This window comes from Xanthomonas sp. A1809 (genome assembly GCF_017746015.1).
GTDB classification, from domain to species: Bacteria; Pseudomonadota; Gammaproteobacteria; order Xanthomonadales; family Xanthomonadaceae; genus Xanthomonas; species Xanthomonas euvesicatoria.
Genome location: NZ_JAGHWZ010000016.1, coordinates 172,654 through 230,324, shown reverse-complemented (window position 1 = coordinate 230,324; position 57,671 = coordinate 172,654). Strand labels below are relative to the sequence as shown.

The window sequence follows — 57,671 nt, the reverse complement described above, 5'->3', positions numbered from 1 at the left end:
GACGGGCGCATGGCATTGCACTGGCAGGCGTTTGGACTTTGGCCGCGCGCAATGCATGGCTCATGGCTTTGGGTCTGATCGACCGCCGGTGGATGTCCCCAGGTTTTGGCGGTGGCGCCTGCACCTGCTTCCGCAACGCATCAAAGCAGACGCAACAGTCGGCGATTTCGGCATTTCTGGACCGAAAACACAGCGATGTTTGCGTAATTGGGCTGCTTGAGACAATGCGTGACGTTTGTCGTTCTTTTCTCGTATACCGTGGCGAACAACACACCAAAGTGTGATGGGTGTCTCATATTCGAGGAGGGAGCTGGCCATGGGCGAGAACGGAACGGGGCTGCACACGCGGCCGGTGGGTGCAGAGCGGGCGTCGGCCCAGCCATGGGCTGCACTGCTGCCGGGGTTGGCATGGCCAGCAGGGATTGGCCGCCCGGCCGCGCCGACGCGCACCACGGCAGACGCAGCCAACCTCAAGCGTCTGCTACGCAAGGGCGCGCGCAGCCTTGTACGCACCTTGCCCTGGCGGCACCAGGACCGGCTGTACTTCCTGCATACGTTTGGACGCCTGCCGGATCTGTACGCACCGAAATGCTTCAACGAGAAGATCCTCTACCGCAAGTGTGTGCACGGTGATTACCCGCAATACCAGCGGCTGGCCGACAAGTTCGCGGTGCGGCCGTATGTGGCGGCCAGGATCGGCCAGGCGCATTTGATCCCGCTATTGCTGGATACCACCGACCCGCAAGATTTGCTGCGCTTGCCGCAGTGGCAGCAGACGGTGATCAAGGCCAACCACGGCGCGGCCATGGTGGAGGTGGTGCGCGATGAGCCGGACGCGCAACAGAAACGCCGCATCATCGCGCGCTGCGGCCAATGGATGCGCACCGATTTTTCCGACATGGTGCGCGAGATCCATTACCGCGATATTCCGCCGCGCATTCTGGTGGAAAAATATATCGGCGATGCGCAGCAGGTGCCGGTGGACTACAAGTTCCACATGTTTGGCCAGGCCGATGGCACGTTCAAATACGTGTTGCAGGTGATCTACGGCCGCTTCGACACGCCGAAATTGTCGATGACGTTTTTCGTCGGCAATTTGCACGATGCGTTCCATCGCATCCGCGACGACGGCCGCGCACCGCCATGTGCGCCGGAGTTGCTGGAGCAAGCGCTGGAACTGAGCAAGGTGCTGGCCAGCGACTTCGATTACGTGCGGGTGGATTGGTATATCCAGCACGGGCAGGTGTATTTCGGCGAACTCACCTTTACCCCAGGCGCCGGGTTGGTGACCGGATTGGGCCGCGGGCTGGACCGGATGATGGGCGATATGTGGGTGCAGCGGCGCGCGCCTGAAGAGCCGGGTCTGCCGATGCAGGGGTTTGGTGTGGGTGTGCGCGTGCCACAGCGGTGAAGCGTCAACGCAGGTGCGCTGCCCAGCCGATGCCGATGCAGCGCGCCAGCGCGTCTACCCCACGGGCTGCGTCAAGCCGGCCTGTTTGGCAAATTCGCCAGCGGCCCAGTCCAGAAACACGCGCACCCGTGGCGACAGCTGGCGGGCGCGGGAATACAGCAGCGACACCGGGTTGGAGGGCGGCGGGGTGTCGCGCAGGATTTCCACCAGCGTGCCTTGCTGCAGGTCGTGCGCCACATGGAAGCGCGGCACCTGCGCGATGCCCAGGCCAAGCCGGATGCCGGCCAGATAGCTCTCGGTACCGGTGACGCTGAGCGGGCTGGGCAATGCGAAGGTACGCACCCCCTGCGCGGTCTGGAACTCCAGCGGCGTGACCACGCCGGTGGTGATCGAACGCAAGCCGACCATACGATGTTGGTCCAGCGCTTCCAGCTGCGCAGGCAGGCCGAAACGTCGCAGGTATTGCGGCGTGGCGCAGGTGAGGCGTTCGAGCATGGCCACGCGGCGTGCAACCAGTTCGCTGTCGCGCAGAGGGCCATAGCGCAGTACGCAGTCGATGCCTTCTTCCACCAGATCCACCCAGCGATCGCTCTCGCTCATCACCAGCTGGATCTGCGGGTAGTGCGCAAAAAACGCCGGCAATCCGGGCAGCAGGAAGTGCCGCGCCAGCGTGCCCTGCACTTCCACCCGCAGCAGCCCCTTGGGTGCCACGCCACGGAAGCTGCCTTCGGCATCGTCCACGTCGTCGAGGATGCGCATGCAGCGTTGATGGAAGAGCTCGCCATCGAGCGTGGGCCGCACCACGCGCGTGGTGCGCTGTAACAGGCGCACGCCCAGGCGCGCTTCCATCTCGGCGATGACCTTGGTGGCGGTGGAGCGCGGAACTTCCATGTCGTTGGCCGCTGCAGTGAAGCTGCGCCGCTCCACGATCCGCACGAACAACCGCATGGCGTCGAACCGATCCATGACACTCCTTGCCCACTGTTCGGGCGCTGGAAACAGTGCTGTGCAGTTTAGTGTGATGATTATCCTGTCATTGCATTGGATAGTTTCCGCAACGCCGCAGCCCGCGGCATAACGGAAGAACATGCATGACTCAGCAGCACACTGTTGCAGTAATTACCGGGGCCTCCCGCGGTATTGGCGCTGCCATCGCGCAGCGATTGGCCGGCGATGGCTTTGCCGTCGTGCTCAACTACGCCGGCCATGCGGATGAGGCCGATCAACTGGTGCGCAGCATCGAAGCGGCCGGTGGCCGCGCGATCAGCGTGCAGGCCGATGTCAGCGATCCGGTCGCCGTCGAGCGCCTGTTTGCCGCGGCCGAGACTGCGTTCGGCGGCGTGGATGTGCTGGTCAACAACGCCGGCATCATGCAGCTGGCCACGCTGGCCGACAGCGACGATGCCTTGTTCGACAAACACATCGCGATCAATCTGAAAGGCACCTTCAACACGCTGCGCCAGGCCGCACGACGGCTGCGCGACGGCGGCCGCATCGTCAACCTGTCCACCAGCGTGGTCGGCCTGAAGCTGGAAACCTACGGGGTGTATGCGGCCACCAAGGCGGCGGTGGAAACGCTGACGGCGATCCTGTCCAAGGAATTGCGCGGGCGTGCCATCACCGTCAACGCGGTGGCGCCTGGCCCGACCGGCACGGCGCTGTTCCTGGACGGCAAGTCGCCGGAATTGATCGAACGCTTGTCCAAGGCCAACCCGCTGGAACGTCTTGGCTGCCCGGACGACATCGCGGCAGCGGTGGCGTTCCTGGTCGGCCCGGATGGCGGCTGGATCAACGGCCAGGTCCTGCGCGCCAACGGCGGCATGGTCTGACCCGCTGTGGCGCGCGGCAGTGCGCACGCTGCTGGTTTTCCCTCTCAAGGAGCAATGACATGCGCAAACGCATTCTGGTGACTGGCGCGTCCAGCGGCTTTGGCCGATTGGCCGCACAAGCGCTGGCCGCCGCCGGCCACACCGTCTACGCCTCCATGCGCGATACCGCCGGCCGCAATGCCGGCGTGGTGCACGAGATGGCCGACTTGGCGGGCAAGCAGCAGCTGGCCTTGAACACGGTCGAGCTGGACGTACAATCGCAGGCCTCGGCCGACGCGGCGGTGGCATCCATCGTGGCGCAGGCCGGTGGGCTGGACGTGGTGGTGCACAACGCCGGGCACATGGTGTTCGGCCCGGCCGAGGCGTTCACCGCCGAACAGCTGGCGCAGGTCTACGACATCAACGTGCTGGGCACCCAGCGGGTCAACCGCGCGGCATTGCCGCACTTGCGGGCACAGCAGCAGGGCCTGTTGGTGTGGGTGTCCAGCAGCAGCTCGGCAGGCGGCACCCCGCCGTATCTGGGCCCTTATTTCGCGGCCAAGGCGGCGATGGATGCCTTGGCGGTGCAGTACGCACGCGAGTTGGCACGCTGGGGCGTCGAGACCTCGATCGTCGTGCCCGGCGCCTTCACCAAGGGCACCAACCACTTTGCCCATGCCGGTATGCCCGACGACGCCGCGCGCGCCGCTGCGTACGAGGCCGGCCCGTATGCGGGCTTTGGCGAACAGGTGCAGCAGGCATTTGCGCGCCTGGTGCCCGAAGACGCCGACGTGGCCGAGGTGGCGCAGGCGATCGTGCAGGTGGTGAACGCACCGTTCGGCAAGCGGCCGTTCCGGGTGCATATCGACCCGGCGGGCGACGGCGCGGACGTGGGCTTTGCGGTCCTCGATCGCCTGCGCGCGGAGATGCTGCACCGTGTGGGATTGGATGATCTGTTGGCACCGCGCGTGGTGGAATGATGGGATGCGGCAGGCGCTTGGAGTGCCTGCCGGCCGTAGAGCGGCTAACAGACGGTGGCGAGCAGTCGTCAGCTGGATGTGGACGGCGCACTCACAACCGACGTGTCGGCGCGGTGCATGCCGCACCGAGCACCGGCTGCGCCCGCCTGGTGGCTGTGCCGTGGTTTTGTTGGCCGCTCTTCTTAGCGTGAAAGACGGTTCCTGCGAAGCGCACGCTCCCACCGCATCACGTGCACCAGCACAATGTGCTGCCCATCCACGCGGTAGAACACGCGGCAAGGTGGTTCGACAATCTGGCGATAGCGCGAGCGCTGGAGTCCTGTGGCCGGCTTCCGCTGTCCGGGTGTTCAATCAATTGCTCAACCTGCGGCAACACCCATTTGACCAGCGCCGCCGCTGCAGCGGGTGCGTTATCGATTGCGATGTCGTCGGCAATCGCGTCCAGATCAGCCAATGCCGGCACCGACCAGATTATTTCAGCCATCGCGCCATGCGTTGCTGTGCCTGTTCATGGCGCAGCGTACGGCCTTGCGCGACTGCCATTTCTCCACGGGCGATTCCTTCCAGGAGCGCAATGCGCTGCTGCATGCGCTCATCGCTGGCAACATCCACCAGATAGGCACTGGGTAAACCGTGCTGTGTGATCAGGATTGACTCCTTGTCGCGCTCTGCAGCTGCAAGGGGTTCGGTCGCCTGACGCTTGAGCGTGGTGACAAGTTCGGTGCGCATGCAGTGACATTAAGTATCACTTCGGGCGGGGCGAGCGGCCGGCCCGAGGACGCCACACTGCGTGGTCACCCCTCGCCCAACGGCCGCAGGCACAGCCAGATGGCGCACCAGTGCGACAGCGCGCCGCCCAGCACATGGGCGTGCCAGATGGCGCGGTTGTAGACCATGGATTTGCGCACGTAGAACGCCACGCCCACGGTGTAGAAGGCGCCGCCGGCAACGATGAGCCACAGCACCGCGCTGTCCAGCCCGGCGATCATCTGGTTGATCACCACGATGCCGGCCCAGCCCAGCAGCAGATAGATCGCCACCCAGAAGCCCTTGGCGATGCCGGGCAGGCACAACTTGGCGAACACGCCGAACAGGGCCACGCACCAGACGCTGAGGATCATCACCCAGCGCCAGGTGCCGTCCAGCGCCACCAGGAAAAACGGCGTGTAGGAGCCGGCAATCATGACGAAGATGCCGGCGTGGTCGAACTTGCGCAGCATCGGCTGGCGCTGCGGCGGTGCGAAGTTGTAGGCCGCCGAACAGGCGAACATCACCAGCAGCCCCAGCGCGTAGATGCAGGTGGCCAGCAGCATGGTCTGGTTGGCGTGCGCGCGCACCACCATCCAGGCGCCGCCGACGATGGCCAGCAACAGGCCGGCAGCATGCACCGCGATATCGGCGCGGCGGGCAGAAACGGACTTGTAATGCGGAGCAGTGACGTTGGCAGGCACGGGCACGGCGTTTCTTCGGTGTGGGGGATCCCACAGCGTGCAAGGCAGCCGTGACGCTGTGGGGGCGACAGGATACCCGGCTTGCTGAATCCGCTCAGTGAGGCAGGCTGGGCGCGGGCGCGCCGGTCTCATACCCTGAGACATCCTTTTCGTTTGATCTCCCTCTTTGGGAGCCCTTGCCGTATGCCTCCGTTTGCCCTCGCTCCCCGCACCGAAACCGCCGAACGCGCGCTGGCCACCACCGACGGCCGGCCCAGCCGCGACGGCGCGTTGCTCACGCAGCGCCTGGAACGGCGTTACCACGACCGCATCACCGGCAGCTTCACCATCCCCGGGCGCGACGGCAGTTACGCGCCGATCCCGGAGGATGTGCCGGCCGCATTGGCAGATGCGCTGCAGGCGCGCGGCATCAGCCAGCTCTACAGCCACCAGGCCGATGCCTGGGCAGCGACACAGCGCGGCGAGCATGTGGCGATCGTGACGCCCACCGCCTCGGGCAAATCGCTGTGCTACACGCTGCCGGTGGTGAGCGCGGCGATGACCAGCGGCGCCAAGGCCTTGTACCTGTTCCCGACCAAGGCGCTGGCGCAGGACCAGGTGGCCGAGCTGCTGGAGTTGAACCGCGCCGGCGAGCTGGGGGTCAAGGCCTTCACCTTCGACGGCGACACGCCCGGCGATGCGCGCCAGGCGATCCGGCTGCATGGCGACATCGTGGTGAGCAACCCGGACATGCTGCATCAGGCGATCCTGCCGCATCACACCAAGTGGGCGCAGTTCTTCGAGAACCTGCGCTATGTGGTGATCGACGAGATCCACACCTATCGCGGCGTGTTCGGCAGCCACGTCACCAATGTGCTGCGCCGGCTCAAGCGCATCTGCGCGTTCTATGGCGCCACCCCGCAATTCATCCTGTGCTCGGCCACCATCGGCAACCCGCACGCGCACGCGCAGGCCTTGATCGAAGAGCAAGTGCATGCCATCACCGAATCGGGCGCGCCCACCGGCGACAAGCATGTGCTGTTGTGGAACCCGCCGGTGGTCAATGCGGATCTGGGCCTGCGTGCCTCGGCGCGTTCGCAGAGCAACCGCATCGCGCGCATTGCCATCAAGAGCGGCCTGAAGACGCTGGTGTTCGCGCAGACGCGCCTGATGGTGGAAGTGCTGACCAAGTATCTGAAGGACATCTTCGACCACGACCCGCGCAAGCCGGCACGCATTCGCGCCTACCGCGGCGGCTATCTGCCCACCGAGCGGCGCGAGGTGGAGCGTGCGATGCGTGCCGGCACGATCGACGGCATCATTTCCACCTCGGCGCTGGAACTGGGCGTGGATATCGGCGCACTGGACGTGGTGATCCTCAACGGCTACCCCGGCAGCGTGGCGGCCACCTGGCAGCGCTTCGGCCGTGCCGGGCGCCGCCAGCAACCGGCGCTGGGCGTGCTAGTGGCCAGCTCGCAACCGCTGGACCAATACGTGGTGCGACACCCGGATTTCTTTGCCGATGCCTCGCCCGAACATGCGCGTACCGCACCGGACCAACCGCTGATCCTGTTCGATCACATCCGTTGCGCGGCCTTCGAGCTGCCGTTCATTGCCGACGAGCCATTCGGCCCGATCGACCCGGTGGTGTTCCTGGAAGCGCTGGCCGAAAGCGAGGTGATCCACCAGGAAGGCGACCGCTGGGAATGGATCGCCGACAGCTACCCGGCCAATGCGGTGAGCCTGCGCTCGGTGGCCGATGGCAACTTTGTGGTGGTGGACAAGAGCGACGGCAAGCAGCAGATCATCGCCGAGGTGGATTATTCGGCCGCTGCACTTACATTGTACGAAGGCGCCATCCACATGGTGCAGAGCACGCCCTACCAGGTGGAGCGGCTTGATTGGGAAGGCCGCAAGGCGTACGTGACGCGCACGCATGTGGACTACTACACCGACAGCATCGACTACACCAAGTTGAAGGTGCTGGACCGCTTCGACGGCGGCGTGGCCGGCCGTGGCGATTGCCACCACGGCGAAGTGCACGTGGTGCGGCGCGTGTCCGGCTATAAGAAGATCCGCTACTACACGCACGAAAACATCGGCTACGGGCCGGTGAATCTGCCCGACCAGGAATTGCACACCACCGCGGTATGGTGGCAGTTGCCGCAGGCCACGCTGGGCAAAGCCTTTACATCCAAGCAGGATGCGCTGGATGGATTTCTGGGCGCTGCCTATGCATTGCACGTGGTGGCCACGGTCGCCGTGATGGCCGATGCGCGCGATCTGCAAAAGGCGGTGGGCAATGGCGACGGCGCCTGGTTTGCAGTGGCCGACCAGACCGGGCGTGGGCAACTGCGCGGCGTGGAAGAAGGCGATGCGGCCACGGTGGAATTGCAGCAGGCGTTCGTGCCCACGGTGTATCTGTACGACAACTTCCCTGGCGGGGTGGGCTTGAGCGAGCCGCTGTGGCTGCGCCAGGCCGAGCTGCTGCAGCGCGCGGACGAATTAGTACGGCGTTGCGATTGCAGCGCCGGCTGCCCGGCCTGCGTGGGCCCGGTGCTGGCCGCACATGAAGCCGCCAAAGGCGAATCGCCCAAGTCGCTGGCGCTGACGGTGCTGGCGTTGTTGTTCGATGCCGATGCGCCATTGCGGCATGCCACACAGGTGGACGAGGACCTGGCGCTGGACGTGCTTGCATGAGTGTGAGTGCGGACCGGCTGCGTTTGTTGCGGCGTCAGGCCGGGCAGGGGGATGTGCCTGCGCCGGCGAAGGCTGACGATGGCGATGCGCTGCACGATGCGCCGGCGGTCGATGCGCAGGCTGCGGATGCCGCGCCTGTCGATGAGGCCGCGCAGCCAGCTTGCGGCGCCCACACGCAGGGCACGACGCCTGCGCCTGGTCATGCCACGGGCGTCAGCGCCGAACGTCTGCGCCTGCTGCGCCGTCAGGTTGGCGGCCTGACGCCGGCAGCGCGCAAGGACGATGCGATCATGCCGACACGTGCACAGCGGGCAGCGGTCTCCAGCGCCGCGTTACCTACTGCGGGCTTGCCGCTGCGAGAGAACGCAGCTGCACGTCATGGCGCCGTGGCCGCTCGCCCCAACGAGGCGCGCGACGCATCAACACGCACGCGCCGCGCCTTGCAGGCGCCCATGCCTGCACCGCCTGCGCGCGAGGCATCGGTATTTGCGTGGGTGGAGCACGATGTGCGCCACAAGCCGGCGCTGCCTACGAATGTCGATGTCGATGCAATCATCGCCGCGGATGCGGATAGCGCACGCCATTGGCCCACAGCGCGCAGCACAGCGACAACATCGCCCGCATCGATATCGCCGGCACCACCGGTACAGCACCGCACCGATATCGCCGGCCTGCGCAAGATGATCGGCCTGCGCGAACGCGCGGTTTCGGTGCATGCACCCATCCGCGCGCCATCCACCGACCGATCTCTGCCTGGCAACGAGATCGCGCCCGGCCTGCATCTGATCCAGGCGTTCCTGCCACAGGCGATTCCTACCGAGGCGCTCTCGCTGGCCTTCGCCAAACGCGACGATGCCGTCGACCCGATGGACCTGCTGTTCTTCGATACCGAAACCACCGGTCTGGCCGGCGGTACCGGCACCCGCGCCTTCATGATCGGCGTGGCCGATTGGGTGGCCGATGCCGTGCAGGGCAACGGCCTGCGCGTGCGTCAATTGATGATGTCCACGATGGCGGCCGAAAGCGCGATGCTGGATCTGTTCCGCACCTGGCTGACACCGCGCACCGTCCTGTCCAGCTACAACGGCCGCTGCTACGACGCCCCGCTGCTGAAGACGCGCTACCGCCTGGCACGTCGCGGCGACCCGATTTCTGCACTGGACCATGTGGATCTGCTGTTCCCCACGCGCCGGCGCTATCGCGGCACCTGGGAGAACTGCAAGCTGTCCACCATCGAACGGCAACTGCTGCGCGTGGTGCGCGAAGACGACCTGCCCGGCTCCGAGGCCCCGGCCGCCTGGTTGAGTTACCTGCGCGGCGGCAGCGCGCGCAACCTGCGCCGCGTGGCCGAACACAACCACCAGGATGTGGTGACGCTGTCGCTACTGATGCAACGGCTGGTGGCAGTGGACGCGCAGGAGCGCAATGCGCTGACGTTGGCGCGCACGCCTTGACCGGTCATGCGATTTAAGTGGGGAGTTAGTGCAGGGCAGGAGGTTGGCCGGACTTGCCCCACGACAGGGCGCTTGACGCACGCTGCGTGCACTCCACGACCACCCGTCCGGCCATTCATTGCGGCGTGTTGAGCCACATGGCGCGCCAGCCATGGGTGGATGCTTGCGGTGGACGACATGCAACGCCGTGATGGCGCACCGCAGGCGGCTGCGGGTCATTCCGATCAGGCCACGCAGTCGCCTCCACCGATGAATCGATGGGAGGCAACGTCGGATGCGTATGCAGGTAACGCGGCGGCGCACGCCGCGGCACCTGCACGCAGGGCACTGCAACGCGGCTGATCGGCCGCCCCACCGCTCCGGGCGCCGGCTTGCCGGTGCAGGCGCGTGATCTCTCCCAATCCCTGACGCTGCCCAAGCGTGGCTTGGGCGTCTGCATGCCGCCCCAAGTGCTCAACCTGCCAACCGAAGCGGTGAGCTTGGAAGGTTCAATCCGTCTCGGTCTGCCTGGCCTGCTCGTTGAGATAGTGGGTCACAGGCGCGCCACGGTATTTGTCGGTCAGCAAACCAAGCGCTTTGGCGCGCTTGTCCAGCGCACGCGTTGCCGCAGGGTCATTGACCATGTCTGCGGTGTGATCGTGTTGCTTGCCTTCGCGAACCGCGGCGATGTGATTCGGGTCGGCGGGGATGGAGCTGGCCTGAAATTGCTGGGTTCGCTGCTTCACGATCTCGGCGTCCCGGTTGATATCGATGGGCGTTTCCGGCGGTACGTCGAGTTCGTTGCCGGTATGGCCCCGGGCCAGCGTGCGGTTTTCCAGGATGGCGAGCAATTCGGCCTCGGGCTGATCGGTCAACAGGCTTTCGCCATCGTCGCGAAACGCGCCGGCCGTGGTGCGCTTGACGCCGAAGGCCTCGTTGGTGAGCTTTTGGAGCTCACCGAAGTTGCGGTAAACGTAGTAGTCCTTGTCGTGATTGGCGCGCGGCACGGAAAAGTCCTCATACCGGTAGCTCACCGAATACGCGGCCTTCGCGTAGGCCGAGTCCGGCTGGCGCATCCGCGTCCGAGCCATTTCCATGGCCTTGCCGGCATCGCTGTCGTCGGTGGCCACCGCCTCCACGATCACCGGGCGCATCTTGGTCCAGCTGTCCAGCCACTGCATTGCGGTGTCTGCGAGCCCCGCGGCGCCCTGCTCATTACTTCGAAAGAAGCCGCGCAAGCGCTCGTCGTTCAACATGCCCTGGCTCAAGACCGGCACCACGTTGATCTTGGCCAGCAAGCGATCCAGCGCGGCGCGGCGCGGCGCATCCTGCGAGTGCAACGGGTTGATCTGGTAGTGCTTGTACAAATTGGACAGGAATTGGTCAAAGCCGCCCGTGTAGTACTTGGCATAGACCTTGATCGCCGCAGCCTTGCGCAGGTCCGGCCGGCGCATCAGCAGCATCGCCACCGCTTCGCCGGTATTTTCCTTGCAATCCAGCGCCACCGACATCGGCTCGGGCTTTTTGAGCACGTGCTCCAGCATCTGCTCCACACCGGCGATGGTCTGGTCGGTCTTGACGTAGTTTCCATCAGACGGGTTGCGAATCACCAACGACATTTCACGCAGCTCGGCAAACGGCACCTGCGACACCAATCGGTTCTGCGGGTCGCCTGCCATGCGGCCGATGCTGAAATCGTGCATCAACACCGGCACGCCATCGGAACTGACTTCGACGTCCAGCTCCAGATTGCGGTAGCCCTGCTCGTAGGCATGATCGATGGACGCCAGCGAGTTTTCCGGAATGCCGGCGTGATTATCGAACAGCCCGCGATGCACCATGACGTCCTTTCCGAACGCACGCGTGCTGGGTGCCTCGAAGTAGTGGTCGTGCACGAGCGATTTTCGATGATTGCGCAACAGCGCTTGCTTGCCTTCCAGCAGGCGATGGTCGTTGGCCTTGAAGAACCCGGCGCCACCGTCGCGGGCCGGCACCTCGTGGCCGTGATAGCGCGCGGCTTGCTGCAGCTTGCGCCGCCCCGGCGTGCCTGCGGCAGGCTGCAGCCAGTTCGGCGTTGCCAGCCCGTGGCCGGAGAGATTCAACTGCTTGCCAAGCGCGGCAAGCGCCGCGTCGCTGAAGGTGTCGCCAGGGGCAAACGCGCGCTGCAGATTGAAGATGATGCGACCTTGTTGTGCATCGATCAGCACCGGGCCTGCGGCCGCACGTGCGCGTGCGGGCAGCCCGCGCGACATGGCATTGAAGGCGGCGGTATCCAGATACACCGGCTCCAGTGTGCCGGCGGCAAAGCGTGCGGCAATGCTGTCGGGTTTGAGCGCCGTGCCGGCCTGCGCAAGATGCGTGGCAAGCTTGGCTTGCAGGGTCTGCACGGTGATCTGGCGCGCCTGCACTTCGGCCAGACGCTGCTCTGAGAATTCGCTGTCGAGCGCCACCAGGGCCGGCTTGCCGGTCATCGCGCTGTCGTTCAACGGCACCAGCGGGGGCATATTGGTGGCGCGGCGACGCGGCCTTTCTCGCAGTGGCGGAGTGTTGCCCGGCATGTGCGGCACCTGCGTCGGGCTGATCGCACTGGTGTGCGTCGGTAGTGCCGGCGCGGCAGTGTGCGCGATAGAAGGTTGCAGAGGACCGATACGCATGATGACCTCGAAAACGCGGCGGGCGGCCAGTAAAGCGCGTGGCATATGACAATTGGCAAATTAGGCGAAAAGTACCGCCCGGATGCGAAACGATGCCTGCGTTGCGCGCGCTGGCAGGCGTGCGGCGCAGGCATTGTTTGGACGCGTTGCCAGCACTTGGCGCGTATATCGCCGCGCATGCGGTGCGCTAGAACAGCGTTTCCTTGAACGGCAGCATGGCCGCGCCCAGCACGGTGGCATGCGCCGTCACCTGCCCGACCTGCAGCGTGGGATACGGCAATGCAACGCCACGCCGCGGCGCAGGTTCGAAGGCGATGCGGGCGATCAGCCGTTGCGCAAGATCGGTGGGCAGGCGCGCGCCAAAAACAATCACACGCGGATCGATCAACGCAATGATCGCCGCCACCGCAAGCGTCACGGTCGGCTCCACTGCATCCAGCCACGCATCGATCTGCGGCCACGCCGCATCGTAGTGCTGCAGCATGGTGTGCAGGTCCGGCAGCGCGTGGCCATCGGCGGCCAGCGCCTGGCGCAGGCTTTCCAGGGTTGGCCGCGCCATGCCGGTGATGGCCGAGATGCGCCCCAGTTCGCCCCCATTGCCGTGCGCGCCGCGGCGCACGTTGCCGGCCGCAATCACGCCGGCAGCAAAGCCGTCGGAGATCGACAGATACACCAGGTCCGGCGATTGGCGGCCAATGCCGTACACGGCCTCGGCCAGGGCGGCGCAATGGGCGTCGTTGTCCATCCAGACCGGTAGCTGCAGGCAATCGGCGACAAACCGGTCCAGCTCCACCTGCATCCATTCCGCTGCCAGCGACAAGGGCGGATTGACCCGGGTGCCGTCGCCGATGCGCGGGCCAGTCATGCTCAGACCGACGCCAAACACATGCTGCCGATCCACGCCGGCCGCCGTTAGCAGTGCCTCCACCAGGGCCGGCAGTTGTGCACGCACCACCGCCAGCGTCAGCGGGAAGGCCGTGAGCTGGCGCATGCCGCGGACCTGGCCGGCGAAGTCGATCAGCACCACCGCAAAGCCATCGACCATCACCGACACCCCCACGCTGTATGCATACCCCGGCACCAGGCTCACCTGCGCGCTCGGTTGGCCACGGCCACGCCGCAACGAGGGCCGCAGCTGCAGCAGGCCGTGCGCCACCAGCGGGTCGACGATGCCCTTGATGCCGGGCACGCTGAGCCCGCTGGCGCGCGGCAGATCCGCACGCTCGAATTGCCCTGCCCTGCGGATCAGATCCAGCAGCAGGCGCTCGCTGGAACCGGCGGCCTGCCCATCGCTGCGGCGGCGGTAATGCGAACGAATGGCTGCGTTTGCGAACAAAGAGGGCATGCAGGGCGAAACGTCCGTCGTTGTCATAATTGCTTTAATTAAGCAGCTTAATTTAATCCGTCCGCGGCCCTGCGTTGGGGCCACCGACGTTGATATCGTGCCATGCGCCTGTTGCATCCCCCTTCCCGCCCCACTCGCATTGCCCCGTCTTGGCCACAGCCTCCGCATGCGCTGTCGCTTGCGCTGGGGCTGGCCTTGATCGGCTGGCTTCCCTCGCACGCCACCGCCGCCGACATGTCCGGCGGAGGCGACGCGCTGACCATGGACGCGGTGCAGGTGCGCAACCCGTTCCAGTCGCAGAACACGCGCGCCATCGCCACCAAGCAGGCGGCGCCCACCATCGTCGATTCGGTCGCCGCCGACAGCATCGGGCAACTGCCGGACTTCAATGTGGGCGATGCGCTGCGCCGGGTCACCGGCGTGAGCACGGTCGAGTACCAGGGCGAACCACGCTATGTGACGGTGCGCGGCCTCAACGGCAACTACAACAGCATGCTGATCGACGGCTTTGCCTTCGCCAGCAACGACATCGGTAGCCGCCAGGCGCTGATGGATGTGCTGCCGGCCAACTTCGTGGACCGCATCGATGTGGTGAAGTCGCTGCTGCCGGAGAACGATGGCGGCGCGATCGGTGGTGTCACCAATCTGGTCACCGCCACCGGCTTTGCCCGGCCCGATGGGCTGCTGACCGCCTCGGCCAAGGGCGGCGCCAACCTCATGGGAAGCCGCTATGGCGGCCGCACGCCGGTGGGCGAAGGCGAGCTGAAATGGGGCAAGCGCTTCGGGCGTGACGGCCAGTTCGCGTTTTTGGGGGCGGCCAGCGTCTGGCGCCGCGAGATTTCGGTGCCGCAGCAGGAAAATGGCGGCGCCCTCAATTGGTACAACGCCGACGGCACGCGCGCGTCGTCGGCCTATGGCGGCACCGGCGCGGCGGTGCCCAGCGAACGGCGCTGGTACAACTACGACAACACCCGCGAACGGCGCAGCGTGACCGCACGCGTGGATTGGCAGCCGGATGGTCCGCTCAGCGGCCATGTGTCCGGCTACACGTTCGACCAGCACGAATCTTCCGACCGCAATGCCCAGGTCGCCCAGGTGCAGAACAGCGCGCGCCTGACCCGCAGCGGCCCGCAAAGCGGCACGCTGGACAATCTCAACCAGCTCGTCGAGTTGGGGCAGCTGCGCTGGAAGCGCGGGCTGTCCGGCATCAACGGCGAACTGCTGGCCGAGCTGCCTGACCAGTGGCGCGGCGCGCTGCGCGCAAGCACCTCGCGCGCCACGGTGGACAACCCGCAGACCTGGGACCGCTTCCAGCAGAATGGCCTGGCTTACGGCTTCGATTGGAATGGCACCCTGCCGGCATTCACGGCCCTGGACCCGGCCCTGGCCGACGACCCGACCCGTTACGCCAACCTCAACCACCAGCAGGAGCGCACGACCTACGCCGAACGGGTGAGCGACCTGCAACTGGAGCTCCGTCGCAACATGGACGAAGACAGCCAGGGGCTGGGACTGGCCTTTGGCCTGCGACAGGTGCGCACGCACATGCAGACCGCGTTCCAGCGCACGACCTGGAGCGGGTTGCCTTATTCGCTGGCCGATGTGCTGGGCAACGCCACCTGCGCCCTGGGTTGCAATGCGCCCATGTTGATCATCGACCCGGACCTGGCCGACGCGCGCTGGGATGCGGTGTCCGGCCAGGCGCGCGGCGTGGCGGACATCACCGCGCAGAACAGCGGCACCTACAGCGTGGATGAGCAGGTGCGCGCCGGCTTCGCACAAGCACAGTGGCGCGGCGAGCGCTGGCGGTTGGCCGGCGGCGTGCGCCTGGAGCAGACCCGCTTCGGCAGCAGCGGCCAGCAATTGAGCGGCACCGTCTGGGCGCCTGTCAGTGCGCAACGCACCTACCGCAACTGGTTGCCATCGCTGGCCGGCCAGTTGCAGACCAGTGCCAACGGCACGCTACGCTTCGGCGCCTCGCGCTCGATCGGGCGACCGCGCCTGGACCAGATGGCGTTGAACGGCGGCGTGCTCACGCTGGGCAGCAACCCGCCCACGCTCAACCAGGGCAACCCGGACCTGCAGCCGCGTCGCTCGCAGAATCTGGACCTTGGCCACGACTGGACGTTCGACGACGGTGGCAGCCTGCTGTCGATCGCGCTGTTCCACAAGACCATCGACAACGAGATTTTCCGTTACGGCCAGCTGCAGAGCATCGACGGCGAGCAGGTGCTGGTCACCCAACCGCGCAATACCGACCGGCCGGTCCGCATGCGCGGCGCCGAACTCGGCGCGATCAAGGAACTGGGCCCGTGGCTGCCCGCGCTGGCCGGGCTGTCGGTCGGTGCCAATGTCACCTTCCTGGACGTGGACTACCCGGTGGTGCTCGGCGATGGCAGCCGCACCACCTTGTCGGTGCTGCCGCAGCAGCCCAAGCAGCTGTGGAATCTGACCCTGAACTACGCCCGTGGGCCGCTGCGCAGCACCCTGGCCTGGAGCCGTACCGGCGAGCTGTGGGACGACCGCTACCCCAACTACAGCAACCAGCAGGAGTTTTATCGCAACCGCTACCAACAGCCGCTGGACCGTCTCGACCTGAAACTGGCCTGGGATGTCTCGCCGGCAGTGGCAGTGAGCCTGGATGTGCTCAACCTGACCGGCCAGGGCTACGAATACCGCATCGGCCGCCACCAGGAATACGTGCAATCGGCCTGGAAAATGGCACCCACCGTGATGCTCGGCGTCAACGTCAAACTCTGAGGGTTTTCCCATGTCGTCGTTTCTGGACACACGCATCAGCCGCCGTCGCCTGATGGCTGCCGCCGGCACCTCGCTGCTGGCCACCAGTCTCGCCACACCGGCCATGACGCCACCGCCCTCGGATGTGGGCCGCAAGTTTCTGCGCTCGCGACGGCCGATGCCGTTTGCCGGCAATACCTTCGTGGGTCATCTGGAACAACAGGGCGATGGCTACGACAGCTTCGACCGCGTGCTGAACATCTACCGCCAATTCCCCGAGCAGCGCTTTGCCCACAAGTTCGCCGTGCTGCCGCCGAGCAGCTACCACGTGACCTTGCTGGGCGGGGTCAACGAGATCGATCGTGCGCGTGGGCCCTGGCCGAGCGATCTTCCGCGCGACCATGCCTTGGCAGATATCAACGCGGCCTATCTGGCGCGGTTGAAGGAGCGCGCCGCACCGCCGCTGGGCGCTTGCCGCTTCCTGGTCAACCCCACCGCAGCCAGGACCGGCAATAACGACAATCTGCTGATTCCGTTGAAGCCGGCCGACACGCAAACCGCGCAGCGCCTGGAAGCTGCGCGCCAGGCGCTGATGCAACTGACACGTTTGCAGCGCCCCGACTACACCAACTTCCAGTTTCATATTTCGCTGGCCTACCTGTGCGACACGCTGGATGCGGCAGAGCAGACGGCGTATCGCACCGCGGTGCGCGGCTGGCTCACACAGCTGGCAGCCGCGGGGCCGATCACGGTGCCACGCTTTCATTTTTGTACGTTCGACGACATGGACGCGTTTCGCACGGTGCTAGAGGTCTGAGGTTGCCTGAAGTCGGCGGCGCAGCGATGTGCGCCGGCCACGTATTTCAGAACTCCCCGCCGCGCACAGAGCGCTTGGTTTTCCGCCTGGCGTGCTCGGCAAAGGCCTGGCGCTGCGCTCGTCTTGCGCATCGCCCGCTACCGGTGCGCTTGCGTCACCGCCGTGGTCATCTGCCACGCGGCACACTCCTGCTCGAACTCGGCCAGCGTCAGCAGCCCCATGCAGGCATGCGCACCGATCGGCAACCGATGCCCGGCGGCAAGTTTGCGTATCAGCAAGACAGCAGCGAAACACGGAATTTCCGGGCCGTGCAGCATCGCGGCGGTGAGGTCCCAGTGCAGCACCAGCGGGCGGCTTGCCCCGTCCGTGCCATCGCAGGTGCCGCGCAGCTCCACGCGCATGCCGCCCAGATCGGTGCCGAAGCGGTCGAACCAGCGCCCGGCGTTGGCAAACACATCGGCCAGGCGCTGCATCGGTAGCGGCACGCCGCGTCGACGTAGCCAGGCGACGCCGGCCAGGCAGCGCTGCAGGAACGCCACTTCCAGCGCCGCACGAAATTGCACGGTCTGCACGCCGGGATAGCGCTGCGGCAACAGGTCGTGATCGGGCACATCGCACGGCGAGGCCAGGCGTGGGGCGAGCTGCGCGAAGCGCACGCGCGTGGGGCGCGCCCAGCCCACCACCTGCTGCCAGCGGCCGGCCTGCCACCAGTGGAAGGGCGTGCCGCAATACGACAGCACCGCACGCACCGTGGCCAGGCCCAACGGCGTGCCCTGCGCGGGCGCGATGACGATGCCGATCTCGTGCAATGCCGAAAAGCGCGGCAACAGCGCATCGATCACCGCGCTGGACAACGCCGGCAAGGTACTGGCGCCGCTGATCGCCACGCGCTGGGCCTGCCGCGCGGCGGCATCCATCGCCGCGGGGAAATCGCGGACGAAGGCGCGGCCATCGGCCAGATCGATGTAGTGCATGCCGGCCTGCAGGCAACAGCGGGCCACCGCGTACTCCTGTCCCTGGAACGGCCCGGCGGTATGCACCACCGCATCGGCACCGGTGGCCGCCAGCTGCGCAGGGAAGTCGCTGGCATCGATATCCAGGCGACAGGTGGAGATGCGACCGGGTGCGGTACCCGGCCATTTGGTCGCGACATCGCCCGGATGCCGCCCTGCCGCGATGACATGGATCTGCGCCGTTGCCGCCAGCGCACGCACGATGCGTGCACCGAAATGACCGAAGCCGCCCAACACCACTACCCGATACGTCATGGCCTGCCCGCCGCCTGTGTCTGTGCACAGTATCGGCGCGCGCACCGTCATCTGCGCTTGTGCTGTTGCGCGGCCGGCACTCTGCCACTAACCGTCGATACGCGTCACGCGCCCGCTTCTCAGTGCTTCGCGCAATACCTTCAATGCCTGCTGCGTGGCCAGGCGGGATGCACCGGCCTGCTTGCTCGCCAACACGGCCTGCCGTTGCGCCAGTGCCTGTTGCTGCCTGGACAACGCCTGCAGCGCATCGGGGGTTGCAGGCGGCTGCGCCGAGGTGGAGGTCGTGGCCGATGCGGTGCGTGTCGAGGCCTGCAGCAGGCGCGGCGCGGCATGCGCAGACAGCTGCGCGGCGAGTGCGGCCTGCCGTTCGCTCAAGGCCTGCTGACGTGCGGCCAACCCGGCTTGCGCGTCGGCCAATTGCCGGCTGCGCAGATGCGCCACGGCCAGCTGATGGAGCAACGTCGGGTCGCGCACCAGGTACTGCTTGCCATCGGCGCGAAACCACAACACCCGTCTTCCATCGCCAGCGTAGCGGCGCGCCGTCTGCAGATCATCGGGCGTGCCGTGCATCACTTCGCGATCGCCATGTATCAGCACGTAGGCATCGCCTTGGCTCTGCGTGTTTGCAATGGCATGGCCGCAGGATGTCGGCATGCCCATGCGCGGCCGTGCCGGCACAGTAACTGCAGTCGGTGCAGCGGGAGCGACCGGTGGCGCTGGAGAAATGGCAGGCGCAGCGGGCGCTGCTGGTGCCGTCCGGGCACCGGCGACGGCAAGCGCAGGCGTCATCGAGACGGCCGGCGCTAGCGGAGCGATCGCAGGCGCGCGCCGTGCCGCGACAACCGGCACGGTTCGCGCAACGGTACTCTCCGGCGTGACTGGCGCAACCGTTGCAATGCCATCCACAGGCAAGACATCGGCAATGTATGCAAGCTGCGTTGTTGCTGACGCAGCAGAACCAGCAAATACCGGTGCAGCAGGTGAGCTGCGCACACCGGCAACTGCAGGCACGGCAGAGGCGTGTGCGATGGCCGCGCCGCCGGCAACTGCGGCAAGGGCCAACAGCAACGCCGAGCGCAGGCACAGCACGGGGGAAGTGGTCTGGATCATGTGAGATCTCCACGAAAGGCACAGCGAGTTGAGTGCCGCCTGCGCAGGGCACGCAGGCGGATGGAAACAGCGATCACGCGGCCACGGCGTTGCCGACGCTGCAGGCGTCGTGACGCAGGAGTGCCGGGCTGTGGCGGGCCCGTGGTGATGCAGGTGCTGCCGTTACCCAGGCGATGCCAATGCAGTGCGCCGGCCGCTGCTTGGCGTCGGGACCTGCGCCGAAAAGCAGCGAAAGGTGACTCCACTCACCGCCCGGTGGGTGCCGGGCGGTGCTCTGAAACGGCATGTACCGCGCCTACACTGCGATTCCGATCGCGCTGGCCACGCCCACCCGACGACTGCTCGCGACGCTCTGTTCTCCGCTGTTACTGCGGCCGCGCGTGTGCCGGCCGTGCACGGCCGGATGTGCAGCGGGCTGCATGCCATGCGTTGCTGCTCCGTGGCCAACGGAACCCCATCGCCGCGGTAACGTGCGGTCTACCGCGAGCCGCGCTGGTTCTCCTTACTGGACTGCTGCGGCAGCCGGCAAACCGGTGCGAACAGCTGTCGGCGATGGCGATCGGCTGGCGTAATGCGCGCGCCAAGAAGCGATGCGTTCCCGAACCTGCACGTGGTGCATGCCGACTGCTGGTACCGACCATGCGCCCCTGACGGTGAGCGCAGCCGTCTGGTCGATCGCGCCTAGTTGTTCTTCGCCCGCTCTGCTTCTGCTTGCGCTTGGTCTGCCTCTGCTTGCGCTTTTTCGGCCTCGACCTGCGCTTGCGCTGCCTCGCGTTGCGCTTGCGCCGCTTCCCGTTGCCCACGTTCGGCCTCGGCGCGGCCCTGAAGAGCGGCCTGCTTGGCCATTTCGACCTGGTGCCGCGACAGCGCGTCCGCCTGGCGCACCGCGGCCGCATACGCGTATTGCGCCTGACGATGCTGTTGCGTCATTTCGCGAATCTGCTGCTCGGCTTGCCGCGCTTGCTGTTGCGCTTCCTGTTTGGCCTGCGCCAGTTCTGGGCCTAGCGAGGCCAGTTGTTCGCGTGCGTCCTGCAATGCGTCCTGCGCGGCCTGCATGCGGTCTTGCTGCAGTTCAAGGTCGTGGTTGTCGGCAGCGAGCGCATCGTGCACGGCGGCTTGCGCGTCACGGCTGGCATCGCGGCGGATGCGGTCCAGGTCGAGATTCCAGCCGCTGTCTATCGGGTCTGCGTCCTCGTCATGCAGCGGTTCGGCGCCCAGCACATCGGCGATGACACCGTGCGTGGCAGGGGCGGCCACTTGCGCCGGCGCAGCTGGCAGCGCCGGCAACGCGCGCATCGGCGCTGCGGCGTCGGCAGGCTCCGCCGTGCTGCTGACCTGTGCACGCGGCGCTGCCGGGGCCGTCACCACGACCGGCTGCATGCCGGCAGACGTCACCGGTGCCGGCACCGGCATGGCCACCAGGCGCAGCGGCAGCACACCGCAGACCGCCACCGCGGCCAGAATCATCGCGGCAGCCAGCCGCGGAAACGCGTGGGTGTCCTGCAACATCGACAGCCTGCGCTTCAAGCTGATGAACGAAGGCGAGGCACTTGCCACGCCACCGCGCGGGCGCGGCGCCACACCCAGTTGCAGCAACAAGCGGCCGTAGTCGTGGCGGCAATGGCGGTGCCCGGCGACCACGGCGGCATCGCAGGCGGCTTCGCGGGCGATTGCATATTCGCGCGCGGCCAGATGCACCAGCGGGTGGAAGAAGAACAGGTGCTGCGCCAGCGCCGGCAGCAAGCCCCACCACAGATCGCCACGACGCAGATGGATCAGCTCATGGGTCAGCGCCATGTCCAGATCGTCATCGGCCATGTGCGGCAAGCGTGCAGCGGGCAACAGCAACACCGGTTGCCACGGGCCGATCAACTGGGGCGAATCGATCTGCGCCGACAACCGCAGCGCCGGCGGGCGCGACAAGCCATGCGCTTCAGCAGCCATCTGCAACGCCTGCACCAGGGCGCGGTCGTTGCAGGGCTGCGCGGTGCGCACCAATGCACGGCTGCGCAGATAGGCGCGCGCCGTGCCGGCAGCCAGCACCAGCACGCCGGCCGCCCACAGTGCCAGCAATGCCACCGGCCAGGTCGACCAGGCGCCAACCTGCATGGCCTGCGCGGTGACGCCTGCATGCGCGGCCGTGGATGCCGCGGCGGTGGCGTTTGCCAGTGGCGCCAGGCTGTCGGCCGAGCCCAGCGCCGTGGTCACGCTGTGCGCCGGCAGCACCGGCAACTGCACCGGGTTGCTCCATACCAGGCCCACCACCGCCTGCACGCCCACCAGCCACCACAACCAGGTCTGCGTGGCTGCCGGCAGGCGGCGCACGCCGCGGCACAGCGCCCACACCACCAACACCAGCACCGCGGTCTGCACGCTGGTGGCGCCAAGCTTCCATAACACCGCTTCGATCAGGGGCGACATGACTCAATCCTCCTTGCGCTGCGATTGCAGCTTGGCAACCAATGCTTCGAGTTCGGCCAGTTCGGTATCGCTGACTTCGGCGCGTTGCGACATCCACGCCACGAACGGCGACACCGAGCCCTGCAGGGTCTTCTCGACGAACTGCCCCACCGCCCCGCGCACCACATCGTCCTGGCCGGCGGTGGCGCTGTAGCGGTACACACCCTCGACCTGCTTGCGGCGCAGGAAGCCCTTGGCCCGCAGCCGCTCCATCATGGTCAGCACGGTGGAGCGGGCGAGCCCGCGCGGCTCGCCGAACGCCCCCGCCACTTCGCCCACGCTGGCATGCCGCTGTTCTTCGATGTATTGCAGCAGGGCCAGCTCCTGGTCCCCGATGGTCTTGCCGCGCATGGCGCTCTCCATGACTACAGTTGTCGCTACCGTAGGCCTGACGACAGCTGTAGTCAATAGGTCGGATGGCAGGGGGGCGTGTGGGTGGCCGTGGCGTCTGTGTGCCTTTGCCAAGGCCCGATGGCACGGCAACCGCTTGCGCGCAGAAGTTCGCCACGCGCTGGCGGACCTGGCGCACGTTCAACAGAACGGCGCCACCGCCCTACCCCTTCAACACCAACGACGCGTCCGGATAGCGGGCGCAGATGAAATCCACGAAGGCGCGTACCTTCGGCGCTGCCAGGCGCCGGGAGGTGTGCAATACCCACAATGCCGGCGCCACGCCGGAGATCGTTCCCCACTGCAGCAATTGGCCGCGTGCGAGTTGCTGCCACGCGATCGACTGCGGAATCAACGCAACGCCGCCACCGGCAATCACCGCATCGCGCACCATCAGGAACGAGGAAAACCGCATCCGCGGAATCGGCTCCAGGACCAGGCGCCCACCATCCAGCGTCCAGGTCGTGGGCTCGAAGCTGGACATCACCACGCCGGGCACCGGATGCACCGCATCGCCAGACGGCATGGCGATGGACGGTGCGGCCACCACCACCAACCGGTCCTTGGCAAAGCAACGCCCGACCAGGCGGCTGTCCGGGCTTGGGTTGATGCGGATGGCGACATCGAACTGCTCTTCCATCAGATCGACCGTGCGGTCCTCGGCCACCACCTCCAGCGTGATCTCCGGATAGGCCGCACAGAAGTCGGCGCCGATGTGCCCCATCGCCAGTTGGGAGAACAACACCGGGGACGCCACGCGCAAGCGGCCGCGCGGCGATGACAACCCCTCGCGCGCGGCTGTCATCGCCTCGGCCACCTCGCTCAACGGCACCTGGGTGCGCTCCATCAACTGCTGTCCTGCCTCGGTGAGCTTGAGTCCACGGGCACTGCGCTCGACCAGGCGCACCCCCAGCTGTTCCTCCAGCTCGGTGATGCGCCGCGACAAGGTCGCCTTCGATCTGCCGCTCGCGCGGCTGGCCTTGCCCAGCCCCTGGTTGGCGGCCACCAGCGAGAAATCGATCAGGGCATTGAGGTCCATGCTGTTCCACATCTGAAACGGGATGTCTACATCCTGGCGTCTTCGTACTGGCAGTGCAACGGCATATCGTTGCCCTACCCACCGGGCGGCCGCACCGGCAGCAGCACCACCACACCGGCCGCTTCGCTCCGATCCAACCGTCCATCCAACGCAGGAGATTCACCATGAGCATTCTCGTCACCGGTGCCACCGGCACCGTCGGTTCCCTGGTCACCCAAGGCCTTGCCGACGCCGGCACGCAGGTCAAGGCGCTGGTCCGCCAGCAAGGCAAACGCTCCTTTCCGGCAGGTGTCACCGAAGTGGTGGCAGACCTCACCGACGTCGCATCGATGCGCGCCGCACTGGCATCGGTGCGCACGCTGTTCCTGTTGAATGCGGTCACCCCCGACGAAGTGACCCAGGCGCTGATCGCATTGAATCTGGCCAAGGAAGCCGGCATCGAGCGCATCGTGTATCTGTCGGTGATCCATGCCGACACGTACACCAACGTGCCGCACTTCACCGGCAAGCACACCGTCGAGCGCATGATCGAAAGCCTGGAAATTCCGGCAACGATCCTGCGGCCGGCGTACTTCATGCAGAACGAAGGCATGGTGCAGCAGACGATCACCGAATACGGCCTCTACCCGATGCCGATCGGCGCACAGGGCATCGCGATGATCGATGCGCGCGACATCGCCGATATCGCGGTCGTCGAGCTGCTGCGCCGCGACCGTGCGGACGGTCCGTTGCCACGCGTCACGCTCGACTTGGTCGGCCCGCAGGCACTGACCGGGGTGGATGCGGCCAAGGTCTGGAGCGCAGCGCTTGGGCGCGAGATCGCCTACGCCGGCGATGACGTGGCCGCCTTCGAAGCACAGCTGGCGGCGTACGGCCCGTCGTGGCTGGCCTATGACATGCGCCTGATGATGGCCGGCATCCAGCGCCTGGGCATGCACGCGGCAGAGGGCACGGTGGCGCAGTTGCAGGCGCTGCTGGGACGTCCGCTGCGCACCTATGAAGCCTTCGTGCGCGAGGCGACTGCGCCGGCGTGAGCGCAGGCGGCGTAGCAAACGCGGGGATTCTCGCGCTTGCTACGCGATGTGCGCGGCGTCAGGTCGGTTCGCGGTTGCGTTAGTGCGCCTGCGCAGGCACCAGGTCGAAGATCTGTTCGGTTGCCGCATCTACCGCAGCGCGCGTGTACAGCAGCGGGAAATAGCTTCCATTGAGCCATAGCGGTGCGAGGTCGCGGTAATGCGGGCTGGCCGGGTCGCCGGACTGGCCGGGGTAATTCATGGCGCGAGAGTTATCCCAATTGCCCAGGTCGATGATCAATCGTGCAGAAGGACCGATCGTCTGGCGAAAATCGGCAGGGTCGTAGCTGGACTGATTCGGCGTATAAGGGCTGCCGCCCTTGGCGAACGGGCCGACATCAAGCAGCGCGCGATCGGCCCCGGCCACCGCGCTCATCGCATGCGAGATCTTGTTGGTATGCAGTTTGCCCCATTGCCACTGCGAGGCATCGGGGCCTTGCAGCGAGACAAGCGCCTGGTACGCACTGCGCAACGACTGCAGCAGCAACTGGTCGCGGCGTGCGGCCGGCGTTGCGCCGAACGCGGCGCCGGGATGTTCCAGCGCATCCAGCATGGCCGCGGCATCGGGCGCGCCGAAGCTGTCGGCCTCCGACGGCTGCAATCGCAACGCTTTGTATGCATTGCCCAGATAGCGACTGAACCAGACCTCTTCCAGCGCTGCGGCGGGCGACGTAGCGCTGACCTCGCCATTCCATGGCCGCAGCAGCGTCAGTGCGGCGCTGATATCAGGGTCCTGCGAACGCAGCGGTCGCAATAATGCGGCCAGGCGTTGCGCGGGCAACGAGACCTGATCGTTCTGCAGTCTTTCCGAATCCTCCAGCGTCACCTTGGGCAGCTGCGAGAGCACCTGGGTGATGCGGGCATGGCGAGCCTCATTGGCCCACTCAAAGCCAAGTTTGCGCTGCGCAACCGGGTAGCCGGCGGGCAGGTTCATCTCGTTGGAGGTGGTGATGAAGCCGGCTTTGGGATTCTTCGACCAGGGCAACACCGTGCTGTCCCAGAAGCCGTTCCATTCGTAGCGGCCATCGCCGGGCACGGGCAGCAATCCATCGCCGTGATCGCGGCGCGGGGTCATGCCGGCGGTGGCCCAGCCGATGGTTCCGCCGACATCTGCATAGACCTGGTTGACCGACGGCGCTCCCCAATGGGCGAGTGCGGCCTTGAACTGCACGAACGCGTTGCTGCGCAGGTAGCGTAGCGAGCCCAGATAGGGCGCCGCGCCGGGCTGGCTCCATACCGACCGCAGCGCATACGCCACATGTTTTTCGACATCGACATAGATCACCGGCCCGTGACGGGTGAATTGCAGCTCTGTTGTCACCGGCGCGGCGCCGCGCACGGCGATCTGTTCGTGCTCGCTGCGCAGCGGCTCCCATTTGCCCTGGTACCAGTACGCCGCGTTGTCGTCTGGACGCAACCGATACACGTATAAATCTTCCTGATCGATGTTGAAGATGGTCAGGCCGAACGCGCTGGTTCGGTTATGCCCGATCGCGATGCCAGGCGCGGTGGGCTCGCCGGCACCGATGATGTCCAGACCAGGGCTGTTGAGATGCACGAAGTAGCGAAGACTGGGCACGTTGTAGGCCCGATGCGGGTCGTCCGCCAGCACCGCGTGACCGGTGGCGGATTTCTGCGACGCGATGACCCAGTTGTTGCTGCCTTCGGCAGAGGCGTCATCGTCAATGGCCGATAACGTCGATGCGATTGCCGCAAGTTGCGTGCTTGCGCTCAGCTTGGGGCTTTGCGTCGCCAGCTCGTAGACCTTCAGCACGTCTTTCGGCAGACACGGGTCCAGCCCGTCCGGCAGCGTGGTGGTCCAGGCCGGCTGCAGTCTCAGGCGTATCGCATCGACAGCCAGCGAGGCCTTGCAGGCGACGTTCGCACGCGCCACTTCGCTTTTGACATTACGGCTCAGGCCGGTGGTGCGGATGCGCAGCACATCCTCCGGCGCCCAGCGTTCGGGGCGATACCCCAGCTTGTCGAATTCGTAGGGCAGTGCCTGCGGGTGACTGTCCAGCCATGCGATATACGCATTGATGCCGGCGACGAATCGGCCCACGTCGCGCCGGGCAGTGGGCCCGTAACTGCTCCATTCCTGTGCCATGTCGCCGCGATACAGAAACAGCCGCGCGGCACGGTCCTGTTCCACATAGGTTGGCCCGAACGCATCGGAGAGATGGCCCAGCCCTTTGCGGCGAAGTAGATCCAGCTGAAACAAACGGTCTCGCGCCACATTGAAACCCTGCACGAAGAACGCGTCGTCGTCGGTCTGCGCGTAGATATGTGCCAGGCCCCACCTGTCCACGCGGATCTGCGCCGGCCGTTGGAGACCTGCCACCGTCATGGTGGCCTGGCTGGGCGCGGGCGCTGCACGTGCAACCGAAGGCGGCAGCGCCGCGCAGGCAACCAATGCAAGCAGCAGCGGTTTGATGGTCATGCTACTGATCGTCTGGGTTGGAAGCAGGAGTCTGCACCTCTCGCGCTGCTGGGCGAGGCGCTGTCCGGAAACGCTAGATTGGCAAGCGAATCCAGGTAGCCCAGCGTTGGCGCAGCGTGTCCGGCACGCTGACGATCATCGGCAGACACGGGTGAGGCCCGTCGCTGACACGGTGCCGCGCAGCATCTTCATGCCATCCCGACAACGCCACCTTCACGCTTGCGGCATTCTTGCCCTGGAGCTTCCCGATGATCCGTATCCTCGCCCCACTCGCTGCCGCTGCGTTGTTGTCGGCCTGTGCCTCCAACCAGGTGGCGCAGGTGCAGCCCATCGACGGCGCCATCTCCGGCCAGTGCCATAGCGACAAGGTGCGTGGTGCGGTGGGTCTGGCGGCGGCCGCGCAGACCATCGAACGTGCACGCGTGGATAGCGACAGCCAGCGCGTCATCGTGCGCCGCGGCGAGCGCGCCAGCGGCGGCACCACCGCCAGCGGCCTGGCCGACCCGGCCCAGGGCGCCAGCGAAAGCGGCGGCGATCAGCTCACCATCGAAACCGGCCCGAACAACAGCATCACGGCCATCTATTGCGGCTGAGGATTCGGGATTCGGGAATCGAAATTCGGGATCCGGTACGGCACTCGCTGCTGTCTGCGTCCCGAGGCGGCCACCTGGAATGGTTGACACCGCGTCGCTGATCGTCGCCAGGCGGACATGAGCGACGCGCAGGAACCGGCGTGCGCGCGGTACGTGATGCCCGCACACGCCGACACCCTGGCTGTGGCGAATGCCGTGGGTGTCAGCCTCGGGCGCTTAGGCCGACTTGCGCCTTGCCGCAGACGTCGACTGCGTCTTGAGCCTGCTGCGCGAAGCGCTCAAAAACTTCAGCGTGGCCGCTTCCCACTGGCGCTCGCCACGCACACCGGTGGCCATGGCCTGCAGCTGGCCCGCACGCCAGCCTTCGAAGACGCATGGGTCGATGTAGGCCTTGCGACACACCGAGGGCGTGTTGCCCAAGGCATCGGCCACTTCGCGGATGACATCGTTCTGCACTTGCTTGAGCGCACGTTCGCTGCTGCGCTCCGGCAGCGGCAGCCGGGCCAGGCGTTGCAGCGCGGCCAATGTGCCGCCCCAGGTGCGGAAATCCTTGGCGGTGAAGTCTTCGCCCATGGCCTCGCGCAGATAGTCGTTGACCTGCCCCGAATCCACCGGCTGCAATTGGCCATCGTCGTCGCGGTACTGGAACAGCGACTGCCCCGGCAGCTGCTGGCATTGCCGGATCAGTTTGACCAGTTGCTTGTCGTCCACTTCGATATCGTGGTCCTGGCCGCTCTTGCCGCGGAATTTCAGCCGCGCGCGTCCGCCCTTCAGAAATTCCATGTGCCGGTTGCGCAGCGTGGTCAGCCCGTAGGAGCGATTGCTGCGCGCGTATTCGGCATTGCCGACGCGTACCAGGGTGTCGGCCAGCAACGCCACCACGATCGCCAGCACCTTTTCGCGCGGGAATCCCGGCAGCACCAGATCGCGACGCAACCGCCGCCGCAACTTGGGCAGCGCAGTACCGAAGGCGATCACGCGTTCGAACTTGCCTTCGCCGCGGACCTGCGCCCAGTCGGCGTGATAGCGGTATTGCTTGCGCCGCCGCGCATCGCGCCCGGTCGCCTGCAGGTGGCCATTGGGCTTGGCGCAGATCCACACATCGGTATAGGCCGGCGGAATCGCCAGCGAACGGATGCGCTGCAAGGTGTCGGCATCGGCGATGCGTTGCCCGTCGGCATCGCGGTAACTGAAGCTCTTGCCGGCCTTGCGGCGACTGATGCCGGGCTGTTGGTCGTTGACATAGGTCAGCCCGGCCGCACGCGCGGTCGCCTTGGCCTGCGCCACAGCGGCTGCGCTTGCCACAGCGGCCGTGGCGACGGCGGCGCCGGTGGCGACCGCCGCGAGCTTGCCGGCGGTACTGACGGCGACTGCGGCATTGCGAACAACACGTTTGGCTTTCATTGCGCACAGGTCGAGGGACTGGCCGCGATTGTTGGCCGCAGCAAGACTAGGCTGCGTCAACGCTACGACAACGCCGTGTGCGCAAGCCATGCCCGTCGCGTGACTTTGTGCTTATGCTTGGGCATCCCCCTTTGCTGGAGTGATCGATGCGCGCTGTTCTACCTGTTGCTCGCCTGACCTGCACCCTGGTGATGCTGGCTGCATTGACTGCCTGCAACAAACCGCAACCCGATGAGCAGGAAGCCGTCACCGCCAAGGCCCAGCACGCGGCCGAACAAGCCGCTGCGCCCGCACCGGATGCAGCGCCGGAAGCGCCGCCGATCGGCACTTGCGATGCCACCCAGGTGCAATCGCTGGTGGGCCAGCCGTTGACCGATGCGGTGGGCGAACAGGCACGCAGCGATGCCGGCGCCAAGTCGGTGCGTGTGCTCAAACCCGGCCAGATGACCACCATGGAATTCAATGGCGAACGGCTCAATCTGGAAGTGGACGCCAAGAACGTGATCACCTCGGTGCGCTGCGGCTGAGACGGCCTTGGCGCCTGTCGCAAGACCGGCGCCAAGCCTGCTGGCACAAGGGGTTGCAGCGGTTCTCGTTGCAGCTGTAACGGTGTATTGCGGCACCGCATCAACTGTGGTCTAGTCGATCATCCGGTGACCTCTTCGAACGCTCCACGGATCGAGCGCTGCGACGTCGTCGCCGCTCTCCTAAGATCGCAAAGAGGCAGACATGGCCCCCCGCACTCGCCAAGGGCTCAACGACTACGGTCTCTACAACAGCGTGCGCGACGAGCGCGACGCGTGTGGTTTTGGCATGGTCGCCCAGTTGGACGACCAACCCTCCCGCGCGCTGGTGGATACCGCGATTGCGGCGCTCTCGCGCATGACCCACCGCGGCGGTGTCGCCGCCGACGGGCTCACCGGCGATGGCTGCGGCCTGCTGATTCGCAAACCCGATGCATTCCTGCGCGGGCTCGCGCGCGATGCCGGCATCCCCCTGGGCACGCGCTACGCGGCCGGTGTGGTGTTCCTGCCACTGGACGAAAGTGAGGCCGCGCGATGTCGCGCCGAACTGGAAGCGCAGCTGCAGGCCGCCGGCGTGCAGCTGCGCGGCTGGCGCGTGGTGCCCACCGACGACAGCGTGTGCGGCCAGCTGGCGCGCGACACCTTGCCGCGCATCGAGCAGGTGTTCGTCGATGCCGGTGCGAAGCAGACCGAAGACGGCTTTACCCTGGCGCTGTTCCTGGCACGCCGTCGCGCCGAGCAGCAGCTGCAGGGCGTGCCGGACTTCTACGTCACCACCCTCTCGCCCAACGGCATCAGCTACAAGGGCATGGTGCTGCCGGACAAGCTGAGCACGTTCTACCCGGACCTGCAGCGCAGCGACCTGTCCTCCAGCGCAATTGTCTTTCACCAGCGCTTTTCCACCAACACGCTGCCGCGCTGGCCGTTGGCGCACCCGTTCCGGCTGCTCGCGCACAACGGGGAAATCAACACCATCGAAGGCAACCGGCGCTGGGCGCAGGCGCGCAGCAAGGTGTGGCAGACCCCGCGCTTCGACATTGCCGAATTCGATCCGGTGATCTCCATGCACGGCTCCGATTCGCAGAGCCTGGACAACATGCTGGAGTTGCTGATCGCCGGTGGCATGGACCTGCTGCAGGCACTGCGCATCCTGGTGCCGCCGGCCACTCAATCGCTGGAGTTCAAGGACGCCGACCTGGCCGCGTTCTACGAGTTCTACGGCCTCAATACCGAACCCTGGGACGGCCCGGCCGGCATCGTGGCCTGCGACAGCCGCTACGCGGCCTGCATGCTCGACCGCAACGGCCTGCGCCCGGCGCGCTGGATGCTGACCTCCGACCGCCACTTCCTGGTCGCCTCCGAAGCCGGCGTGTGGGAATTGCCGGCCGAGCGCATCACCCGCAAGGGCAAGCTGGGCCCGGGCGAGATGATGGCCATCGACCTCAAGCGCGGCGACCTGCTCGATTCCGATGCCATCGACCGCATCAACCGCGCGCGCGCCCCGTACAAGCAATGGCTGCAGCAGGGCGTGACCTACCTGCAGACCGAGTTGATCGACCCCTCGCTGGTGGAAGAACCCTTCAGCGAGCAGACCCTGCGCAGCTATCACAAGCTGTTCCAGCTCAGCACCGAGGAAGTGGAACAGGTGCTGCGCCCGCTGGCCGAGACCGAGCAGGAAGCCACCGGCTCGATGGGCGACGACACCCCGATGGCGGTGCTCAGCCGCCAGACCCGGCCACTGTACGACTACTTCCGCCAGGCGTTCGCGCAGGTCACCAACCCGCCGATCGACCCGCTGCGCGAAGGCATCGCGATGTCGCTCACCACCCAGCTCGGCAGGGAGACCAATATCTTCCATGCCGGTGCGGAGACGGTGAACCACGTCATCCTCAACTCGCCGGTGCTCAGCCAGCGCAAGCTGCGCCAGCTGCTGAAGATGGAGCAGTACGTCGAGCGCAACCGCCTGATCGACCTGTCCTACAGCCTGGAAGAAGGCCTCAAGGCCGGGCTGGAGCGCATCTGCCAGGAGGTGGAAGCCGCCGCGCGCGACGGCGCGGTGATGCTGCTGCTGTCGGACCGTTACCCGGTGCCGGACCGGCCGATGGCGCATGCGCTGCTGGCCACCGGCGCGGTGCATCACCACCTGTGCAAGGTGGGCCTGCGCTGCGACGTCAACCTGATCATCGAGACCGGCACCGCGCGCGACCCGCACCACATGGCCTGCCTGCTCGGCGTCGGCGCCACCGCGGTGTATCCGTACCTGGCTTACCAGACGCTGTTCGACCTGGGTCGGCGCGGCATCCTGCAGCTGAGCAAGGGTGGCGAGCAGTCGCAGATCGGCCGCCGCTATCGCAAAGGCATCTACAAGGGCCTGTCCAAGATCATCTCCAAGATGGGCATCTGCACCATCGCCAGCTATCGCGGTGCGCAGCTGTTCGAGATCGTCGGGCTGGACCCGGACGTGGTGGACCTGTGCTTTGCCGACACCCCGGCGCGTATCGGCGGCGTGGATCTGGCACGGCTGGACACCGAGGCGCGCGAGCTGACCGTGCGCGCCTGGAACGACCAGCTCAAGCCGGAAGTGGGCGGGCTGCTGAAGTACGTGCACGGCGGCGAGTACCACATGTACAACCCCGACGTGGTCATGACGCTGCAGCGTGCCACCCGCACCGGCGATGCCGGCGACTGGCAGAAGTACGTGGACGCGGTGCATGCGCGCCCGGCCTCCACGCTGCGCGACCTGGTGCAGCTCAAGCGTGCCGACACCCCGACGCCACTGGATCAGGTGGCCCCGGCCGAAGATGTGCTGCGGCGCTTCGACAGCGCCGCCATCAGCCTGGGCGCGTTGTCGCCCGAGGCGCACGAAGCGCTGGCCATTGCGATGAACCGCCTGGGCGGGCGCAGCAACTCCGGCGAAGGCGGCGAAGATCCGGCCCGCTACGGCACCGAGAAGCGCTCCAAGATCAAGCAGGTGGCCTCCGGCCGCTTCGGCGTGACCCCGGAATACCTGGTCAATGCCGAGGTGCTGCAGATCAAGGTCGCCCAGGGCGCCAAGCCCGGCGAGGGCGGCCAGCTGCCCGGCCACAAGGTCAACGAACTGATCGCCCGGCTGCGCTACGCCAAGCCCGGCATCGGCCTGATCAGCCCGCCGCCGCATCACGACATCTATTCCATCGAAGACCTGGCCCAGCTGATCTACGACCTCAAGCAGGTCAACCCGACCGCGCTGGTCTCGGTGAAGCTGGTGGCGCATGCCGGCGTCGGCACGATTGCCGCCGGCGTGGTCAAGGCCGGCGCCGACCTGATCACCGTGTCCGGCCATGACGGCGGCACCGGTGCCAGCCCGGTCAGTTCGATCCGCTATGCCGGCGTGCCGTGGGAACTGGGCGTGGCCGAGTCGCACCAGGCGCTGGTGGCCAACGATCTGCGCGAGCGCACCATTCTGCAGACCGATGGCGGCCTGAAGACCGGCCTGGACGTGGTCAAGGCCGCGCTGCTCGGCGCCGACAGCTTCGGCTTCGGCACCGCGCCGATGATCGTGCTGGGCTGCAAGTACCTGCGCATCTGCCACCTCAACAACTGCGCCACCGGCGTGGCCACCCAGGACGAGCGCCTGCGCGCCGGCTACTTCACCGGCCTGCCGGAGCGGGTGGAGCACTTTTTCCGCCTGCTGGCCGAAGAAGTGCGCCAGTGGCTGTCGTACCTGGGCGTGCGCTCGCTGGACGAGATCGTCGGCCGCACCGACCTGCTGGAACAGCTGGAGGTTTCGCCGCGCCCCGGCGTCAAGGTCGACCTCTCGCGCCTGCTCACGCATGCCCGCTACGACGGCAGCCACTGCGCCGCCCAGCGCCTGTACGAATCGCCGGACAGCCTGGCCACGCAGATGGATGGCCTGCTCGCCGATGCAATCGCCAACAAGCGCGGTGGCGACCATCGCTTCCTGATCCACAACACCGACCGCTCGATCGGCGCACGCCTGTCCGGCGCCATCGCGCGCGTGCACGGCAACCACGGCATGAGCGATGCGCCCTTGAATCTGCGCTTCCGCGGCACCGCCGGGCAGAGCTTCGGCGCGTTCAACGCCGGTGGCCTGCAGCTGGAGTTGGAAGGCGAAGCCAACGACTACGTCGGCAAGGGCATGGCCGGCGGGCGATTGGTGGTGCGTCCGCCGCGCGGCGCGCGCTTCGAGGCACGCAACACGCCGATCGTCGGCAACACCTGCCTGTACGGCGCCACCGGCGGCGAGCTGTTCGCGGCCGGGCGCGCAGGCGAACGCTTTGCGGTGCGCAACTCCGGCGCGCTTGCGGTGGTGGAAGGCGCCGGCGACCACTGCTGCGAATACATGACCGATGGCATCGTGCTGGTGCTGGGCAAGGTGGGCCTGAACTTCGGCGCCGGCTTCACCGGCGGCCTGGCCTACGTGCTGGATATCGAACGCGACTTCGTGGACCGCTACAACCACGAGCTGATCGACATCCACCGCGTCTCGGCCGAAGGCTTCGAGAACCATCGCCAGCATCTGCATACGCTGATCAGCCGCCACCGCGAGCTGACCGGCAGCATCTGGGCGCAGCAGATCCTGGACGAGTTCCGCGACTACATCGGCAAGTTCTGGCTGGTCAAACCCAAGGCCGCCAGCATCGAGTCGCTGACGGAGTCGCTCAGGCGGGCGGCCTGAGTGACGGGATTGGGGATTCGGGATTGGGGATTCGCTCAAGCCATGCGACCTGTCGTCGCCTTGGCAAATCCCGATGTCCGAATCTCCACTCCCTGCTCTCACGCGTCGATTGCTGTTCGAGATTCGCACTGCGTCAGACCCATGTCGCCCGCTGTTGCGAATCCCCAATCCCAACTCCCGAATCCCAGCCCCTATGAGCCGCAAACAAGCCTTCCAATTCCTCGACCTGCCCCGGACCATGCCCACGCGCATTCCGGTGGAACTGCGCACCTCCGGCGACTGGGGCGAGTTGTACGGCAAGTTCGACAAGGCCGATGCGCAATACCAGGCCGGCCGTTGCCTGGACTGCGGCAATCCGTATTGCAGCTGGAAATGCCCGGTACACAACGCCATCCCGCAGTGGCTGCAGCTGGTGCAGGAAAACCGCATCGAGGAAGCCGCCGCGCTATGCCATTCCACCAACCCGCTGCCGGAAGTGTGCGGGCGGGTGTGTCCGCAGGACCGCCTGTGCGAAGGCAGCTGCACGCTGGAGGAATTCGGCGCAGTCACCATCGGCGCGGTGGAGAAGTACATTGTCGACACCGCCTTCAAGATGGGCTGGCGCCCGGACCTGGGCAACGTGCAGCCGACCGGCCACCGCGTGGCGGTGATCGGCGCCGGCCCGGCTGGGCTGGCGTGTGCGGACCGGCTGGCGCGTGCCGGCATCGAGGCGGTGGTCTACGACCGCTATGAGCAGATCGGCGGGCTGCTGCAGTTCGGCATCCCCAGCTTCAAGCTGGACAAGTCGGTGATCGGCAAGCGCCGCGAGATCCTCGAAGGCATGGGCGTGCAGTTCCGCCTGGGCGTGGAGATCGGCCGCGACGTCAGCATCGAGCAGTTGCTGGGCGAATACGATGCGGTGTTCTTAGGGACCGGCGCCTATCGCTACACCGACGGCGGCCTGCCCGGGCAAGACCTGAAGAACGTGCTGCCGGCGCTGCCGTTCCTGGTGCAGAACAGCCGCATCGTCAGCGGCAACGACCCGCACGGCCGGCCGATCGCCGGCTGGGAAGACCAGCTCGCCCTGCCCGACCTCAGCGGCAAGCGCGTGGTGGTGCTGGGCGGCGGCGATACCGGCATGGACTGCGTGCGCAGCGCCATTCGCCTGGGCGCGGCCAAGGTCACCTGCGCCTACCGCCGCGACGAAGCCAGCATGCCCGGCTCGGCGCGCGAGGTGGCCAACGCGCGCGAAGAAGGCGTGCGCTTTTTGTTCAACCGCCAGCCGCTGTCGATCGAATCCGGCGCCGACGACGAAGCCATCGGCGTGACCGTGGTGGAAACCAGATTAGGTGAGCCCGATGCCAGCGGCCGCCGCAATGCGGTGCCGGTGGAAGGCAGCGAATCGCTGCTGGAAGCGGACGTGGTAATCATCGCCTTCGGCTTCTCGCCCACCCTGCCCGACTGGTTGTCCTCGCAGGGCGTGGAAGCCGGCAGCAACGGCCGCATCGTCGCCCCGGCCGACGGCAACGGCCGCCTGCCCTACCAGACCAGCAACCCGCGCCTGTTCGCCGGCGGCGACTGCGTGCGCGGTGCGGACCTGGTGGTCACCGCAGTGGCCGAAGGCCGCGATGCGGCGGGAAGCATCGTGCAGCTGCTGGGGGTGAACGCGCAGGTCAAGGAGCCGGCTGCGGCATGAGGGCGTGAGCGTATGCTACGCGCCATGGCCAATTCCACCACAAATCTAGACAAGGCATCAAAGCGCGTCGCCTGGTGCTGCGCGCTTGTCACTGCCGCATGCACTGCGATAGCTGTCGACTGGTCCTTCTTCGCAACAACAGGCCAGGTGTTGATAGCGCTCCTTCTATTTGGAGTTACGGCGTTGCTTGGAGTAACTCCGTACGCCATTTATTCTTTTTTCTTGCCAATATCAAACGCAGGCCCGGCACAGAAGCTGTTTGTGTTGTGCACTCTCATCGCACTTTCACTCGTGCCAAACGCGTGGTGGATTGCAACAACTGCCCGCACCGATGGCTGGAACTTTTTCATCGTTCCGGTGCTGCAGATCTTTTATCTTCTCATTATCGTTCCTTTCATTATCGTGCTCACGCATGCTCTTTGGCGCAGATTGGATCGCAGGCGCTACAACTAGCAACTAAGCTAAGCAGACGCCCGCTCCTGACGAAATTCGATTTATGCTCACATGCGTGGATGTGGATAGCTGTATTTCCATCTTGGTTAAGGCAATGAGATCGCATCCGCGCCAGACGTAAATGTCCGTCTGAGTGCATTGTGCCGAGACGATTCAATCTTATTTGCTGATCCACAGAAGGATCGCATCATTGGAGCTACAGCCTAATGGGAATTTCGTCGCCAACTTACGTCTTGGCCGTTGCCATACCTCCAATGATGTGGGTCGCTTATCGGTTCTTCTGGAAACGGTATGCCAAGCCGAAAATTCGCTCTCGCCTTGTCCTTGGCAGTGTGTTGTCATTCTGCCTGGGTGTAATCCCGGCATTGATGGTCTGGCAGGCATTGGTAGCCGGTACGGTGCCTTGTAGAAGATGTGCCGCTGGGCTTTTTGCCGCTTCTCACGATCCGTTTCAGTATTGGCTGACGGTCCTAGTTCTGTATGCGGCAGCGATCATGTGCCTAGCGGGCTTTGTTTTCTCCATTGTTTCAATCATGCGCTGGTCACGACATCAACATTGACAAGACGTTTGCGCATCAAATCCGCTAGCACGACGTAATGCATAACCTGCGCTTGCAGATCTGTCATTTGCGTCGTCTCCTTTCTCGCCAGTGGCACGTCGCTGCGCGACACCGCTTGCGTTCGACGACGCAAGCGGTGGCATCCCTCACCTGGATAGGCGATCAGGCCGCCTTATCCAGCGTGGCCATATCGATCACGAAGCGGTACTTCACGTCGCTCTTGAGCATGCGCTCGTAGGCCTCGTTGATCTGGTCGGCGCGGATGGTTTCGATGTCCGAGACGATGTTGTGCTTGGCGCAGAAATCCAGCATTTCCTGGGTCTGGCGGATGCCGCCAATCAGCGAGCCGGCCAGGGTGCGGCGCTTCATCACCAGGTTGAACACCGCCGGCGACGGGTGCGACTGCTCGGGCACGCCCACCAGCACCATGGCGCCGTCGCGCTTGAGCGCGTTGAGGAACGGGTCCAGGTTGTGCGGCGCGGCCACGGTGTTGAGGATGAAGTCCAGGGTGTTGTACTGCGCGGCCATCTGCGCTTCGTCCTTGGAGATCACCACTTCGCTGGCGCCCAGGCGCATCGCATCGGCGCGCTTGCTCTCGGAGGTGGTGAACAGCACCACGGTGGCGCCCATCGCCTTGGCGATCTTCACCGCCATGTGGCCCAGGCCGCCCAGGCCGACCACGCCCACCTTCTGGCCCGGACCCACCTTCCAATGTGCCAGCGGCGAATAGGTGGTAATACCGGCGCACAGCAACGGTGCCACCGCGGCCAGGTTGTCGCTGTGGGTGATGCGCAGCACGTATTTCTGGTCGACCACGATATGGTCGGAATAGCCGCCGTAGGTGTTCTCGCCGCCGCCGAACATCGGCCCGTTGTAGGTGCCGGTGAACCCCTGTTCGCAATACTGTTCTTCGCCTTCCTGGCAGGAGGCGCAGCTGCGGCAGCTGTCGACCATGCAGCCGACACCGGCCAGGTCGCCGACCTTGAAACCGGTGACCGCATTGCCGACGGCGGTCACGCGGCCGACGATCTCGTGGCCGGGCACCGAGGGGTACAGCGTGTTGTGCCATTCGTTGCGTGCGGTATGCAGGTCCGAGTGACACACGCCGCAGTAGGCGATGTCGATCTGCACGTCGTTGGGGCCGGGCGCGCGGCGTTCGAACACGAACGGGGCAAGTGGTTGATCGGCGGCCTGGGCAGCGTAGGCGTGGGCTGTGCTCATGGGAAAACTCCGGGGGGTGTTGCGTCGTCGGCAAGGCGCGCCAACAACGGGGAGAAAGGGTCGGTAGCTTAAAACGCGCAGATGTCGCACTCCTGCGACAGTGCGTCTTACCTGGTCTCTTGCGAACGCGAGCGCAGCAGCATGATGCGCCTTGCGCGTGTTCGCACGCGGTCAAATCCGCGCCATGCGCGTGAATGGCGCACTAACGTGCGAGCTCCCAGACTCACGCAGCAGCAGATGGCGCTGCACCATCTGCGCTGGCCGTGCCCTCCCCCGCGGCCGCCCACGTCGATGCCGAAGGAGACTTCCATGTTCCGCACTCCCCCGCACTTTCCCCGCTTGCGCATCGCCGCGCTCGCGTTGACCTTGCTCGCCGCCACCCCACTGGTCCAGGCCAAGGAGCCGCCCGGCCCGAAGAAGGACACCGCCGGCCTGAAGTATGTCGGAGTCAATCTGTCCGGCGCCGAGTTCAACTCGCGCAAGAAGCCCGGCACCTTGTTCAAGGATTACACCTACCCTGCCGCCTCGGATTTCAGCTATTTCGCCGGCAAAGGCATGAATACGATCCGCCTGCCGTTTCTGTGGGAACGCGTGCAGCCCGAGCTCAATGGTCAGCTGGACCAGGCCCAATTGGGCTTGATCAAGAAGTCGCTTGAAGCAGCCAAGGCCAACAAGCAATACCTGATCCTGGATCTGCACAACTACGCCACGTACAACGGCAAGCGCATCGGCACCAGCGATGTGCCGGCCGGCGCGTTGGCCGATCTGTGGCGCCGGCTGGCGCTGGAGTTCAAGGACGACAAGGCGGTGATCTTCGGGCTGATGAACGAGCCCAATGGCATTTCCGCACCCGACTGGGCCAATGCCGCGCAGGGGGCGATCAACGCGATCCGCAAGACCGGCGCGAAGAACCTGATCCTGGTGCCGGGCACCGCCTACACCGGCGCACACAGCTGGCGCAGCACCAGCTACGGCGTCTCCAACGCAAAGGCGCTGGAAATCCTCAAGGACCCGGGCAACAACCTGGCCTTCGAAGCGCATCAGTACCTGGACAAGGACTACAGCGGCACCAAGCCGGTGTGCACCAGCGACTCGGTAGGCCAAGAAAAGCTGCAGGGCTTCACTTCGTGGTTGCGCGAGAACAAGCAGAAGGGTTTTCTGGGCGAATTCGCCACGGCCAACAATCCGGTCTGCGACAAGGCGCTGGAAGGCATGCTGACCTACATGGAAAAGAACAGCGACGTGTGGCTGGGCTGGACCTGGTGGGCGGCGGGCGCCTGGTGGAAGCCGGACTATCCCTTCAACGTGCAACCGGGCAAGGACGGCAGCGACAAGCCGCAGATGGCGATCCTGAGCAAGTACGCACGCCGCGCCGGCAAGTAAGCAGCGGCGCAGCCAGAGGTGGTCGCAACCAGTGTTGCGGCCACTTTTTTGTCATTGCCGCAGCGCGTGGGGCCGCCTGCTTCGGAGAAGGGCAGACCGCCGCTGGCTCGCTGCGGGCAGCAGAAGGCAGAGGCAATCGCGCGCCAGCTCACGCGCTGCGTGTTGCCGATGTGCGCTGTTCGATCGCATGCAACAGCCCGGTATCGAGCGCTGGCCATATCGTCCATGCGCTGGTGCAACTTGCAGTGCGAGGCTGCCGTCTCGGCGACGCCCTGATGCGACGCCTGCGCGCCACGATGCATGGACGACGCGCGAGCGATCTCATCCAATCCGCGCTATCGCGTCGACGTCCGCACTAAACCTGCGCACTGTCTGCCGCTGTGGCTGGCATTGCCCGGCGACAGCATCGCCAATCAGGCAACCCATCGTGATGGACAGATAGGCGCTGCAGCGCAAAGGCATTGCACGAATGCAGCTGCATTCGCCCGCGATGTACAGCACGCCATCGCGCAGGCGATGCGCGCCACTGTTCGAAGCGTGTGCAAACGGTGCGGTACGTTCGCGCCATGCGTGCGCGCTCTAACACAAGAACTGCGGGTCACTGCACAGCTTGGCCGATTGATCCCTCTCAACCGTGGTTTGTGCGGGCGTATACGCCTAGTCTGGTGATGGACGCGTTGCTGTCTTACATCGAACGAGCTCATACCCGCATCAGCGCGCCGTCCTTGCACAGGTCTTTCGCACGCAGAAGTCTCAGGAGTTCCCCCATGAAATCCCTCACCACGCGTACGCGCCGGCCGCGTTGCCGCGCGCTGTCTTTGCTATTGCTTGCCCTCATGCCGCTCGCGCAGGCGCAAAGCACTTCCGGCCTGAAGTATGCAGGCATCAATCTATCCGGCGCCGAGATCAAATCCTCGCAAAAACCCGGCGTGCTCAACATCGATTATCACTATCCGGCGGCCGACGAATACGCCTACTTCGCCGGCAAGCACATGAACACGGTTCGCCTGCCGATCCTGTGGGAACGGCTGCAGCCAAAAGCGGGCGGCGAGCTGGATCCGGCGCAGCTGGCGTTGATCCGGCAGGCGGTCGCCAACGCCAAGGCGGCCAACATGTACGTGATCGTGGATGTGCACAACTACGCCAAATATTACGGCCACACCATCGGCAGCACGAAAGTGCCGATCAGCACCTTCAACGATCTATGGCGACGGCTGGCGATCGCCTTCAAGAGCGACAACGCCGTGATCTTCGGGCTGATGAACGAGCCTTACGACATCGATCCGCAAGCGTGGGCAAGAGCCGCGCAGGCGTCGATCGACACCATTCGTAAAACCGGTGCAAACAATCTGATTCTGGTGCCGGGTGCGTTATGGACAGGCGCGCATAGCTGGTACTCCACAGTGGCCGGGCAATCCAATGCAGTGGCGATGGCATCCATTCGCGACCCGCTCAATCGGTATGCCATCGAAGCGCATCAATATCTGGATGCCGATTCCAGCGGCACCAGCGGCGGGTGCGTCAGTGCCACGATCGGGGTCGAGCGCCTGCGTAGCTTCACCGAATGGCTGCGCCTGAACAAAAAACGCGGGTTTCTTGCCGAATTCGGTACCGGCAACACGGCCACCTGCAATCTCGCGCTCAACGGCATGCTGGGCTACATGGAATCCAACAGCGATGTGTGGATGGGCTGGTCCTGGTGGGCGGCAGGCGCGTGGTGGAGCAGGGCGTATCCGTTCAACGTGCAACCGGATGCGCAGGGGCGCGACAAGCCGCAGATGTCGATATTGGGCCCACGTGCGCGCCGGATTACCGATTAAGCGCGACCAACGCGCCTAGCAAATAGTCGTCAGCTGGGCGCGGATGGCACGCAAACCACACCGTAGATGTGTCCACGCAAACGCCTGCGGCGCCCGCCTGACGCCCGCGCGCAGGTGCTTTCGCTGCTGTTCGCAACGACAGCGCCAGTGCAGGCACGTGCGGGCGCCGCAGGCAATCGTCATCACACGTCGCTCTTCCATCCGGTAGCGAGCGCGCTTTCTACCGGGCTGAGCATTGCCGCGATTGGCCACTTTTCCTGGTCTTTTCGCGGAAAGATCGAGGCAGCCTATGCCTGCAACCTCGGTGGCACTTCAATGCGGCATGGCGTCATGGACATGACGTCATGCCACTGACGGCAGGCGCTTCCATACGACGCAAAGTCGACAGCACGGACGAACCCACGCCGCACTTGCGCAAATACCGGCCCATATCTCGCGCTTTTGTGCGGCCTATCAATCTCGACAACGCGCCTTGCAGAGTGTGACTGCGATGCAGTTCGCATATTGGCGCTGAACTGGCCACCGGCAGCAATTGGGCACGGCTGATGCATTGACTCAGACCGATGCAGTGCATCGCGCGTAACGCGCATGCACTTACCTGCATCGCCCCCCGTCTGAGGAGTTGTGTCATGTCTGCTGTCTGCTTTTCGTTGCGCGCGCTACTGCGCTCTACGCTGCTTTTCATCGTGTTCGGGAGCCTGTCGCTGGCCCACGCGCAGACGCGCGCGCTCACTTATGCCGGCGTCAATCTGTCAGGTGCCGAGTACGCATCTTCCAAGAAGCCCGGAGTCCTCAACAAGGACTATATGTACCCCGCGACCAACGATTACACCTATTTCGCCGGTGTCGGCATGAATACCATCCGCCTGCCGATCCTGTGGGAGCGGCTGCAGCCCAGCGCGAACGGCGAACTGGACCCGGCACAGCTCGCGTTGCTGCAGCAGGCGGTGGCACGCGCCAAGGCAGCCGGTATGTATCTGCTCATCGATATCCACAACTACGCCAAGTATTACGGCTACAAGATCGGCGGCCCGGAAGTACCGGTGGCCACGTTTACCGATCTCTGGCGTCGTCTGGCGCTGGCGTTCAACAGCGACAACGCGGTGATGTTCGGGCTGATGAATGAGCCCAACAATATTTCGGCCAGCGAATGGGCCGGCGCAGCGCAGGCCGCCATCGATGCCATCCGCAGGACCGGTGCCAATAACCTGATTCTGGTGCCCGGCGCATTGTGGACCGGCGCGCACAGTTGGTATTCCCCCACGAGCGATGGCTATTCCAACGCCACCGCGCTGACCGCCATCTACGACCCGCTCAATCGCTACGCCTTCGAAGTGCACCAGTATCTGGATGCCGATTCCAGCGGCACCAGCAGCACCTGTGTCAGCAGCACCATCGGCGCCGAGCGCCTGCGCAACTTCACGCAGTGGCTGCGCACCAACCGCAAGCGCGGCTTTCTGGGCGAATTCGGCACCGCCAACAATGCGGTGTGCAACCAGGCGCTGCAAGGCATGTTGGCACACATGGAAACCAATGCAGACGTGTGGCTGGGCTGGACCTGGTGGGCGGCCGGTTCGTGGTGGAACCTCAGTTACGCGTACAACGTGCACCCCAACAAGGACGGCACCGACAAGCCGCAGATGGCGATCCTGTCGCCACAGGCCGCACTCGCCACGCGTGCGCCGGTTGCGACTGCCGCAGCGCGCAGCTCCGCTGCATCGACCTCGGCAACAAGCACATCCGCTGCACGCACGACACGCTGATGCCAAGCAAAGCCGCCGCAAGGCGGCTTTTCCAGCGCACGCAGCGCGCGGGCACACGGCGTTGGCAAGGTGAGAAGCACACGCACGTTGCTGCGATTGCGATCGTGGATAACACACGATGCGTGCTCAGCCGCGACATCCGCGTCGATGTAAACATCGCGTGCATCGCAGGTGAGCAAGCACCTCGGCGTTTCAGCTAACTGAACTTTCGTTGCGGCCGCTTGCCCGTTTTTCACCTGATGGCGATAGGCCGCCCTCCAGCATGAGCGCACTTCACTGCAGGAGCATTCCCATGACACAGCCATTGATGAAGACCGCACTGATCGGCGCCCTTGCCTTGCTGTCGCAGGGTGCGTTGGCACAGGCGGCCGACAAGCCGGCCAAGGCGCTCACCTCCGGTGAGGTCACCAGCATGCTCACCGCAAAGGGCTACACCAAGGTGCACGACGTCAAGTTCGAGCATGGCGTCTGGACGGCAGACGCGCGTAGCGGCGACGGCAAGGACGTGGACGTGCACATCGATCCGGTGACCGGCCGCGTCTATGGCGACCAGACCACCTCCAAGCTCAGCGAAGCCGACGTGCGCGCGTCGCTCTCCACCGGCGGCTATGCCGATGTGCACGACCTCAAGTTCAAGGATGGCCTGTGGAAGGCCGATGCCAAGCGCAACGGGCAGAAAGTCGAACTGCACGTGGATCCGGAAGACGGTCACGTGGTGAGCGTGGAGAACGATTGAGTGGCGCACGTCTCGTTCGCCTGCCAGGCGGGTAGGGTAGATTGAGCGTCGCAGAGCATGCGCGATTGCCGCATGGCCATGCGTCCCATCCATGGGCTGAGATGTAAGGTCAGTGCAGCAGGCCCCTGATCGCGCAAGATCGCAGCTGCACGATGTGGCGTGGCTGATCGCCAGAGGCCTCATATGAGGCAACAATGCAAAAGGCCTCCGGTGGGAGGCCTTTTGCGTAACAGATTGGTTTCCAGCGATGGTCGCGCAAGGCAGGTCGCTGACGCAGTGGTGCCACACCGTGCGGCAATGACGGCGCGGCGGCCTCAGCGTGGAGATTGGGCCTTGTGCGTCTGCGTGGCCGCGCTGTCAGCGTCGGCCGGCTGCGCGCTCGCCGCGCTCGCGCCAGGCTTGCCGGCCATCATGCGATCGCGCGCGGCCTTGAACGGGTTGCCGGGGTACCAGTTGGGCCAACGTTCGCCGGCAGCGACCTCCTTGCCCACGCCATAGACCACCTGCAGGTCTTCGATGGTGCCATCGAGCTTCCAGGTGGCGGCGTCGTATTCGTCGCCCGGGGCGTGATAACGATGGCGTCCGTAGTCCTCGGCCGCGGCACGTCCGGCGGCAGTGCCGCCCTCGCGCAGGTCTTCGCCGCCATCGGCATACAACGCCGGCACGCCGGCCTTGGCGAAGTTGAAGTGATCCGAGCGGAAGTACGAGCCGCTTTGCGGGGTGGCTTCTGCGTGCAGGGTGCGCCCCTGCATGGCGGCGATCGGCTTGAGGATGTCCTCCAGCTCCGAGCTGCCCATGCCCACCACGGTGACATCGCGTGCGCGCCCGGCCACCGACATCGCATCCAGATTGATCACCGCCGCGATCTTGTCCAGCGGGAAGCTCGGGTTGGCCACGTAATACTTGGAACCGAGCAGGCCCGATTCTTCCAGCGTGACCGCCAGGAACACCACCGAGCGCGCCGGCTTGGGATCCTGGTGCGCGAATGCATCGGCGATTTCCAGGATGCCGGCCACGCCGGTGGCGTTGTCCACCGCGCCGTTGTAGATGTTGTCGCCGCGTTCGCCCGGATGCTTGCCCAGGTGGTCCCAGTGCGCCATGTACAGCACCGCCTCGTCGGCGTGGCTGGTGCCCGGCAGCACGCCGACCACATTACGCGAGGTCTTGGCCGCGATGGTGCTCTTGAGATCGACCGACCAGCTGGCCTTCAACGGCACCGGCTTGAAGCCGCGCTTGCTGGCGTCCTTGTAGGCCTGCGCCAGGTCCAATCCGGCGTTGGCGAACAATTGCTTGGCGGTTTCGGCGCTGATCCAGCCCTGCACCGGCAGACGCGGGTCGGGGTCGTCCTTGGCCGGCAAGTCGTATTGCGGGCCGGACCAGGAATTTTTCACCACGTCCCAGCCGTAGCTGGCGCCGGGCGTGTCGTGCACGATCAACGCCGCAGCCGCGCCCTTGCGTGCGGCTTCTTCGAACTTGTAAGTCCAGCGCCCGTAGTAGGTCATGCGCTTGCCATCGAACAACTTGGCATCGTCGGTGTGGAAGCCCGGGTCGTTGACGAACATCACCACCGTCTTGCCCTTCCACTCCTGGCCGGCATAGTCGTTCCACTGCTGCTCGGGTGCGTCCACGCCGTATCCGACGAACACCAGCTCGCTGTTGTCCAGCTTGACCTCGGCCTGGCCGGAGCGCGTGCCGACCACGATGTCGGTGCCGAAGGCGAGGGTGCGGGTCTGCTCGCCGCTGCGCAGGCTGGGCGCGGTGGATGCATCGGCGGTGGTTTCCACCATCGGCACTTCCTGGAACCAGCTGTCGCCATTGCCCGGCTGCAGCCCGATGCGCTGCATCTGGTCGCGGATGTAGGTCACGGTCTTTTCTTCGCCCGGCGTCCCCGGGCCGCGGCCTTCGAAGTCGTCCGACGCCAGTGTCTTGACCAGTTCGGCGAAGTCGCCCGTGGTCATTTCCGGGGAGAAGGTGTGGCGGCTGACCGGCGCGGTGGGCGCGCTCTCGGTCGGCGTCTGCGCGGCAGGCGCACCGGGCGCAGCGGCGGGTTCGCGTTTGCAGCCGGCCAGGGCCAGCGTCGCGGCCAGGCACAACAGGATCTTGCGGGGCATCGGAACTCCTCGTGCGGCGGAATCCCGATCTTAGAGCGTGCGTCGGACGGCGGGGTGAGCGCGCGGCTGCGTGTACTGCGGTTGCATGGCGGGCCGGGCAGGGCGCCTGGAGCGTGCGCCCTGGATCCGGCGCACGCACCGGCAGGTGCACGCTGCGTTGGTCAGTCCTTCGGTGCGACGTCGCTGTCGAAGCTGCGCGCGGTGGCGCCGCTCACCGCGCCGATCTTGGCGCTGCGGTGCACGTACAGGTTGACCTCGCGCTCGAAGTGCAACGGCCCATCGACCACCGCATCCGGGCCGATCACCACGCGCGGCTTGCGCGAGGGCTGGAACGAAAAACCGAAGCTCGGCTTGCTCACTTCGATGCCGCCGCGCACATGCGACCCCACCCCGACAGTGATGTCGCCGTTGACCGTCTCGATGCCCTTGCCGAGCTCGGTTCCCACCAGCCCGATGCTGCCATTGACCGTTTCCACGCCGCCGCTGATCTGGCTGCCACGCTCGGCCAGGATGCTGCCGTTGACCGTCTCCAGCCCGCCGGACACGGTGACTTTCTGGCCCAGCGTGATCGAGCCGTTGACCGTTTCCACGCCACCGGTGCGCGCGTTGTCGCCGATGCGGATGCCGCCATTGACGGTTTCCACGTTCTTGGTTTGCGCACCGGCACCGATCTCGATGGAGCCGTTGACCGTTTCCAGGGCGCCGTAGGTCTTGCCGGCATCTGCGCTGATCTTGCCGTTGACCTTGCTGACGTCCTCCTCGGCCCAGGCGCTCGTGCAGACCAGGGACAGTGCCAGGAGGAGAATTTGGGGCTTCATGCTGAACCTCGCGCGGCGGCGGTAGTCTGGGGCGTGGCGGCGATCACATCATGCTTGGCTACAATCGCGCACCTGCCTGAAGTCACTGGATCTTTCGTTGCCCCCTTCGTCCGCACCGCTGCCGCGCCTGCCGCTCGCTCCCGCCACCGGCCGTGGGTGGATGTGGCTGGCGGCGGGTGTGCTGGCCTGCACGTTGCTGGGCAGCGTGGGCGCAAGCGCGCAGAGCCAGCGCGAGACCGAGCGCAAACTGCAGCAGCTGCGCGATGAGCTCAAGACCATCAGCGCCGATCGGCGCGAACTGGAAGGCAAACGCGGCACTGCTGCGCAACAGCTACGCCAGGCCGACGAGAAAGTGGCCAAGACCGCACGCGCCTTGAGCGAAACCGAAGCGGCGATGCGCGCGCAGGAACAGCATCTGTCCACCCTGCAGCAGGAACGCGCGCAGTTGCAGCGCGGCCTGCAGAGCCAGCGCACGCAGCTGGCGGCATTGTTGCGCGCTGCCGATCAGGTGGGCCGCAATGCACCGTTGAAGGTGCTGCTGTCGCAGGACACGGTGGGCGATGCCACGCGCATGCTGGCCGATCACCGCTATGTGCAAAACGCACGTGCGCAACGCATCCACGCCCTGACCACGCAACTGGATACCCTGGCGAAAGTGGAACAGGACATCGCCACCCGGCGCCAGGCGCTGGATGCCGCACGCGCGCAGCAGAAGGCGCAGGCGGCCACGCTGCAGAAGGACCGCTCGCAACAGGCGGCCACCGTCGCGCAGCTGGACGATCGCTACAAGCAGCGCGCCGAGCGCGAAAAGGCAATCGGCCAGGACGCCAAGGCGCTGGAACAACTGCTCGCCAATCTGCGCGCAGCGGCCGCCAAGGCCGAAGCCGAACGGCGCGCTGCCGCAAAACGCGCTGCCGCCGAAGCCGCCGCGCAGGCCAAACGCAGCAAAACCGAGCGTTCCGATCGCCCCGGCAAGACCCCGCCCAAGGTGGTCGCCAACGCACCGGCCCCCAAGGTCGGTGGGCTCAGCTGGCCAGTGGCGGGCAATCTGCTGGCGCGCTTCAACGCCACCTTGCCCGATGGCCACACCAGCAAGGGCGTGCTGATCGGCGCGCCCAAGGGCACCACCGTGACCGCAGTGGCCGATGGCACGGTGGTGTTTTCCGACTGGATGACCGGCTACGGCATGATCCTGATCGTGGACCACGGCAACGGCTACATGAGCCTGTACGCGCATAACGACACCTTGCTGCGCGATGCCGGCGCATCGATCAAACGTGGCGACGCGGTCGCCAAGGTCGGCAGTTCGGGCGGGCAGGGCGTGCCGGCGCTGTACTTCGAATTGCGACGCAACGGGCAGCCGGTGGATCCATCGAGCTGGCTGCAACGCCGCTGAGCGCCGCGCACCGCCCGCGATTCAACGCGGATTTACCGCTGCTTCGCGCATAATCCGGTCAGCTCCGCGCTGCGGGGCGCCTTATCTCTTTGTCGGAGTGCTTCATGCGCGTAGCCGTCCTGTCCGTTGCCCTGTCGCTGGCCCTGTTCGCGTCGCCTGGTTGGGCGCAGAAGGCCGGCCCCGCCGCCGCCCAGGCCAGCGCGGACGACCCGGAAGCCAATGAAGCCGCTGTTTCCAAGGTGCCGCTGGATGAGATCCGCCGTTTCGTGGCGGTCTACAACGCGGTCAAGCAGGCCTACGTCGACCCGGTCGAAGACAAGAAGCTGATGCACTCCGCCGTGCGCGGCCTGCTCTCGGACCTGGACCCGCACAGCACCTATTTCGACAAGGAAGATGCCGAAGCCTTCGACGAACAGGCCACCGGCGCCTACGACGGCATCGGCGTGGAATTGCTACAGCAGCAGGACAACACCCTCAAGGTGATCGCGCCGATCGACGACACCCCGGCCGCGCGCGCCGGCATCCGCGCCGGCGATGTGATCGTGGCCATCGACGGCAAGCCGATCGATGCCAGCAAGGCGATGGAGCCGCTGCGCGGCGAATCCGGCAGCAAGGTCGTGTTGACCATCATGCGCGACAAGACGCCCAAGCCGTTCGATGTGACCCTTCAGCGCGAAACCATCCGCGTGGCCAGCGTGCGCAGCAAGCTGCTGGAGCCGGGCTACGGCTACATCCGCATCAGCACCTTCCAGGCCGACACCGGTGCCGATTTCCAGAAGAACCTCAAGCAGCTGCAGGCCGGCGGCAAGTTGCGCGGGCTGGTGCTGGACCTGCGCAGCAACCCCGGCGGTCTGCTGACCTCGGCGGTGCAGGTGGCCGACGATCTGCTGGACAAGGGCAATATCGTCAGCACGCGCGGGCGCATCTCGATCAGCGATGCCAAGTTCGACGCCACTCCGGGCGATCTGCTGAGCGGCGCACCGGTCGTGGTGCTGGTGGATGCCGGTTCGGCCAGCGCGTCGGAAGTGCTGGCCGGCGCGCTGCGCGATAACAAGCGCGCACGCATCATCGGTAGCCGCACCTTCGGCAAGGGCTCGGTGCAGACCGTGCTGCCGCTGGACAACGGCGACTCGGTCAAGCTCACCACCGCGCGCTATTACACGCCCAGCGGCAAGTCGATCCAGGCCAGCGGCATCGTGCCGGACGTACTGCTCACCCCCGAACCGCAACCCGGGGATGCCGATGTGTCGGCCAGCCTGACCGACTACAGCGAAGCCACCTTGCCGGGCCACCTGCGCGGCGACGACGAAGGCGAAGAGGGCTACAGCGCCGGCGACGTACTGCCGGGCGACGGCCCGATCGCCGAAGCCCTGGCCGAACTCAAGCAACCCGGCTCCGCCGCCAAGGCGCAGGCTGCACGCAAAGCCAAGGCGCAGGCCGCGCAGAAGGCCAAGCCAGCCAAGACCGGTGCCGATCCCAAGCCCGCCGCAGCGCGCCCGGCGACCACGGACAAGCCCACATCGGCCGAACCGGCAGGCAAGGCCAAGCCGGCCACTGCACCCGCAGCGCCAGCCGAACCGGTGCAGCCGGGGCCGCCAAAGGACACGCCAGCGTCCACCGAACCGGGCAACTAAGAGCGGCCCATGCAACGTCGTGGCCCGTCGTCAGGCGGGTTTGGTCGTCTCGCAGAGGATTGGTGTGGGAGTGGTGCATGCGGCACCCAACATCAATCGCCGCTCACCTGGCAGCAGCGCGCGCGGCTGGTCGGCTGCTTCCGGGCCGCGCTCACCCAGCGGGGAATCACACCCGCTGGGTTGTTGCCAACACCTCAGGATTGACCAGGTTGCGCGGTGTGCCCGCCGCGAACGCCAGCACGTTATCGAACGCCGCGGCGAAATACAGCGCGTAGCTGTCGCGCTCCACGTACCCCAGATGCGGTGTCGCCAGCACGCGCGCATGCCGCAGCAGCGGATCGCGCGGGTCCAGCACCGGCTCGTGCTCGAACACATCCAGCGCGGCCTGCGCCGGCCGGCCCGCGTCCAACGCAGCGAGCAGGGCGCCAGGGGCGATCAACTCGGCACGGCTGGTGTTGACCAGCAACGCGTCGGCGCGCATGCGCGCCAGATCCTGTGCGGTGATGTCATGACGTGTCTGCGCAGTCAGGCGCCGATGCAGCGACAGCACGTCGCTGCGTTCGAACAGTTCCTCGCGGCTGCCCGCAACCGCGAACCCATCGCGCGCTGCCTGCGCACAGGATGCCGCCCCGCCCCACACCAGCACCTGCATGCCGAACGCGCGCCCGAAGCTGGCCACGCGTTGGCCAATCCGCCCATAACTCCAAATCCCCAGCGTGCGCCCATGCAGCACGCGGCCCAGGCCGGGATCGCCAAGCGCCTGCCAGCGTCCCTGCTGCAATGCATGCTGGTAGTCGGTCAGCCGACGGCTGGCCGACAGGATCAGCGCCCAGGTCAGCTCGGCCGGCGCCACCGGCGAGCCGACGCCTTCGGCCACCGCCACACCCGATGCGGTGCACGCCGCCACATCCACATGCGCGCCAACGCGCCCGGTCTGGCTGATCAGTTTCAACCGCGGCAGCCGTTGCAGCAGCGCCGCATCCACGCGCGTGCGTTCGCGGATCAATACCAATGCGTCGGCGTCGGCCAGAGATGCGGCACGCGCGTCGAGCTCCGCGTCCAACGCGCCGAGCACCTGCACCGGGTGGCCCTGCATCTGCTGCAGGCAGGGCAGCTGAGCGACGGCGCCCTGGTAGTCGTCGGGCACCACAATGCGCATCAGCGTGGCTTGATCGGCGAGGGGAACGGGGTGACCACCTTGTCGCCGGTGGTGGCATCGCGAATCACCGACTGGCCTTTTTTCTCCACTTCTTCGATCCGCACGATGCTCTGCATCGGCAGGTGCAAGGTCTTGGTATTGCCGAATTCCTCGCGCAGGCGTTCTTCGGTGGGGTCCACCACCAGCCCGTCGTGCACGTCGAACACTAGCTCGCCGATCTGGTTGAAGCCCCACAGATGGCTGCCGGTGACCTCACGCGCGTAGAGCTCGTACACCTTGCCGTGATTGAGGAAGGTGACTTTGTACAGAGACTTGGACATGCACACGATTATAGGCGCGCGCCTGGACAGCGACGTGCGCGGCATCGTGCCGGTACCTCGGCCACGCATGGGGTGCGGCCTGCCGCTACAGCCCGGATGCTGCGCGGCTCAGAAACCGTGGCGCTTGCGCAGCCGCCGCGCGATTGCCGCGCGCACGTACAGGCCGTACACGATGCCGAACACGAAGCCGGCGATGTGTGCCGACCACGCCACCATGCCGAACGCCGGGCCGATATAGGCGAACACCACCTGCAGCAGTGCCCAGGCGCCGATCAACAGCGGCGCCGGCACACGAATGAATTCCAGAAACACGCCCAGCGGCAGCACCACGCCCAGCTTGGCGCCCGGAAACAGCGCCAGGTACGTGCCGATCAACGCCGACACCGCACCCGAGGCGCCGATGATCACCCGGTCCGGCGTGCCGATGGCAAAGATCGCCGCCAGGTTGGAGGCCGCGCCGCCGACCAGAAACAGCAGCAACAACCGCCACGGGCCCAGGATGCGTTCGGCCGGCAGCCCGAAGATCAGCAGGAACACCAGGTTGCCGAGCAGATGCGACCAGTCCGCGTGCAGGAACAGCGCCGTGAACAGGCGCAGCACGCTGCCGTCGCGCAAGGTGGCCCACCAGTCGCCCAGATTGGAGACCCCGCTGGAGAGCGCGCCCCAGTCCAGCCACAACGTATTGCGCGCCTCGCCCGGCCGGCTGATCGACCACAGATACGCCAGCCACACCGTGGCGAACAGCAACGGCACTGCCCAGCGCGGGGTGGGTTTCTTGCGGGAAGGAAGAGAGACGAACATCGGACGGCGACAATAGCCGGTCCACGCTGCTGAACCCAGCCCTAACCTGACGGCACGTTCAGCGCGCGCCTCGTTATTGTTCGGTTAATCGTCATGGGTATACTGCGTACGGCGTCGTATGTCGGGGGGGGGTCTCCGGCGCGCTCCGGGCACTGGATTGGTGCTGGACGCGGGCGCTGAACCGACCATTGCAGTCCTTATCCGGAGAGCTACAACTTATGTCTACCGCTTCCACTCTCAGCCGCGCCACCCTGTTGGCCGTCGGTATCGCTGGCGTGCTGGCCGTTGGTCAGGCGCACGGCGCCGCGTTCCAGCTGAAGGAAAACAGCGCCAAGGGCCTTGGCCGCGCATTCGCAGGTTCGGGCAGCGCCCCGGATGATGCCTCCATCATCGCCAACAACCCGGCAGGCATGCGCCAGCTGGACGGTCGCCTGTTCCAGGCCGACGTCAGCGCCATCAGCTTCTCGGCCAAGTTCCAGCCCGACACCGCGGCCTACGCCAACGGCGCTCCGGTCTCCGGCGGCAACGGCGGCGACGCCGGCATGATCGCGCCGGTCCCGGCGATGTACTTCCACGTGCCGTTCGGCGAGAACGACAACATGCACCTGGGCACCTCGCTGACCGTGCCGTTCGGCTTCAAGACCGAATACGACCGCGACTGGGTCGGCCGCTACCACGGCACCAAGACCGAGCTGCAGGCGATCGACTTCAACGTCGCGTTCTCCTATGACGTGAACCCGTACGTGTCCTTCGGTGCCTCGGTGTTCGCCGAGCGTCTGGATATCGACCTGGCCAACGCCGTGGATTTCGGCAGCGTGCTGGCTGCGCGCCGCGTGCCGGGCTTCGCGCCGGGCAGCGCCGATGGCTACTCGCGCATCAAGGGCGACAGCACCGAAGTGGGCTTCACCCTGGGCGGCTTGTTCAGCATCGACGAGAACACCCACATCGGCTTCAGCTACCGCTCGCAGGTGGAACACAAGATCACCGACGGCACCGCCGACTTCACCGTGCCGGGCAGTGCTGCCGCCGTGCTGGGCGTAGCCGCGCCGGGTACCTTCGTCGACACCAAGGGCCGCGCCACCGTCAAGCTGCCGGCCAGCGCCACCGCCAGCTTCACGCATAACGTGAACGAGCAGTGGTCGATCATGGCCGACGTCACCCGCACCGCCTGGAGCAAGTTCGACCAGGTCACCGTGGACTTCGCCTCCAACCAGCCCGATAGCGTGCTGGACTTCTCCTACCGCGACACCACCTTCGCCTCGATCGGTGCCGACTACCGCATGAGCGACACGGTGACCCTGCGCGGCGGCCTGGCGTACGACCAGACCCCGACCACGGCCGAACACCGCGACGTGCGCGTGCCGGACGCGAGCCGCAAGTGGGTTTCGCTGGGTATGAGCTGGCGTCCGTCGGCGCAGACCGAGTACAACTTCGGCTACACCCACCTGTTCACCAGCGACCCGACCAGCGACACCCGCAGCGCCACCGGCGACCGTCTGGCCGGCAGCTACGACGTGAAGGGCGACGTGCTGGCCGCTTCGATCAACTACAAGTTCTGATCGCCGCAGCACGCGTTGCGTGACGAAAAACCCCGCTTCGGCGGGGTTTTTCTTTGGCGCCTTGCATGCTCCAGCCACGACACGGGCAACCAGCAACAAGCAACAAGCAACAAGCAAAGCAGGCAGGACACATCGCCTCGGCACCGCGCTTGCCCACCGTGTGCGGTGGCGCCACCTGGCCACGCACGGGTGATCCCGACAACCTCGCGTGCTGATCCCCCGGCACGCACCGCCTGTCGAACGCTGCAGCCGGCGCGCCGGATTGCTATGGTCAGGCGCATGAGCCAACCCGACTTCATCCAGATCACCGACAACGCCATCGCGCGCGAGGAGTGCGTGGCCATCGTGCACCGCATGCGCCAGAGCCAGCAGCTGCATCCCGGCCGCATCGGTGGCGGCGTCTTTCCCGACCTCAAACACAGCCGCGACCTGCGCATCAGTGGGATGGCCGAATGGGCGGAAGTGGAAAACCGCCTGCAACAGGCCGTGTTCGATGGCGTGCTCACGTATCTGCGGCAGTATCCGCAGGCGTTGATTTCACCGCTGATGCTGCAGGTCACCACCGCCGATGGCACAGCGCATCGCCTGGTGGCCGAGGATATCGTGCAGATGAGCGACCAGGCGCTGGGCGATCTGGCACGTACCTGCCTGCGCCCGGGTGCGATCAATCTGCAGTGGTATACCGCCGACCAGGGCGGCTACCCGTACTGGCATTGCGAGCTGTATCCGCGCGATGCCAATGCCGACACGCTGCATCGCCATCTGCTGTGGACGCTGTATCTCAACGAGGAATTCGAGCAGGGCGAAACCGAATTCCTGTTCCAGCAACGCAAGGCGCGCCCACGCACCGGCAGCCTGCTGATCGCTCCCACCGCCTTCACCCACACCCACCGCGGCAACCGCCCGCTCGGCGGCGACAAGTTCATTGCCACCAGCTGGATTCTGTTTCAGTCGGCGCAGGCGCTTTACGGCGGGGATTAGGGAATCGGGAATAGGGAATGGGGAATCGCAACGGCGGCGCTTTCTGCTGTTGCTGTTGCTGTTGCTTTCCCGTTTCCGTTTCCCGTTTCCCGATTCTCCATTCCCCCGCTGCGACTGCGCCCTGCACCGCGTCGTAGCGGTTGTGCTCGCTCCTCGGACCGGTACACGTTGCTTGCACCAGGCTTCGTTAGTAAGAATACTAACGGCATGCAGAAGAACTCTTTCCCCGGCACGAGCGCGGCAGCTGAGCGCGATGTCCGCAGCTCGCGTACGGTCATCAAGGGGCGCGGCACCACCGCCTACGTGCCCGGCCGCTTCGCGGTCACCACCGCCGTCGAGATAGACGATGGCTGGGGCGCGCTCGATGCCGACGGCGAGGCCGCCATGCGTCCCAAGACCGTGGTGGCCGAGGAAATCGCGCGCAGCATCATCAGCCGCAACAACTCGCCCGACATCGGCTTCTCGCAGTCGGTGAACCCGTACCGGGGATGTGAGCACGGTATGGTGTTTTGGTAGATTGTTCACAACGTAGGGCTGCGTTAAACGTTGGTTAGCAACGCTTTCGTTGAGATGGAACACTGAACGAACTAAGCTAGGTCCCGAAGCCTTGGTAGACAGTGTTCAACTTAGCCCGATGTTGGCTGCTCGCTAGATTGCATGATCCCCAAGGCCGTGATTTCTTCGTTCCGGCCCCCGGGAGAAGCAGTCTTGGATATCTACCAGCCTCAGATCGCCCAAACGGTTGTTCTGCCTGCCCGTGGGCAGGCGCGTCACTTGCTGGGGTCTACCGCCGCGCTTCCCGCGGGCTTCTACTTCGTTGTCGATAGACGTACGTCAGTCCCTATCCCCGACGTCTATGACTTCTTGATTTCGGAGAACGTTAGCCTGCTGGGTAGGCCAAAACTTCGCCACCAGTCCAATACAAGTAAGGCTAACGCTGAAGACTTGGTTGACCTCCTGCTCTTCGCCAACGAAATCAGCACAACTCTTGCAGAGTTTTCGGACGAACTGCTCCAGCAGTATGCCGATAGCATGTTGTACGTAGTGAGTCCGCAGACATCTCTGAATTACGCAGATCGGACGGTCATCAAGCGGGTCTCGACTGCAAAGCGGCTCTTCCATTATCTGCAGAATAACGGGCGTTTGAAGAATCGCTTCAAGATCGCAAAGGTCCTGCAACGAGGAATCGAAAAGCGTGTCATAGCGCCGGACGTTCAAGTGCCAAAGACACCTGCAACGGATGCGCTGGTGAAACATATTGCTACGGACCTTGTAGAGGCAATTAGCAAAAATCTTGGCCAGATGCCTAGTGAAAAAACGCAAGTCCTGACTCGGGATCGCCTCTTGTTTGCCTTCTTGCTAAATACCGGTGCCCGGATCTCAGAGGCGCTATCAATCAAGATTAGCGATTTGCCATTTCAAAAAGTCGGTAAGGAAAATTCTCTTGCAGCTTGCCACATACAAGTAATGGGAAAAGGAGGAACGCATCGAAAACTCATTGTCCCTATTTGGCTATTGGCAGAACTAAGCATCTATATTTCTACCGAGCGTGCCGACGCCGTACTCGCTTCGGAAGGAAAGGCACAGCATAACCAAGTCTTCGTCAATCATGTGGTTGCTCGTTATTCTCGTGGTCAACCGCTAACAGCAAATAACTTCAGAAAGATAATGAGGCGCGCCGCAACAAGTGCAGTTGCAAAAACCGGAAACAACAGTATCCCGTCCCCGCACGCTTGTAGACATTCTTTTGCTTTGTGGCACTTCATCCTGGAAGCGCGTGCGGGAAATCCCGACCCGGCAAAGAAAGTTCAGGCGCTTCTTGGACATGCAAACAGATCTACCACAGAACAAATATATCTAAACGCGAGCCTGCTTCTAGAAGAGGAGTTGTCCGAGAAGGATCAACGCCATCTAATGAATGCACTGGATGGGTACACAACATGAAACGTACGCGATTTCGAACGGAGTCCGGCCAGAATTCATTCGGTCCTACTCAATTGCGTTTCTCTCGAGTTGAGAAAAAAGGATTACTGCACTTTCAGTGCGAAGGGCCACTCGATGAAGATATCAAGCTTTACGACTTTTCCGGATGGGCAGGTCTCTCTCAAATCGCCGAAGATCTCATTGATGCAACACTTGCCATCCTTGCATCAGAAAGAGCAACAACTCGGAACGGAACGCACCGATCGCTTCGCTACGGAATTATTCAATACCTGAACGAAACCTCTCCTCATACCGAGCTACGTAGCCTTGATCAAGCAACTTTTCAAGATTTTACACAATGGCTAAGAAAAAGAAGAGATGGACAAAAATGCGTTTGGGGCTATTCCGATAGGATGCACAAGCTGAGTGCCCTACGTAAGTTGATCTCACGGCTTTCTCCAAAGCTATCAAAGCTCGGCGTCCAGCATGATATTCCAATTAATCCGTGGCCTGGAGACAATCCACACAGAAATGAGGGGAAAGAGAAGGAAGCAATATCACAAGAGCATTTTTTGAGGTTGATGACCGCCGCGATAAATGCGCATGAACAAAATTTTAGAGAGTTGGATGCCTCGCTTACACAGATAGATCACAACCTTTCCCTCATCAAAATTAGTTCAGTTATTTCAAACACTCTTGAGGGACTGTGCGCTCAAGCGATAGTCAAGTACGGAGGCATACTTCCGGAACGTAAATGGCTTAAGCATCACGAACCTGATTTCTTTCTCCGCTTGGAAGAGATGGGTTACCTGCGTGTCGCAAAACTGATCGGCCCAAGCGTCAATGACCTGATGCCTGCCTTCATCATCCTTCAGTGCTTCACGCATTGGAACGAACAGCCAATGTGCTGCTTGCGTATTTCAAACATCGACAGATGTTCAGGAATATTTTCAAACAAGTACAAACTATCGAGCATAAAGTTTCGCGGGAAAGGCATGGTCCATCGCTCTTTTTTTAAAGGCGACGAGTTGTTCAATCCCTGCAACGTTATCGACTTCGTTG

At 65.1% G+C, this 57,671-nt stretch carries 43 protein-coding genes, 2 other RNA genes and 2 pseudogenes (2 of these 47 only partly in view); 26 read left to right on the top strand and 21 right to left on the bottom strand.

Going from position 1 to position 57,671, the window contains the following annotated elements:
• Positions 1–64 carry the 5' portion of a hypothetical protein gene (locus tag J7396_RS19620; protein WP_031420501.1) on the bottom strand. 128 nt of this gene lie to the left of the window's left edge, so the window shows 64 of its 192 coding nt (coding positions 1–64); its start codon is at positions 62–64; its stop codon lies off the left edge, out of view.
• 252 nt (positions 65–316) lie between these two features.
• Between J7396_RS19620 and J7396_RS19615 the strand changes: the two genes are divergently transcribed.
• The gene (locus J7396_RS19615) at positions 317–1,411 is read left to right on the top strand and encodes an ATP-grasp fold amidoligase family protein (RefSeq protein WP_209261963.1); all 1,095 of its coding nucleotides are present in this window, start codon (positions 317–319) and stop codon (positions 1,409–1,411) included.
• 54 nt (positions 1,412–1,465) lie between these two features.
• Here the strand turns inward: J7396_RS19615 and J7396_RS19610 are convergent, their stop codons facing one another.
• Complete coding sequence (locus J7396_RS19610) at positions 1,466–2,377, bottom strand: LysR family transcriptional regulator (RefSeq protein ID WP_209261962.1); 912 nt, start codon at positions 2,375–2,377, stop codon at positions 1,466–1,468.
• 125 nt (positions 2,378–2,502) lie between these two features.
• On the opposite strand from J7396_RS19610, the gene J7396_RS19605 reads away from it, so the two are divergent.
• Positions 2,503–3,240 (top strand): SDR family oxidoreductase, encoded by a 738-nt coding sequence (locus J7396_RS19605; protein WP_008574050.1) that lies wholly within the window; start codon positions 2,503–2,505, stop codon positions 3,238–3,240.
• Between the two features lie 59 nt (positions 3,241–3,299).
• On the top strand, positions 3,300–4,199 hold the full coding sequence (locus J7396_RS19600; RefSeq protein ID WP_209261961.1) for an SDR family NAD(P)-dependent oxidoreductase: 900 nt from the start codon (positions 3,300–3,302) through the stop codon (positions 4,197–4,199).
• 42 nt (positions 4,200–4,241) lie between these two features.
• Here the strand turns inward: J7396_RS19600 and J7396_RS19595 are convergent.
• The 4 genes and pseudogenes from J7396_RS19595 to J7396_RS19580 all read right to left on the bottom strand — a co-directional run bounded on the left by J7396_RS19595 (position 4,242) and on the right by J7396_RS19580 (position 5,656).
• Positions 4,242–4,318, bottom strand: a non-coding RNA gene (locus J7396_RS19595) — sX9 sRNA.
• 63 nt (positions 4,319–4,381) lie between these two features.
• Positions 4,382–4,683: pseudogene (locus J7396_RS19590) on the bottom strand (type II toxin-antitoxin system RelE/ParE family toxin).
• Positions 4,671–4,928, bottom strand: a complete 258-nt coding sequence (locus J7396_RS19585) for a type II toxin-antitoxin system prevent-host-death family antitoxin (protein ID WP_209261960.1) — start codon at positions 4,926–4,928, stop codon at positions 4,671–4,673. Before J7396_RS19585 ends, J7396_RS19590 begins: the two are co-directional and overlap by 13 nt.
• 65 nt (positions 4,929–4,993) lie before the next feature.
• On the bottom strand, positions 4,994–5,656 hold the full coding sequence (locus tag J7396_RS19580) for a hemolysin III family protein (protein WP_011345814.1): 663 nt from the start codon (positions 5,654–5,656) through the stop codon (positions 4,994–4,996).
• A gap of 177 nt (positions 5,657–5,833) precedes the next feature.
• Between J7396_RS19580 and J7396_RS19575 the strand changes: the two genes are divergently transcribed.
• A complete protein-coding gene (locus J7396_RS19575; RefSeq protein ID WP_029818119.1) occupies positions 5,834–8,329 on the top strand; it encodes a DEAD/DEAH box helicase in 2,496 nt (831 codons plus the stop codon).
• Complete coding sequence (locus tag J7396_RS19570; RefSeq protein WP_209261959.1) at positions 8,326–9,783, top strand: ribonuclease H-like domain-containing protein; 1,458 nt, start codon at positions 8,326–8,328, stop codon at positions 9,781–9,783. Before J7396_RS19575 ends, J7396_RS19570 begins: the two co-directional genes overlap by 4 nt.
• A 488-nt stretch (positions 9,784–10,271) precedes the next feature.
• Here the strand turns inward: J7396_RS19570 and avrBs2 are convergent, their stop codons facing one another.
• Together avrBs2 and J7396_RS19560 are read right to left on the bottom strand one after the other, a co-directional pair.
• Complete coding sequence (gene avrBs2, locus J7396_RS19565) at positions 10,272–12,461, bottom strand: type III secretion system effector avirulence protein AvrBs2 (protein WP_209261958.1); 2,190 nt, start codon at positions 12,459–12,461, stop codon at positions 10,272–10,274.
• A 142-nt stretch (positions 12,462–12,603) separates the two neighbouring features.
• Positions 12,604–13,761: an ROK family protein gene (locus J7396_RS19560; protein WP_057682020.1), complete on the bottom strand. Its 1,158-nt coding sequence runs from the start codon at positions 13,759–13,761 to the stop codon at positions 12,604–12,606.
• Between the two features lie 102 nt (positions 13,762–13,863).
• Between J7396_RS19560 and J7396_RS19555 the strand changes: the two genes are divergently transcribed.
• Positions 13,864–16,521, top strand: coding sequence for a TonB-dependent receptor (locus J7396_RS19555; protein WP_209261957.1), 2,658 nt, complete (start codon positions 13,864–13,866; stop codon positions 16,519–16,521).
• 10 nt (positions 16,522–16,531) lie between these two features.
• The gene (locus J7396_RS19550) at positions 16,532–17,317 is read left to right on the top strand and encodes a DUF1868 domain-containing protein (RefSeq protein WP_209261956.1); all 786 of its coding nucleotides are present in this window, start codon (positions 16,532–16,534) and stop codon (positions 17,315–17,317) included.
• 137 nt (positions 17,318–17,454) lie between these two features.
• Here the strand turns inward: J7396_RS19550 and J7396_RS19545 are convergent, their stop codons facing one another.
• Positions 17,455–18,636, bottom strand: coding sequence for a saccharopine dehydrogenase NADP-binding domain-containing protein (locus J7396_RS19545; RefSeq protein ID WP_209261955.1), 1,182 nt, complete (start codon positions 18,634–18,636; stop codon positions 17,455–17,457).
• 36 nt (positions 18,637–18,672) lie between these two features.
• Complete coding sequence (locus J7396_RS19540) at positions 18,673–19,239, bottom strand: hypothetical protein (RefSeq protein WP_209261954.1); 567 nt, start codon at positions 19,237–19,239, stop codon at positions 18,673–18,675.
• Positions 19,240–19,979: 740 nt separating this feature from the next.
• On the opposite strand from J7396_RS19540, the gene J7396_RS19535 reads away from it, so the two are divergent.
• Positions 19,980–20,056, top strand: a non-coding RNA gene (locus J7396_RS19535) — sX9 sRNA.
• Between the two features lie 320 nt (positions 20,057–20,376).
• Here J7396_RS19535 and J7396_RS19530 read toward each other — a convergent pair.
• The 3 genes from J7396_RS19530 to J7396_RS19520 all read right to left on the bottom strand — a co-directional run bounded on the left by J7396_RS19530 (position 20,377) and on the right by J7396_RS19520 (position 23,584).
• Positions 20,377–22,116: a M56 family metallopeptidase gene (locus J7396_RS19530; RefSeq protein WP_209261953.1), complete on the bottom strand. Its 1,740-nt coding sequence runs from the start codon at positions 22,114–22,116 to the stop codon at positions 20,377–20,379.
• Positions 22,117–22,119: 3 nt separating this feature from the next.
• A complete protein-coding gene (locus tag J7396_RS19525) occupies positions 22,120–22,518 on the bottom strand; it encodes a BlaI/MecI/CopY family transcriptional regulator (RefSeq protein ID WP_008572904.1) in 399 nt (132 codons plus the stop codon).
• A gap of 190 nt (positions 22,519–22,708) precedes the next feature.
• Positions 22,709–23,584 carry a LysR family transcriptional regulator gene (locus J7396_RS19520; RefSeq protein WP_014088886.1) on the bottom strand — a complete coding sequence of 292 codons (876 nt, stop codon included), beginning with the start codon at positions 23,582–23,584 and terminating at the stop codon, positions 22,709–22,711.
• A 164-nt stretch (positions 23,585–23,748) separates the two neighbouring features.
• Between J7396_RS19520 and J7396_RS19515 the strand changes: the two genes are divergently transcribed.
• Entirely contained in the window at positions 23,749–24,618 is an 870-nt protein-coding gene (locus tag J7396_RS19515; protein WP_209261952.1) for an NmrA family NAD(P)-binding protein, read from the top strand.
• Positions 24,619–24,697: 79 nt separating this feature from the next.
• Here J7396_RS19515 and J7396_RS19510 read toward each other — a convergent pair whose 3' ends face one another.
• Positions 24,698–27,097, bottom strand: a complete 2,400-nt coding sequence (locus J7396_RS19510; RefSeq protein ID WP_209261951.1) for a penicillin acylase family protein — start codon at positions 27,095–27,097, stop codon at positions 24,698–24,700.
• A gap of 248 nt (positions 27,098–27,345) precedes the next feature.
• On the opposite strand from J7396_RS19510, the gene J7396_RS19505 reads away from it, so the two are divergent.
• On the top strand, positions 27,346–27,690 hold the full coding sequence (locus J7396_RS19505) for a hypothetical protein (protein WP_031420473.1): 345 nt from the start codon (positions 27,346–27,348) through the stop codon (positions 27,688–27,690).
• Between the two features lie 216 nt (positions 27,691–27,906).
• Here the strand turns inward: J7396_RS19505 and J7396_RS19500 are convergent, their stop codons facing one another.
• The gene (locus J7396_RS19500; RefSeq protein WP_014088883.1) at positions 27,907–29,184 is read right to left on the bottom strand and encodes a DNA topoisomerase IB; all 1,278 of its coding nucleotides are present in this window, start codon (positions 29,182–29,184) and stop codon (positions 27,907–27,909) included.
• A gap of 56 nt (positions 29,185–29,240) precedes the next feature.
• Between J7396_RS19500 and J7396_RS19495 the strand changes: the two genes are divergently transcribed.
• From J7396_RS19495 to J7396_RS19480, 4 genes are all read left to right on the top strand, one after another.
• Entirely contained in the window at positions 29,241–29,621 is a 381-nt protein-coding gene (locus tag J7396_RS19495; protein ID WP_011345797.1) for an I78 family peptidase inhibitor, read from the top strand.
• A 202-nt stretch (positions 29,622–29,823) separates the two neighbouring features.
• A complete protein-coding gene (gene gltB, locus J7396_RS19490; RefSeq protein WP_209261950.1) occupies positions 29,824–34,296 on the top strand; it encodes a glutamate synthase large subunit in 4,473 nt (1,490 codons plus the stop codon).
• A 193-nt stretch (positions 34,297–34,489) separates the two neighbouring features.
• Entirely contained in the window at positions 34,490–35,971 is a 1,482-nt protein-coding gene (locus J7396_RS19485) for an FAD-dependent oxidoreductase (RefSeq protein ID WP_209261949.1), read from the top strand.
• 24 nt (positions 35,972–35,995) lie between these two features.
• Complete coding sequence (locus J7396_RS19480) at positions 35,996–36,424, top strand: hypothetical protein (protein WP_074038674.1); 429 nt, start codon at positions 35,996–35,998, stop codon at positions 36,422–36,424.
• 722 nt (positions 36,425–37,146) lie between these two features.
• On the opposite strand, the gene J7396_RS19475 is transcribed toward J7396_RS19480, so the two are convergent.
• Positions 37,147–38,205, bottom strand: coding sequence for an NAD(P)-dependent alcohol dehydrogenase (locus tag J7396_RS19475; RefSeq protein ID WP_008572924.1), 1,059 nt, complete (start codon positions 38,203–38,205; stop codon positions 37,147–37,149).
• Between the two features lie 309 nt (positions 38,206–38,514).
• On the opposite strand from J7396_RS19475, the gene J7396_RS19470 reads away from it, so the two are divergent.
• The 5 genes from J7396_RS19470 (at position 38,515) to J7396_RS19450 (ending at position 43,907) form a co-directional block, all read left to right on the top strand.
• Entirely contained in the window at positions 38,515–39,588 is a 1,074-nt protein-coding gene (locus J7396_RS19470) for a glycoside hydrolase family 5 protein (protein ID WP_033837217.1), read from the top strand.
• Between the two features lie 767 nt (positions 39,589–40,355).
• Positions 40,356–41,408, top strand: coding sequence for a glycoside hydrolase family 5 protein (locus J7396_RS19465; RefSeq protein WP_014088879.1), 1,053 nt, complete (start codon positions 40,356–40,358; stop codon positions 41,406–41,408).
• Positions 41,409–41,474: 66 nt separating this feature from the next.
• Entirely contained in the window at positions 41,475–41,762 is a 288-nt protein-coding gene (locus tag J7396_RS19460; protein ID WP_011345789.1) for a hypothetical protein, read from the top strand.
• A 275-nt stretch (positions 41,763–42,037) separates the two neighbouring features.
• Positions 42,038–43,171, top strand: a complete 1,134-nt coding sequence (locus J7396_RS19455) for a glycoside hydrolase family 5 protein (protein WP_008572930.1) — start codon at positions 42,038–42,040, stop codon at positions 43,169–43,171.
• 292 nt (positions 43,172–43,463) lie between these two features.
• Positions 43,464–43,907 carry a PepSY domain-containing protein gene (locus J7396_RS19450; RefSeq protein WP_014088878.1) on the top strand — a complete coding sequence of 148 codons (444 nt, stop codon included), beginning with the start codon at positions 43,464–43,466 and terminating at the stop codon, positions 43,905–43,907.
• A 314-nt stretch (positions 43,908–44,221) separates the two neighbouring features.
• Here the strand turns inward: J7396_RS19450 and J7396_RS19445 are convergent, their stop codons facing one another.
• Both J7396_RS19445 and J7396_RS19440 read right to left on the bottom strand, forming a co-directional pair.
• Complete coding sequence (locus tag J7396_RS19445; RefSeq protein WP_029818099.1) at positions 44,222–46,018, bottom strand: M28 family metallopeptidase; 1,797 nt, start codon at positions 46,016–46,018, stop codon at positions 44,222–44,224.
• A gap of 161 nt (positions 46,019–46,179) precedes the next feature.
• Complete coding sequence (locus J7396_RS19440) at positions 46,180–46,836, bottom strand: hypothetical protein (protein WP_008572935.1); 657 nt, start codon at positions 46,834–46,836, stop codon at positions 46,180–46,182.
• 97 nt (positions 46,837–46,933) lie between these two features.
• Here J7396_RS19440 and J7396_RS19435 point away from each other — a divergent pair, with 97 nt between their 5' ends.
• Complete coding sequence (locus J7396_RS19435) at positions 46,934–48,232, top strand: peptidoglycan DD-metalloendopeptidase family protein (protein WP_209261948.1); 1,299 nt, start codon at positions 46,934–46,936, stop codon at positions 48,230–48,232.
• Between the two features lie 104 nt (positions 48,233–48,336).
• Positions 48,337–49,866 (top strand): S41 family peptidase, encoded by a 1,530-nt coding sequence (locus J7396_RS19430; RefSeq protein ID WP_209261947.1) that lies wholly within the window; start codon positions 48,337–48,339, stop codon positions 49,864–49,866.
• A 166-nt stretch (positions 49,867–50,032) separates the two neighbouring features.
• On the opposite strand, the gene J7396_RS19425 is transcribed toward J7396_RS19430, so the two are convergent.
• The 3 genes from J7396_RS19425 to J7396_RS19415 all read right to left on the bottom strand — a co-directional run bounded on the left by J7396_RS19425 (position 50,033) and on the right by J7396_RS19415 (position 52,146).
• Positions 50,033–51,025, bottom strand: coding sequence for a D-2-hydroxyacid dehydrogenase family protein (locus J7396_RS19425; RefSeq protein ID WP_057682033.1), 993 nt, complete (start codon positions 51,023–51,025; stop codon positions 50,033–50,035).
• A complete protein-coding gene (locus J7396_RS19420) occupies positions 51,025–51,345 on the bottom strand; it encodes a DUF1820 family protein (protein WP_008572943.1) in 321 nt (106 codons plus the stop codon). The genes J7396_RS19425 and J7396_RS19420 overlap by 1 nt, the downstream gene beginning before the upstream one ends.
• Positions 51,346–51,453: 108 nt before the next feature.
• Positions 51,454–52,146 (bottom strand): rhomboid family intramembrane serine protease, encoded by a 693-nt coding sequence (locus J7396_RS19415; RefSeq protein WP_003482177.1) that lies wholly within the window; start codon positions 52,144–52,146, stop codon positions 51,454–51,456.
• A gap of 218 nt (positions 52,147–52,364) precedes the next feature.
• Between J7396_RS19415 and J7396_RS19410 the strand changes: the two genes are divergently transcribed.
• The 5 genes and pseudogenes from J7396_RS19410 to J7396_RS19390 form a co-directional block, all read left to right on the top strand.
• Positions 52,365–53,705, top strand: a complete 1,341-nt coding sequence (locus tag J7396_RS19410; RefSeq protein ID WP_011345782.1) for an outer membrane protein transport protein — start codon at positions 52,365–52,367, stop codon at positions 53,703–53,705.
• 279 nt (positions 53,706–53,984) lie between these two features.
• The gene (locus J7396_RS19405) at positions 53,985–54,686 is read left to right on the top strand and encodes a 2OG-Fe(II) oxygenase (protein ID WP_209261946.1); all 702 of its coding nucleotides are present in this window, start codon (positions 53,985–53,987) and stop codon (positions 54,684–54,686) included.
• A 207-nt stretch (positions 54,687–54,893) separates the two neighbouring features.
• Positions 54,894–55,196, top strand: a pseudogene (locus tag J7396_RS19400) (radical SAM protein); the annotation flags it as partial.
• A gap of 147 nt (positions 55,197–55,343) precedes the next feature.
• Positions 55,344–56,630, top strand: a complete 1,287-nt coding sequence (locus J7396_RS19395) for a tyrosine-type recombinase/integrase (RefSeq protein WP_209261945.1) — start codon at positions 55,344–55,346, stop codon at positions 56,628–56,630.
• Positions 56,627–57,671: the 5' portion of a hypothetical protein gene (locus J7396_RS19390; RefSeq protein WP_209261944.1), read on the top strand. 752 nt of this gene lie beyond the right edge of the window; the window shows 1,045 of its 1,797 coding nt (coding positions 1–1,045); its start codon is at positions 56,627–56,629; the stop codon falls past the right edge of the window. Before J7396_RS19395 ends, J7396_RS19390 begins: the two co-directional genes overlap by 4 nt.

Coding starts and splice junctions, on each gene's coding strand:
- J7396_RS19550 (WP_209261956.1), top strand. CDS start 16,532: ATGTCGTCGTTTCTGGACACACGCATCAGCCGCCGTCGCCTGATGGCT.
- J7396_RS19575 (WP_029818119.1), top strand. CDS start 5,834: ATGCCTCCGTTTGCCCTCGCTCCCCGCACCGAAACCGCCGAACGCGCG.
- J7396_RS19475 (WP_008572924.1), bottom strand. CDS start 38,205: ATGAGCACAGCCCACGCCTACGCTGCCCAGGCCGCCGATCAACCACTT.
- J7396_RS19605 (WP_008574050.1), top strand. CDS start 2,503: ATGACTCAGCAGCACACTGTTGCAGTAATTACCGGGGCCTCCCGCGGT.
- J7396_RS19430 (WP_209261947.1), top strand. CDS start 48,337: ATGCGCGTAGCCGTCCTGTCCGTTGCCCTGTCGCTGGCCCTGTTCGCG.
- J7396_RS19425 (WP_057682033.1), bottom strand. CDS start 51,025: ATGCGCATTGTGGTGCCCGACGACTACCAGGGCGCCGTCGCTCAGCTG.
- J7396_RS19395 (WP_209261945.1), top strand. CDS start 55,344: ATGATCCCCAAGGCCGTGATTTCTTCGTTCCGGCCCCCGGGAGAAGCA.
- J7396_RS19470 (WP_033837217.1), top strand. CDS start 38,515: ATGTTCCGCACTCCCCCGCACTTTCCCCGCTTGCGCATCGCCGCGCTC.
- avrBs2 (WP_209261958.1), bottom strand. CDS start 12,461: ATGCCACGCGCTTTACTGGCCGCCCGCCGCGTTTTCGAGGTCATCATG.
- J7396_RS19450 (WP_014088878.1), top strand. CDS start 43,464: ATGACACAGCCATTGATGAAGACCGCACTGATCGGCGCCCTTGCCTTG.
- J7396_RS19530 (WP_209261953.1), bottom strand. CDS start 22,116: ATGTCGCCCCTGATCGAAGCGGTGTTATGGAAGCTTGGCGCCACCAGC.
- J7396_RS19520 (WP_014088886.1), bottom strand. CDS start 23,584: ATGGACCTCAATGCCCTGATCGATTTCTCGCTGGTGGCCGCCAACCAG.
- J7396_RS19585 (WP_209261960.1), bottom strand. CDS start 4,928: ATGCGCACCGAACTTGTCACCACGCTCAAGCGTCAGGCGACCGAACCC.
- J7396_RS19515 (WP_209261952.1), top strand. CDS start 23,749: ATGAGCATTCTCGTCACCGGTGCCACCGGCACCGTCGGTTCCCTGGTC.
- gltB (WP_209261950.1), top strand. CDS start 29,824: ATGGCCCCCCGCACTCGCCAAGGGCTCAACGACTACGGTCTCTACAAC.
- J7396_RS19445 (WP_029818099.1), bottom strand. CDS start 46,018: ATGCCCCGCAAGATCCTGTTGTGCCTGGCCGCGACGCTGGCCCTGGCC.
- J7396_RS19570 (WP_209261959.1), top strand. CDS start 8,326: ATGAGTGTGAGTGCGGACCGGCTGCGTTTGTTGCGGCGTCAGGCCGGG.
- J7396_RS19505 (WP_031420473.1), top strand. CDS start 27,346: ATGATCCGTATCCTCGCCCCACTCGCTGCCGCTGCGTTGTTGTCGGCC.
- J7396_RS19420 (WP_008572943.1), bottom strand. CDS start 51,345: ATGTCCAAGTCTCTGTACAAAGTCACCTTCCTCAATCACGGCAAGGTG.
- J7396_RS19610 (WP_209261962.1), bottom strand. CDS start 2,377: ATGGATCGGTTCGACGCCATGCGGTTGTTCGTGCGGATCGTGGAGCGG.
- J7396_RS19555 (WP_209261957.1), top strand. CDS start 13,864: ATGCGCCTGTTGCATCCCCCTTCCCGCCCCACTCGCATTGCCCCGTCT.
- J7396_RS19600 (WP_209261961.1), top strand. CDS start 3,300: ATGCGCAAACGCATTCTGGTGACTGGCGCGTCCAGCGGCTTTGGCCGA.
- J7396_RS19410 (WP_011345782.1), top strand. CDS start 52,365: ATGTCTACCGCTTCCACTCTCAGCCGCGCCACCCTGTTGGCCGTCGGT.
- J7396_RS19455 (WP_008572930.1), top strand. CDS start 42,038: ATGTCTGCTGTCTGCTTTTCGTTGCGCGCGCTACTGCGCTCTACGCTG.
- J7396_RS19460 (WP_011345789.1), top strand. CDS start 41,475: ATGTGTCCACGCAAACGCCTGCGGCGCCCGCCTGACGCCCGCGCGCAG.
- J7396_RS19545 (WP_209261955.1), bottom strand. CDS start 18,636: ATGACGGTGCGCGCGCCGATACTGTGCACAGACACAGGCGGCGGGCAG.
- J7396_RS19440 (WP_008572935.1), bottom strand. CDS start 46,836: ATGAAGCCCCAAATTCTCCTCCTGGCACTGTCCCTGGTCTGCACGAGC.
- J7396_RS19465 (WP_014088879.1), top strand. CDS start 40,356: ATGAAATCCCTCACCACGCGTACGCGCCGGCCGCGTTGCCGCGCGCTG.
- J7396_RS19485 (WP_209261949.1), top strand. CDS start 34,490: ATGAGCCGCAAACAAGCCTTCCAATTCCTCGACCTGCCCCGGACCATG.
- J7396_RS19500 (WP_014088883.1), bottom strand. CDS start 29,184: ATGGCTTGCGCACACGGCGTTGTCGTAGCGTTGACGCAGCCTAGTCTT.
- J7396_RS19615 (WP_209261963.1), top strand. CDS start 317: ATGGGCGAGAACGGAACGGGGCTGCACACGCGGCCGGTGGGTGCAGAG.
- J7396_RS19510 (WP_209261951.1), bottom strand. CDS start 27,097: ATGACCATCAAACCGCTGCTGCTTGCATTGGTTGCCTGCGCGGCGCTG.
- J7396_RS19540 (WP_209261954.1), bottom strand. CDS start 19,239: ATGCCGACATCCTGCGGCCATGCCATTGCAAACACGCAGAGCCAAGGC.
- J7396_RS19415 (WP_003482177.1), bottom strand. CDS start 52,146: ATGTTCGTCTCTCTTCCTTCCCGCAAGAAACCCACCCCGCGCTGGGCA.
- J7396_RS19405 (WP_209261946.1), top strand. CDS start 53,985: ATGAGCCAACCCGACTTCATCCAGATCACCGACAACGCCATCGCGCGC.
- J7396_RS19480 (WP_074038674.1), top strand. CDS start 35,996: ATGGCCAATTCCACCACAAATCTAGACAAGGCATCAAAGCGCGTCGCC.
- J7396_RS19525 (WP_008572904.1), bottom strand. CDS start 22,518: ATGGAGAGCGCCATGCGCGGCAAGACCATCGGGGACCAGGAGCTGGCC.
- J7396_RS19495 (WP_011345797.1), top strand. CDS start 29,241: ATGCGCGCTGTTCTACCTGTTGCTCGCCTGACCTGCACCCTGGTGATG.
- J7396_RS19560 (WP_057682020.1), bottom strand. CDS start 13,761: ATGCCCTCTTTGTTCGCAAACGCAGCCATTCGTTCGCATTACCGCCGC.